This window comes from Rhodococcus sp. SG20037 (assembly GCF_031763325.1).
GTDB lineage: Bacteria > Actinomycetota > Actinomycetes > Mycobacteriales > Mycobacteriaceae > Rhodococcus_F > Rhodococcus_F qingshengii.
Genome location: NZ_CP134497.1, coordinates 6,018,226 through 6,075,896 on the forward strand (window position 1 = coordinate 6,018,226; position 57,671 = coordinate 6,075,896).

General features: G+C 60.8%; 56 protein-coding genes (2 of these 56 only partly in view). 31 read left to right on the forward strand and 25 right to left on the reverse strand.

The window, feature by feature from the left end:
- Together RHP72_RS27815 and fepB are read right to left on the reverse strand one after the other, a co-directional pair.
- Nucleotides 1–1,010, reverse strand: the 5' portion of a protein-coding gene (locus RHP72_RS27815) for an iron chelate uptake ABC transporter family permease subunit (RefSeq protein ID WP_311094091.1). The gene continues 49 nt to the left of window position 1, outside the view; only the first 1,010 of its 1,059 coding nucleotides appear in the window; its start codon is at nucleotides 1,008–1,010; its stop codon lies off the left edge, out of view.
- Entirely contained in the window at nucleotides 1,003–2,016 is a 1,014-nt protein-coding gene (gene fepB, locus RHP72_RS27820) for a Fe2+-enterobactin ABC transporter substrate-binding protein (RefSeq protein WP_007735706.1), read from the reverse strand. Before fepB ends, RHP72_RS27815 begins: the two co-directional genes overlap by 8 nt.
- Before the next feature lie 105 nt (nucleotides 2,017–2,121).
- On the opposite strand from fepB, the gene RHP72_RS27825 reads away from it, so the two are divergent.
- A complete protein-coding gene (locus RHP72_RS27825) occupies nucleotides 2,122–3,738 on the forward strand; it encodes an AraC family transcriptional regulator (RefSeq protein WP_064443545.1) in 1,617 nt (538 codons plus the stop codon).
- On the opposite strand, the gene RHP72_RS27830 is transcribed toward RHP72_RS27825, so the two are convergent.
- Complete coding sequence (locus RHP72_RS27830) at nucleotides 3,726–4,103, reverse strand: glyoxalase/bleomycin resistance/extradiol dioxygenase family protein (protein WP_054826725.1); 378 nt, start codon at nucleotides 4,101–4,103, stop codon at nucleotides 3,726–3,728. The genes RHP72_RS27825 and RHP72_RS27830 overlap by 13 nt on opposite strands.
- A gap of 100 nt (nucleotides 4,104–4,203) precedes the next feature.
- Here RHP72_RS27830 and RHP72_RS27835 point away from each other — a divergent pair, with 100 nt between their 5' ends.
- From RHP72_RS27835 to RHP72_RS27845, 3 genes are all read left to right on the forward strand, one after another.
- Nucleotides 4,204–4,929, forward strand: a complete 726-nt coding sequence (locus tag RHP72_RS27835) for a TetR/AcrR family transcriptional regulator (protein WP_054826724.1) — start codon at nucleotides 4,204–4,206, stop codon at nucleotides 4,927–4,929.
- Nucleotides 4,926–5,363, forward strand: a complete 438-nt coding sequence (locus RHP72_RS27840; RefSeq protein ID WP_165638476.1) for a hypothetical protein — start codon at nucleotides 4,926–4,928, stop codon at nucleotides 5,361–5,363. The genes RHP72_RS27835 and RHP72_RS27840 overlap by 4 nt, the downstream gene beginning before the upstream one ends.
- A gap of 88 nt (nucleotides 5,364–5,451) precedes the next feature.
- Nucleotides 5,452–5,814 (forward strand): hypothetical protein, encoded by a 363-nt coding sequence (locus RHP72_RS27845; RefSeq protein ID WP_225320185.1) that lies wholly within the window; start codon nucleotides 5,452–5,454, stop codon nucleotides 5,812–5,814.
- Nucleotides 5,815–6,021: 207 nt separating this feature from the next.
- Here RHP72_RS27845 and RHP72_RS27850 read toward each other — a convergent pair whose 3' ends face one another.
- Both RHP72_RS27850 and RHP72_RS27855 read right to left on the reverse strand, forming a co-directional pair.
- The gene (locus RHP72_RS27850) at nucleotides 6,022–7,629 is read right to left on the reverse strand and encodes a GTPase (RefSeq protein ID WP_287484905.1); all 1,608 of its coding nucleotides are present in this window, start codon (nucleotides 7,627–7,629) and stop codon (nucleotides 6,022–6,024) included.
- Complete coding sequence (locus RHP72_RS27855; RefSeq protein ID WP_311094092.1) at nucleotides 7,626–11,459, reverse strand: GTPase; 3,834 nt, start codon at nucleotides 11,457–11,459, stop codon at nucleotides 7,626–7,628. Before RHP72_RS27855 ends, RHP72_RS27850 begins: the two co-directional genes overlap by 4 nt.
- Before the next feature lie 547 nt (nucleotides 11,460–12,006).
- Between RHP72_RS27855 and RHP72_RS27860 the strand changes: the two genes are divergently transcribed.
- On the forward strand, nucleotides 12,007–12,858 hold the full coding sequence (locus RHP72_RS27860) for a PHP domain-containing protein (RefSeq protein ID WP_311094093.1): 852 nt from the start codon (nucleotides 12,007–12,009) through the stop codon (nucleotides 12,856–12,858).
- Nucleotides 12,859–13,156: 298 nt separating this feature from the next.
- Here RHP72_RS27860 and RHP72_RS27865 read toward each other — a convergent pair whose 3' ends face one another.
- Nucleotides 13,157–13,684 carry a CinA family protein gene (locus tag RHP72_RS27865; RefSeq protein ID WP_165638477.1) on the reverse strand — a complete coding sequence of 176 codons (528 nt, stop codon included), beginning with the start codon at nucleotides 13,682–13,684 and terminating at the stop codon, nucleotides 13,157–13,159.
- A gap of 77 nt (nucleotides 13,685–13,761) precedes the next feature.
- Nucleotides 13,762–14,910, reverse strand: a complete 1,149-nt coding sequence (locus tag RHP72_RS27870) for a glutamate--cysteine ligase (protein ID WP_311094094.1) — start codon at nucleotides 14,908–14,910, stop codon at nucleotides 13,762–13,764.
- 160 nt (nucleotides 14,911–15,070) lie between these two features.
- On the opposite strand from RHP72_RS27870, the gene RHP72_RS27875 reads away from it, so the two are divergent.
- Entirely contained in the window at nucleotides 15,071–15,376 is a 306-nt protein-coding gene (locus tag RHP72_RS27875; RefSeq protein ID WP_007735689.1) for a hypothetical protein, read from the forward strand.
- A gap of 57 nt (nucleotides 15,377–15,433) precedes the next feature.
- On the opposite strand, the gene RHP72_RS27880 is transcribed toward RHP72_RS27875, so the two are convergent.
- The 3 genes from RHP72_RS27880 to RHP72_RS27890 form a co-directional block, all read right to left on the reverse strand.
- Nucleotides 15,434–15,703: a Rho termination factor N-terminal domain-containing protein gene (locus RHP72_RS27880; protein WP_003943161.1), complete on the reverse strand. Its 270-nt coding sequence runs from the start codon at nucleotides 15,701–15,703 to the stop codon at nucleotides 15,434–15,436.
- An 87-nt stretch (nucleotides 15,704–15,790) separates the two neighbouring features.
- The gene (locus RHP72_RS27885; RefSeq protein WP_311094095.1) at nucleotides 15,791–17,959 is read right to left on the reverse strand and encodes a catalase; all 2,169 of its coding nucleotides are present in this window, start codon (nucleotides 17,957–17,959) and stop codon (nucleotides 15,791–15,793) included.
- A gap of 143 nt (nucleotides 17,960–18,102) precedes the next feature.
- Nucleotides 18,103–18,339, reverse strand: a complete 237-nt coding sequence (locus RHP72_RS27890) for a CsbD family protein (RefSeq protein ID WP_003943084.1) — start codon at nucleotides 18,337–18,339, stop codon at nucleotides 18,103–18,105.
- 180 nt (nucleotides 18,340–18,519) lie between these two features.
- On the opposite strand from RHP72_RS27890, the gene RHP72_RS27895 reads away from it, so the two are divergent.
- From RHP72_RS27895 to RHP72_RS27925, 7 genes are all read left to right on the forward strand, one after another.
- The gene (locus tag RHP72_RS27895) at nucleotides 18,520–19,398 is read left to right on the forward strand and encodes a MurR/RpiR family transcriptional regulator (RefSeq protein WP_054826757.1); all 879 of its coding nucleotides are present in this window, start codon (nucleotides 18,520–18,522) and stop codon (nucleotides 19,396–19,398) included.
- Between the two features lie 163 nt (nucleotides 19,399–19,561).
- A complete protein-coding gene (locus RHP72_RS27900) occupies nucleotides 19,562–20,692 on the forward strand; it encodes an ABC transporter ATP-binding protein (RefSeq protein WP_166502822.1) in 1,131 nt (376 codons plus the stop codon).
- Between the two features lie 82 nt (nucleotides 20,693–20,774).
- On the forward strand, nucleotides 20,775–22,100 hold the full coding sequence (locus tag RHP72_RS27905) for an extracellular solute-binding protein (protein ID WP_311094096.1): 1,326 nt from the start codon (nucleotides 20,775–20,777) through the stop codon (nucleotides 22,098–22,100).
- A gap of 50 nt (nucleotides 22,101–22,150) precedes the next feature.
- Nucleotides 22,151–22,903 carry a tyrosine-protein phosphatase gene (locus RHP72_RS27910; RefSeq protein WP_311094097.1) on the forward strand — a complete coding sequence of 251 codons (753 nt, stop codon included), beginning with the start codon at nucleotides 22,151–22,153 and terminating at the stop codon, nucleotides 22,901–22,903.
- Between the two features lie 24 nt (nucleotides 22,904–22,927).
- The gene (locus RHP72_RS27915) at nucleotides 22,928–23,821 is read left to right on the forward strand and encodes a phosphodiesterase (RefSeq protein WP_311094098.1); all 894 of its coding nucleotides are present in this window, start codon (nucleotides 22,928–22,930) and stop codon (nucleotides 23,819–23,821) included.
- A 9-nt stretch (nucleotides 23,822–23,830) separates the two neighbouring features.
- Nucleotides 23,831–24,781, forward strand: a complete 951-nt coding sequence (locus RHP72_RS27920; RefSeq protein ID WP_054188319.1) for a carbohydrate ABC transporter permease — start codon at nucleotides 23,831–23,833, stop codon at nucleotides 24,779–24,781.
- An 8-nt stretch (nucleotides 24,782–24,789) separates the two neighbouring features.
- On the forward strand, nucleotides 24,790–25,707 hold the full coding sequence (locus RHP72_RS27925; protein ID WP_054188320.1) for a carbohydrate ABC transporter permease: 918 nt from the start codon (nucleotides 24,790–24,792) through the stop codon (nucleotides 25,705–25,707).
- Nucleotides 25,708–25,720: 13 nt separating this feature from the next.
- Here RHP72_RS27925 and RHP72_RS27930 read toward each other — a convergent pair whose 3' ends face one another.
- A complete protein-coding gene (locus tag RHP72_RS27930) occupies nucleotides 25,721–26,185 on the reverse strand; it encodes a hypothetical protein (RefSeq protein WP_225320190.1) in 465 nt (154 codons plus the stop codon).
- A gap of 281 nt (nucleotides 26,186–26,466) precedes the next feature.
- On the opposite strand from RHP72_RS27930, the gene helR reads away from it, so the two are divergent.
- Entirely contained in the window at nucleotides 26,467–28,689 is a 2,223-nt protein-coding gene (gene helR, locus RHP72_RS27935) for an RNA polymerase recycling motor ATPase HelR (RefSeq protein ID WP_311094099.1), read from the forward strand.
- On the opposite strand, the gene RHP72_RS27940 is transcribed toward helR, so the two are convergent.
- Nucleotides 28,651–29,412, reverse strand: coding sequence for an IclR family transcriptional regulator (locus RHP72_RS27940; protein WP_003942865.1), 762 nt, complete (start codon nucleotides 29,410–29,412; stop codon nucleotides 28,651–28,653). The genes helR and RHP72_RS27940 overlap by 39 nt on opposite strands.
- 69 nt (nucleotides 29,413–29,481) lie before the next feature.
- Between RHP72_RS27940 and RHP72_RS27945 the strand changes: the two genes are divergently transcribed.
- The 3 genes from RHP72_RS27945 to dmpG are packed head-to-tail and all read left to right on the forward strand — an operon-like array spanning nucleotide 29,482 to nucleotide 32,275.
- On the forward strand, nucleotides 29,482–30,309 hold the full coding sequence (locus RHP72_RS27945) for a 2-keto-4-pentenoate hydratase (RefSeq protein WP_007735684.1): 828 nt from the start codon (nucleotides 29,482–29,484) through the stop codon (nucleotides 30,307–30,309).
- The gene (locus RHP72_RS27950; RefSeq protein WP_054825055.1) at nucleotides 30,306–31,250 is read left to right on the forward strand and encodes an acetaldehyde dehydrogenase (acetylating); all 945 of its coding nucleotides are present in this window, start codon (nucleotides 30,306–30,308) and stop codon (nucleotides 31,248–31,250) included. The genes RHP72_RS27945 and RHP72_RS27950 overlap by 4 nt, the downstream gene beginning before the upstream one ends.
- Entirely contained in the window at nucleotides 31,247–32,275 is a 1,029-nt protein-coding gene (dmpG, locus tag RHP72_RS27955) for a 4-hydroxy-2-oxovalerate aldolase (RefSeq protein ID WP_020909650.1), read from the forward strand. Before RHP72_RS27950 ends, dmpG begins: the two co-directional genes overlap by 4 nt.
- Before the next feature lie 722 nt (nucleotides 32,276–32,997).
- On the opposite strand, the gene RHP72_RS27960 is transcribed toward dmpG, so the two are convergent.
- Nucleotides 32,998–33,663 carry a TetR/AcrR family transcriptional regulator gene (locus tag RHP72_RS27960; protein ID WP_054782007.1) on the reverse strand — a complete coding sequence of 222 codons (666 nt, stop codon included), beginning with the start codon at nucleotides 33,661–33,663 and terminating at the stop codon, nucleotides 32,998–33,000.
- Nucleotides 33,664–34,603: 940 nt separating this feature from the next.
- On the opposite strand from RHP72_RS27960, the gene RHP72_RS27965 reads away from it, so the two are divergent.
- Nucleotides 34,604–36,172: a M28 family peptidase gene (locus RHP72_RS27965; RefSeq protein WP_064689083.1), complete on the forward strand. Its 1,569-nt coding sequence runs from the start codon at nucleotides 34,604–34,606 to the stop codon at nucleotides 36,170–36,172.
- A 123-nt stretch (nucleotides 36,173–36,295) separates the two neighbouring features.
- On the forward strand, nucleotides 36,296–36,553 hold the full coding sequence (locus tag RHP72_RS27970) for a hypothetical protein (RefSeq protein ID WP_064073389.1): 258 nt from the start codon (nucleotides 36,296–36,298) through the stop codon (nucleotides 36,551–36,553).
- A gap of 182 nt (nucleotides 36,554–36,735) precedes the next feature.
- Here RHP72_RS27970 and RHP72_RS27975 read toward each other — a convergent pair whose 3' ends face one another.
- Together RHP72_RS27975 and RHP72_RS27980 are read right to left on the reverse strand one after the other, a co-directional pair.
- Nucleotides 36,736–37,230 carry a DinB family protein gene (locus RHP72_RS27975; protein ID WP_064689082.1) on the reverse strand — a complete coding sequence of 165 codons (495 nt, stop codon included), beginning with the start codon at nucleotides 37,228–37,230 and terminating at the stop codon, nucleotides 36,736–36,738.
- A 133-nt stretch (nucleotides 37,231–37,363) separates the two neighbouring features.
- On the reverse strand, nucleotides 37,364–37,858 hold the full coding sequence (locus RHP72_RS27980) for a hypothetical protein (protein ID WP_311094100.1): 495 nt from the start codon (nucleotides 37,856–37,858) through the stop codon (nucleotides 37,364–37,366).
- Nucleotides 37,859–37,981: 123 nt separating this feature from the next.
- Here RHP72_RS27980 and RHP72_RS27985 point away from each other — a divergent pair, with 123 nt between their 5' ends.
- Both RHP72_RS27985 and RHP72_RS27990 read left to right on the forward strand, forming a co-directional pair.
- Nucleotides 37,982–38,323: a VOC family protein gene (locus tag RHP72_RS27985; protein WP_198402560.1), complete on the forward strand. Its 342-nt coding sequence runs from the start codon at nucleotides 37,982–37,984 to the stop codon at nucleotides 38,321–38,323.
- Nucleotides 38,324–38,496: 173 nt separating this feature from the next.
- On the forward strand, nucleotides 38,497–38,868 hold the full coding sequence (locus RHP72_RS27990) for an SdpI family protein (RefSeq protein WP_311094101.1): 372 nt from the start codon (nucleotides 38,497–38,499) through the stop codon (nucleotides 38,866–38,868).
- Nucleotides 38,869–38,912: 44 nt separating this feature from the next.
- Here RHP72_RS27990 and RHP72_RS27995 read toward each other — a convergent pair whose 3' ends face one another.
- The 4 genes from RHP72_RS27995 to RHP72_RS28010 form a co-directional block, all read right to left on the reverse strand.
- Complete coding sequence (locus RHP72_RS27995; RefSeq protein WP_209448092.1) at nucleotides 38,913–39,947, reverse strand: HEAT repeat domain-containing protein; 1,035 nt, start codon at nucleotides 39,945–39,947, stop codon at nucleotides 38,913–38,915.
- A gap of 13 nt (nucleotides 39,948–39,960) precedes the next feature.
- Nucleotides 39,961–40,626 (reverse strand): HEAT repeat domain-containing protein, encoded by a 666-nt coding sequence (locus RHP72_RS28000; protein WP_172827070.1) that lies wholly within the window; start codon nucleotides 40,624–40,626, stop codon nucleotides 39,961–39,963.
- 82 nt (nucleotides 40,627–40,708) lie between these two features.
- Nucleotides 40,709–41,179 (reverse strand): DUF2269 family protein, encoded by a 471-nt coding sequence (locus RHP72_RS28005; protein ID WP_003943264.1) that lies wholly within the window; start codon nucleotides 41,177–41,179, stop codon nucleotides 40,709–40,711.
- A gap of 34 nt (nucleotides 41,180–41,213) precedes the next feature.
- Nucleotides 41,214–41,888, reverse strand: coding sequence for a DJ-1/PfpI family protein (locus RHP72_RS28010; RefSeq protein ID WP_058038449.1), 675 nt, complete (start codon nucleotides 41,886–41,888; stop codon nucleotides 41,214–41,216).
- A gap of 205 nt (nucleotides 41,889–42,093) precedes the next feature.
- On the opposite strand from RHP72_RS28010, the gene RHP72_RS28015 reads away from it, so the two are divergent.
- Nucleotides 42,094–43,038 carry a GlxA family transcriptional regulator gene (locus RHP72_RS28015; protein WP_209448093.1) on the forward strand — a complete coding sequence of 315 codons (945 nt, stop codon included), beginning with the start codon at nucleotides 42,094–42,096 and terminating at the stop codon, nucleotides 43,036–43,038.
- 8 nt (nucleotides 43,039–43,046) lie between these two features.
- Here RHP72_RS28015 and RHP72_RS28020 read toward each other — a convergent pair whose 3' ends face one another.
- A complete protein-coding gene (locus RHP72_RS28020) occupies nucleotides 43,047–44,162 on the reverse strand; it encodes an ABC transporter substrate-binding protein (RefSeq protein ID WP_256082923.1) in 1,116 nt (371 codons plus the stop codon).
- Nucleotides 44,163–44,261: 99 nt separating this feature from the next.
- The gene (locus tag RHP72_RS28025) at nucleotides 44,262–44,933 is read right to left on the reverse strand and encodes a DNA alkylation repair protein (RefSeq protein ID WP_030537444.1); all 672 of its coding nucleotides are present in this window, start codon (nucleotides 44,931–44,933) and stop codon (nucleotides 44,262–44,264) included.
- Between the two features lie 146 nt (nucleotides 44,934–45,079).
- Between RHP72_RS28025 and RHP72_RS28030 the strand changes: the two genes are divergently transcribed.
- Nucleotides 45,080–46,426 carry an APC family permease gene (locus RHP72_RS28030; protein ID WP_198035674.1) on the forward strand — a complete coding sequence of 449 codons (1,347 nt, stop codon included), beginning with the start codon at nucleotides 45,080–45,082 and terminating at the stop codon, nucleotides 46,424–46,426.
- 25 nt (nucleotides 46,427–46,451) lie between these two features.
- Nucleotides 46,452–46,820, forward strand: a complete 369-nt coding sequence (locus RHP72_RS28035) for a hypothetical protein (RefSeq protein ID WP_054188379.1) — start codon at nucleotides 46,452–46,454, stop codon at nucleotides 46,818–46,820.
- A gap of 50 nt (nucleotides 46,821–46,870) precedes the next feature.
- On the opposite strand, the gene RHP72_RS28040 is transcribed toward RHP72_RS28035, so the two are convergent.
- Complete coding sequence (locus tag RHP72_RS28040) at nucleotides 46,871–47,575, reverse strand: SDR family oxidoreductase (protein ID WP_311094102.1); 705 nt, start codon at nucleotides 47,573–47,575, stop codon at nucleotides 46,871–46,873.
- 58 nt (nucleotides 47,576–47,633) lie between these two features.
- Entirely contained in the window at nucleotides 47,634–48,404 is a 771-nt protein-coding gene (locus RHP72_RS28045) for a dTDP-4-dehydrorhamnose reductase (protein ID WP_257232913.1), read from the reverse strand.
- A gap of 205 nt (nucleotides 48,405–48,609) precedes the next feature.
- Between RHP72_RS28045 and RHP72_RS28050 the strand changes: the two genes are divergently transcribed.
- From RHP72_RS28050 to RHP72_RS28080, 7 genes are all read left to right on the forward strand, one after another.
- Nucleotides 48,610–49,476, forward strand: a complete 867-nt coding sequence (locus RHP72_RS28050; protein ID WP_311094103.1) for a helix-turn-helix transcriptional regulator — start codon at nucleotides 48,610–48,612, stop codon at nucleotides 49,474–49,476.
- A 225-nt stretch (nucleotides 49,477–49,701) separates the two neighbouring features.
- Complete coding sequence (locus tag RHP72_RS28055) at nucleotides 49,702–50,349, forward strand: TetR/AcrR family transcriptional regulator (RefSeq protein ID WP_209448096.1); 648 nt, start codon at nucleotides 49,702–49,704, stop codon at nucleotides 50,347–50,349.
- Between the two features lie 232 nt (nucleotides 50,350–50,581).
- A complete protein-coding gene (locus RHP72_RS28060) occupies nucleotides 50,582–51,868 on the forward strand; it encodes a lipase family protein (protein WP_209448097.1) in 1,287 nt (428 codons plus the stop codon).
- A gap of 69 nt (nucleotides 51,869–51,937) precedes the next feature.
- Complete coding sequence (locus RHP72_RS28065) at nucleotides 51,938–52,630, forward strand: alpha/beta hydrolase (protein ID WP_209448098.1); 693 nt, start codon at nucleotides 51,938–51,940, stop codon at nucleotides 52,628–52,630.
- 660 nt (nucleotides 52,631–53,290) lie between these two features.
- Complete coding sequence (locus tag RHP72_RS28070; protein ID WP_311094104.1) at nucleotides 53,291–54,241, forward strand: alpha/beta fold hydrolase; 951 nt, start codon at nucleotides 53,291–53,293, stop codon at nucleotides 54,239–54,241.
- 49 nt (nucleotides 54,242–54,290) lie between these two features.
- Nucleotides 54,291–54,686, forward strand: coding sequence for a RidA family protein (locus tag RHP72_RS28075; RefSeq protein ID WP_003943219.1), 396 nt, complete (start codon nucleotides 54,291–54,293; stop codon nucleotides 54,684–54,686).
- Between the two features lie 140 nt (nucleotides 54,687–54,826).
- Nucleotides 54,827–55,534 (forward strand): alpha/beta hydrolase family protein, encoded by a 708-nt coding sequence (locus tag RHP72_RS28080; RefSeq protein WP_311094908.1) that lies wholly within the window; start codon nucleotides 54,827–54,829, stop codon nucleotides 55,532–55,534.
- 34 nt (nucleotides 55,535–55,568) lie between these two features.
- Here the strand turns inward: RHP72_RS28080 and RHP72_RS28085 are convergent, their stop codons facing one another.
- Together RHP72_RS28085 and RHP72_RS28090 are read right to left on the reverse strand one after the other, a co-directional pair.
- A complete protein-coding gene (locus RHP72_RS28085; protein WP_238565268.1) occupies nucleotides 55,569–56,792 on the reverse strand; it encodes a TetR/AcrR family transcriptional regulator in 1,224 nt (407 codons plus the stop codon).
- Between the two features lie 127 nt (nucleotides 56,793–56,919).
- Nucleotides 56,920–57,671, reverse strand: the 3' portion of a protein-coding gene (locus RHP72_RS28090; protein ID WP_372510007.1) for an MFS transporter. The gene runs 619 nt beyond the window's last position; the window shows 752 of its 1,371 coding nt (coding positions 620–1,371); its start codon lies beyond the right edge, outside the window; its stop codon occupies nucleotides 56,920–56,922.

Here is a 57,671-nt window from a genome sequence, read left to right on the forward strand (position 1 = left end):
CCACCGAGCACCGCCACGGCGATCCCCGTCTGCAGATCTCCCGGCGCTGTGGCAACGCGACCGAGAACGTCGGCCAAGAGCAGAAATGCCGGGGCGACAACGAGCACGCACGGCAGAAGAAATCGCAGATCCGGCCCGACGACACCGCGCACGATGTGCGGCGCAGCCAGGCCCACGAATCCGAGCGGTCCAGCCGCCGCAGTGGCGGCCCCTGCCAGCAGGATGACTGCGACAGCGGATCCGACCCGTGCGGGTCCGGTGCTGGCACCGAGCCCTTTGGCGACATCCTCGCCGAGCGCGATTGCGTTGAGTGGACGAATCAGCAACAACGACAACACGATACCGACGATGACGAAGGGCAGAACAGTGACCATCACGTCTCCGCCGCGGCCTTGCAACGAACCCACTGCCCAAAATCGGAACTGATTGAATGCGGCCTCGTTACTGATGAGAACCATGCTGGTGAGAGCCGTGATCGCCGTCGCAACAGCGGCACCGGCAAGCGCCATGCGCGCTGGGGTCGCGGCGCTGCGATGCGCCGACCCCAACATGTACACACCTACCGAGGCAACGGCCGCGCCGGCAAGCGCGAACCACAGATAGCCGCCGACCGAAGTCACCCCCAGATAGGCAATCGCAATCACGACTGCTGCTGATGCTCCGGCGTTCACACCGAGTAGTCCCGGATCGGCCAGAGGGTTGCGGGTGATCGACTGCATCAGCGCGCCGGCCAGTCCGAGCGCGGCCCCGACCACAAGCCCGAGAATTGTTCGAGGCAAACGTGATTCGATCACAATCAGGTGCTCGTTGTTACCGGCGTCGTAGGAAAGAACTGCATCGAGGACAGTGGAGACGGGGATGTTGCGTGAGCCGATGACGAGTCCGCCGACGGATGCCAGCACGATTACAACGATGGAGACGAGGACCAACAACCCCGCACGCGCGGCCGTCCCGGACCGCGGTGGCGCTTCGGTCCGGGACTGCGCAGAAACGCCCACGCGGTCATCCACCGAACGTGGACACCAGCGACTCGACCGTCTGCTTTGCACTGAAGTAATCGAGACGGAAAGCTGCCGTTCCCATCGCGTATACCCGATCACCCTTGACCGCAGGTTGATTCGCAAGGAGCGGGTCGGCCGCGAGTTGCTTCTCCACGTCCTTGGGCCCCATCGAGACGGCAAACAGCGTCTGCGCCCCGTCTAGTGCGGCAGACATGTTTTCGGAGCTGACGATCGCGACGCCGGAGGCACCCCGCTTGTCCGGAGCGACAAACTGCTCAGCGGGCTCGGCATAGGTGAAGCCGAGCGAGGCCAGCAGATTGCCCTGCGGGCTGTCGGCTCGGAACGTCCAGACACCGTCGGCACCCATGTAGACCAGTGCCGTCACCGGCTGCTCGGGAAGTTTGATCTTCGCGGCTTGGGTGGTGACCCAGCTGTCGTATTCGTCGACGGTTTTGGCGGCCTCGCTCTCGAGTCCGGTGACAGTCCCGAGCTGATCAGCGAGCTCCTCCCAGGAGCTGGCGCCGTAGTCGAGAAGAACAGTGGGTGCGATGTCGCTCAGCTGTGAGTAGGCATCGAGTGTCGAGTCGCCGCCGTTAGCGGAGCCGATGATCAGATCGGGCTCGAAGGTCTCGATCGCGTCGAGGTCCAGCTCGAGATTTCGGTAGAGCACCGCGACGCCACGATCAGCCGCCACGCCCGACCACTGGGAGAAAAACCCCTGGTCATCGGTCATTCCCGACGGCGTTGTCGCCGCACTCGCGACCACCGGCGCTCCGATCGCAAGCAGCGTGCCGGTCAACGACGGCGAGGTGGACACGATCCGAGTCGGCTTTGCAGTGATCTCGGTACTGCGGCCGCCGTGATCGACGGTGCGCGGCCAGCCCTCGGTGGCCCCGGAGGTTTCCTGGGTGCCCTCGGTTCCGGTGTCACTACCTGACGAATTCGAGCAGCCGGCAAGAGCGAGGGCGACGACCGCGGCGAGTACTGCCGCCGTCGGGCGTAGAGATCTGCGCATGAGTATGTGGCTTTCTGAAGATACGAGAGTGCGCCGCTGCGAACACAGTCGGCAGAGGTAAAGTTAGCCATACTTAAGTCGCAAGGGTTGTCCAGGAGCGCCAACGTGTTACCACTATCGGGAAGGTCGGACGCAATCGACTTGGGGCCGATCCGCGCCTGCCGCACCGAGCCAAGCATCGGCCGCTCACCGCTGTTGTTCTGGGTTCTCGCAGGTAGTGGACGCGTCAGGACCGGATCGACCGTCTACGAGGTGCCGGCGGGCGAGTTGTTGTGGATCCCGGCGAGCGTGCGATATTCGATGGAGACGGACTCGGATTCCGTCGCGTTTCCCATCCTGCTTCCGCCCTCGAACGGCGTCAGCGCCGGGCCGGCTACCGTGACGCGTCTGCGCGTTCCGCCCGGATGGGAAGACAGACTGATCCACGAGTTCGTTCACAACCTGGGCTATCTGCGCGGCGACGCTGCACACCCGTCGTCCTTGTTCGAAATGATTACCCGGGCCGACGACGGGGCCACCTCGCTGCCGCAATTGCCGCAATCACGGGAAGCGTTCGAGATCGCGCACGCCCTGTTGCGAACACCTGGCACCGACGACACCGAGGCACAATTCGCGAAGCGTGCCGGGATCAGCATTCGAACGCTCCAGCGATACTTCGTGGAAGAAACCGGCCTCACCTTCACGCGCTGGCGGCTTCGAGCTCGGATCGCCGCGTCGTTGGAGTACCTGAAACAGGACCGCGAGATCGGTTGGATTGCAAACGAAGTCGGCTTCGAAACGGGCAGCGGATTCACGCGTGCGTTCCGGTCCCAGATGGGAGAGAGCCCGAGCGACTATCGCCGCCGGGCCCTCTCCGGTCCAACCGATCGCAGCGTGGACACCGACAACGATCAAGCATTGGTCCGCATGCTCGCAGAGACCAGGCAGCCCGGGGAAACAGCGCCGCCGATACCGGCCAATGCGACGTGGCCGCGCGTCAACGGCGCCCACGTCGCCGTGTGGGTCTACCGAGGCCAAGCCCGGGTGGACGTCGCGGACCGCAGCTGGGAACTGCGCACCGGAGAGGCCATGATTCTTCCTGCAGGCGTCCTCAATACCGTCACGGTTCCGACTGGTTCACTGCTTCTGCCGCTCGGCTTCCGTTCCTCGAACGGGTCGACCGTATCTGCCGACGCCCTCGAGACCGTGCAGTTCTCCCCCGCTGACGAGTTGGCATTGCTGCACACTTTCGTCGCCGCCTACACGCCCTTGCGCCCGCGCGGCCACGACAGCGCCATGGCATTCGACATCATCGCCACCGGCCCTCTTGCACAACCGGTTTCGAACACCTCGCCCGCCGATTCGATTGCCACACGACTGGCAGCGACGATCGCCGCCCGGCCGGCCGACCCTCGCACTCTGGACGAGTGGGCGCAAGAGTTCGGTACCGACGCGGCCAGGCTGCGCCGGGAGTTCCGTATCGAAACCGGCACCACGTATCCGCAGTGGCGATCGCTTTCACGGATGACCCAGGCACGCACCCAACTCCAACTCGGGGTTGCACCCGGCACGGTGTCGAGGAACCTGGGTTACGCGCACCTGCCCGCATTCAGCCGAGCGTTTCGCACTGCGCACGGGATCTCACCGCAGCGCTTCCAAGCCCAGTCCGTCGAACGCGCCCTCTGGTTACGTTCTGTGCCGCGCGCCGCGGAGCCGAGCGCTCGGGTTCTTCACACCCACTGAACGAGTTGCCACACGATTCCGTTGGGGTCGACGAACTGGCAGTAACGCTCACCCCACGGTTCCGTCTCCGGCTCGGTGACGACGGAGGCACCTTCAGCAGCGATGCGGGCGAACTCGGCGTCGACATCGTCGACCACGAATGCAATGAGCAAGCCTTGACCGGCCGGACCTGCGACGAAGTCGGGCTTGAACGTCCCGAGCCCGGTGCGCAGGAAGACCACGTTGACCCCGGCATCCGGATGATTCAGGGAAACGAAGCCGTCATCGGCCATGGCCTCGGTGAAACCGAAATGGGTTGTCGCGAAGTCTGCCGATGCGTCGGTGTCGGCGACGTTCAAGGACAGAGCAGTGCTGGTGATTTTCATCGTGGGCCTCCCATGATCGATAAACCTTATGCAGTGCATACAGTATGCACCGTATAAGGTATACCACCGTTGAGGTATTCCCGATTTCTGGAGACGACTGATGGCCCGCGAACTGATCGACCTGCTCTGGCGCGATCACCCCCTCGCACCGAAGGGTGGCACCCGCGGCCCGCGGGCGAAGGTCACCACCTCACAGGCGGTCGGCGTCGCGATCTCCGTCGCGAATACCGACGGCCTCGACGCCGTGACGGTCCGCCGATTGGCCGCCGAACTCGGAATCTCGGGCATGGCGGTGTACACCCACGTCGGATCCCGCGACGATCTGCTGGTGCTCATGGTCGACGCCGTACACGGACACAGCCCACTCCTGCCGTACGGGAACATGACCTGGCGCCAACGTGTGCGTCGGGTCGCCGAGGAAGAACTTGTCCTCTATACGGAGCATTGGTGGCTCCTGGACATCTCCGATCAGCGCTCCGCGTTGGGTCCGGGAACTATCGCGAAGTACGACCACGAACTTCACGCCTTCGACGGCACGGGACTGAGCGACATCGACCGGGACTCCGCCCTGACATTTGTCGCCGACTTCGCCCGATCCTCGGCGCAAGCGCGGCGCCCTGACCCCCGAGCAGCCGACATGGCCGAGGTGTGGTCGTCCTGGAACCAGCGTCTGGCTGCTTATCTCGGCGACGACTTCCCGCTGGCGCAGCGAGTCGGAGGGGCGGCCGGCGAGGCCAAGAACTCCCCGTACAGCCCCGAGGCGGCCTGGGAGTTCGGGCTGGACCGGGTACTGGACGCCCTGGACGGCCTCATTCACATCGAATGACATTCCTGCAATTCGTGGGAGACAATGTGTCCGTGCAGCGTTTCGGTTGGTCTCGACGGTCCGACGGCGACCCTTCGGTGTTCGAACCGCGAGAGCTGTTGCACGCCTACGAGAATCGATCGACCCGAGAGGTACGAGATTCCGGCGAGCTTCTCATCGAGATTCCGCTGAGCGACGCGAGCATCGTCGAGATCACCGTTCTTGATGCCTCTGCGGGCTGGATCGACTCCCGCGTGCGAGGACTCTGCAGTTCACTGGACAAGATCGACCGCCGGGCTCAACGCGTACTTCGAGGGGGATTCAGCATCGGCTGGATCGAACTCGAATCGGAGCGCCACGGCGTCATCGACTACTGGGAAAACGGGGTCAACAACGAATACCCCATCTCCATCGTGTGGAACGGAAACTGCTGGGAAGAAGCGGCAAGCACCTAGCCTCGAAATCAGCGGCATATATCCACGAAGACGGGGTAGACGAGTAGATACCAGCGGCACATCGACTCAACTCCAGGCGTGGTGGACAATGTTTCTCAGCGACCAGTCAATTCGTCACCACACCCGTCGTTTCGGAGCAGCTCTGTCGCCTTCACACAAGTGGCCTCCGCCCACCGAAACACAGCGCATCGCACGCTGGAGTGAGCGGTCGGAGATGCTCGGCGCGCTGTCGGTACTCCTGTTCTGGGCTTTCGGCTTCGGCATCCTGCTGGGCGTCGGCGCGATCACAACAGGAATCTTCGCGCTCCGACGTCACCCGAAGAAGTCTGGCGGGCATCTGCTCTCGAATGCCCGCCAGCTGCCATGGGATGCAATAGTCGGCCTCTTCACCGGATTCATCGGTCTGGCACTGAGCGGCTGGTTCTTCGTGGTGGTCCTACCCAACATGTAGCTCGACCTAGAATCCACCGAAGAGATTGCCGCAACGATGGTCGAACACGTTTCGCGGCAACCATTTTCGCACGTGGTGCGGCAGTCCCTTCTTGGTAGGCCCCGAAAGAGCGTGCCGACGACGATTTCACCGGACAAAAGCAGTGGCCGAGCGTCTACACGCCACGATTGCCGTGCCCACCAGCTGCTCGTCTCGAGGTGGACTCGCCTACAACAAACCCTCGCCCTCGGATATTGCGATCTGCAATTTCGCGATCGAATCATGAAGTCCTTCAGATAGTTCTGCATGCACACCGGCATCGTCGATTTCGTTCCGAACTTCGGAAATAGCTTCACTCCACGAATCGAGCGCGATTGCGCTCACCGCGGCAGTCAACTTACCCCGCTGCTCGTCCCGCGACTTCTGCTCCTGTGAAGCCACTGCCCGATTCATGCGAACTTCGTCAACCCAAGCGGCGATTTGAACAACTATCGGTAACAGGAAGGCGGCAATGTCGGCGCCGTCGCTCAACGACCACGCATTCTGCTCAGAGCATCGACTGGCCGAGCCCCGATTTGCACCTTTTCCGGAAGATGCTCCCTTCGGGCCACGCTCGAAGTCGCGCAATCGCTTGATCAACAACGCTCCGACCATACTGACGTGGGGGGCAAATGCGGTGAGTTGGACCGCAGCAGCGGGTTCATTGCTATCGGCGATCTTCGCCACAAGCCCTTCAAGCTTTCCCCAAGACGGCTGATTTCGCTGGCGCTCCGCCGATTTCCCTACATCCTGACGCAATCGATCCAATTCACGTTGGTGCTTACCGAACCAATCGACAAGAGTGGGCCGCAGGATCGCAACCACTTCCGATTGGTCCAGTACTCCACTTTCTACGACCCTTCGGGTAGCTTCCCCCAACGCACCGCGTAGGTCGTCTCTGGCCGCGGAGTCGACACTTTCGAGTGCGACAAGCGATTGACGACGACGACCTGCTGTGGCGTCGGCCTGAGCAGCAAGCGGGGCACAAGCATCCAGCTGAGTTCTCAACTCAGCGACAATTCTGGCGACTGTTTGGCGCCAGTACCGTCGCTCAGTCGACGCTCTCAGCGCAACAAAGTCAGATGCCGCGACTCTCTTGATCGCCGCGGAGAGGGCATCCATACCGTCCCACTGACGTGAGTCGTCCCAAACCTCGGCATCGACATCCCTCGCCGATCCTGCCATCTGAGCAAAATCTTGGGCGACAACGAAAATGGGGTACTCGGCCGACAACTCCAATGATTCGGATAGTTCCACTGCCTTTCGAGCCGCCAGTTGCCTGTACCCCTCGAGATCATCATCCGGATCGATCCCCGCTTCGTCGAACCTGGAGATGGAGAACCAAAGGCTATCGGACGTCCATCCGCTCCCGACGATCTCACGAAGCACCTGATGTTCACCGGTTGCCAATTGCGTTGTGACGGTGATGATTGCTATATCGGTTAAACCTATTGCCTCGGTTGCACGTTGCGTGTTCATCACGCCCCGAGCATCTTTCGCCCCAATTGCCAGACCCGGCGTGTCCCGCAGAACGACGCCTGTCAGCTCGACACCATTGACGTCGAATGTCTCGTGCCGGGCACTGATCGTCAGCCAATCCGGCACCCTCACTTCACTATCCACCAACAGACGTCGGATAAGCGAGCTCTTGCCAGTGTCGTACGATCCGAAGATCGTAAACACAGGCGCATCGATCGAGTCGAATTGCTGCCATTGTTCGGCATAGTTCTCTGCGAGGGAACCACCGGGCAGGCTGGCCAGCCATTCGTTGACCTTCAGCACATCGATGTCGTTCATTCACCGCTCCGTTCGCATTCGCGCAGATTTTCAACCTGAGACAGTAACCGTTCGACCTTCGAGAGCGTATCCATCAGCGCGCGTTCTTCATCGGCTGCGACTAGTCGCTGACTCTCGAGCAACTTCGCGTATTCGGACAACGAGGCTGCGGAGACACGAAGGACCGGTATCGGCCCGTTCTCATCCATGCCGTTCAGTAATTGATGTACGAGATCCGCTGCGGCCTCCTCGATGACCCCCGCCGCCTCACGCCTTTGCTCCTCACGAGCATTCGTTGAGAGTTCACCCTTGACCATCGCGTGTGCATCGGCAGCCACTCCGGCTGCGGCCAGGATCGGGGCAACCTTTGCGACCCTGCCGGCGGCTTTCACAGCTCCCCAAGGCTTGAACTTCACCCCGATGCCCTTGCCGATGGCGTAGACCGTGTCGCGATTCGCAATCGCTCTCACGAATGCAGAGCCTCCCTTGGCCGCACCCGCAGCTATGTTCCCCGCATCCACACCAATAAATTCTGATTCGGGATCCTCGGCACGGTGCCTCACCGTCGTAAAGGCCAGCGCATCCATTTCACGCCCGATTGTCGACGCGTGTGTACGGAACCAAGTCTCGATTTCTTGATGAGCTTTGATCATGAACTGATCGATATCCGAGTCGAGGTCGCTATTCGCCCACAACCCGTTCAACGCGGCGGGAATGTCCTCGACACCCCCACGATCCTGTCCAACCGCGTAAGCCGTGTACCTATTCGCATAGGGCTCGACGACTCGCTGCGCATCTTGCCGAAGCGACTTCTCCAGTAACTCGGAATCCTGCTGGCAGTTTCGAATTGACTGTTCCAGCGAGGTTCGGGCCGTCTCCTCACCCCGCAACTCCGCAACCTTCTGCTCAATTCGATTGTGCCCCTGCAGCAGCATATTCACTGCTGTATCGAGCTGTGCTCCGCTCACACCGGCACTCCCCGATTTTCTCGAGTACGAGTCGAGCATCCGCACGAGGGGTTCGACACCGTCCCAATCGCGGTGCTGCGCGTAATCTTCACGGCTGACGTCCGTACGTGCGCCGATCTCTCCGAACGGGTCACCGGAGAGAACGTGAACCTGGTTCGCGTTCACCTCGATCCCACATGAACCCAACGCCGCAATGAGTTCCGCCTTCTTGCGATCCTTCAACAGAAGGAAGTCCTCCGGTGCGGCGGTGGGATCGACGCCCAACTCATCAGATCGATTGATCAGGTAGATCGTTCGAGTACCTTTGGCAACAGTCTCGTGTGTCCCTTCGACAATCCCTTGGAGAAGAGTCATGTCGCCGATGAGCAAGTTGACGTGCAAAACGACGAGTACAAGCGCAGCCTCGCCGGCAGATTTCAACGCCAAGGCGTCGTGTTCGCGATTGCCACTCTGAAACCCTGGCGTATCGAGCAACTGGATATGTCCGAGGTCGTAACGCTCAACCGCACTTGTCGCCGCACCACCCCGTACACGGAGGTTCGCAGGAACCTCACCGCTCATCTCCACCAACAAACGTTTGATCAGACTGGACTTCCCCGAACTGTAGTCACCCAGCACGACGATGGCTGGCTTGATTGCTACCTGGCGGTGCGAAGCACCTGGAATCTGCGCATCAAGGACGGTCGCGTCCTCGATCTCTCGGATCAGTTCGGCGACAGACGAATCACCGGGTAGGTCCCATGCTTTCAAAAGTGCCTGCTTCAGGTTCGACAGATCCACGTTGTCCCGTTCTACGAAGACCGGAAGTCGTTCCGTCTCAACCGCATTCTTGTCCAGGGGTCCGGACTCGAACCAATCTTCACCCAACCAGATTTTACGTCCGGATACGGAGCCCCTCGCATCTGCTCCGGAAGCCCCACCCTCGCCCGGCGGCAGCGCCGAATGGTCGGCCAGGACGCGTGCTTGCGCACGTTCCAAAACCGATTTTGCATCTGTCGCCAGCGGAAGCGACTCCGATGCCTGACGGAGGCGAGCTGCCAGATGAGCTGCGTCCTTCCGATCCTTTCGCAACGCAAGTGCTTCGCCCATCAGTTCTGACAGAACGGGCTCTGCCGCTTGCCAAGACAGATCTCGTCCATGCTCGCGCAGTTCCTGCTCGATCCGATCGTAAGTCCGATGAACTGCAGATCTGGATTGCCGCCCGAAATCGAATCTTGCCAGAGCGCCCTGCTTTTCAGTGCTTGCGGCGACCCGTTCGCCGATGTAGCGACCGGCTTGGGATGCGCCACCCAACCCGACTGCAACGGCCGCGCCCGCCCAACCAACAGGATTCCAGACGTTCGCGACGGCTGGAACGAAGATGGCACCCGCCGCACCACCGGCGGCCATCCCGGCGATCTTCATGGACCTGGCCAGGTTCGACTTCATACGACCTGCATGCCCATCCAAGGTCGCCGAATCGGTCGACGATTCGGTGATGTCGGGCGCCTCGTCGACGCTCGCCAGCTTCAGTTCCCTCATCAGGAATGCTGCCTTCGAGTTCCAAACCGTCACAACTGCCGCTTGGATGTCGTTCATCGCGAAAACTGTATTACTGAACAATTCGTCGTCGATTGAGTTGCCACTCTCGAAAACAGTGGCTGCCAGTTCGTCTGATTTCACGATAGAAGCTTCACGAAGTCCCGACAGGTGCGATTTGATCAGGTGGCTCATATGTCGATCGAGCGTGCCTTCGGGAGTTGCTGTGAACGTCTGTCCACGCGTGTCTTCCAAAGCGGACAGGAGATCCAGACCATCATCACGGCCGAGATACTTTGCTCGCTCATCGCCGTCTATATACCCCAAGACGTCCAGGAGTTGGTCGATCTGGCGCTCCGCGGCAGCAACTCTTGGTTCTATGCCCGCAATCGTTCGCTCGAGCCTGTCGGCCGTCAGGTCAAGCACACCACGGCAGCCCTCGCGCAGCGAGGTTTGCCGTAGCTCGGCACCACCCTCGACTATCGACGCAGCGAGTAGTTCTTCCAGCACCCCGAAGTTCGACCAGTGGGTGAGGTATTCCACGCCAAATTGCTCACGATCCGACAGAAAATTCCGTCCCGCGGGGCCTTTGAACGGAGTACTCGCGCGACCGAACAATGCCCGGCGGCTTTGAACTGCAACGATCGGGGCGAATGGAAGATCAATCTTGGCCAACTCTGTTGCGATCGAATCGACATGTTCGCGAACTGCGCGAGACAGCGATTGGCGCGCAGATTGGCTCGCTACCTTGGCGGGGTGTCGCCAGCGGAGGTTGCGAACGTTCAATACCGCCACGGCTGGCTTTCCGTACGCACGCACCCACTGAGAGACTTTCGTGAACTCCGAATCTTGCTGGCTCTGGCTGTCGAAGCACAAGAGAACCACGTCTGCAATCTCGACGGCTCGCCTTGCGGTTTCCTCGAGATCAACCCTCGACTGAGTGCGCCCCCATCCATTTATCCCGGGCGTATCCCATAACCGGCAGCTATTCCATGCGATCTCTGTGACGTCGGTGGTCCAATCGCTTTCACCAGGTGAGACATAGCCACCATCGAGCCCACCGAACGCTGAGAGCAACGTGCTCTTTCCAGCTCCGGTTCTGCCGAAAAATGCAATGTTGAACGTCGATAACATGCGGCGCTGGTCAGCCAAGTGAGTGCGAAGGCTGCGCTCGAACCCGTCTGCGATTTCGGCAAGCTCAGGGCTGAGACCTGCTCCCGATGTGGCCGCGGAATGTGCTCCGGCAGGCAGTGCAAACTGTTTGACCAGAGAGCTGATCAAGGCGTCGAGTTCTTCCAATTCTCGATTGCCACTACCGACGGCTCGTTCCACTGCGTGTTGCAGCGCCACTCCAGCATCGACCATTCCTGACCCTTTCGCAGGCTGTTCTCTCTATCGGAAAGGCATCCGGAACTCCGCATTGCAGTTCGCTTGGATTCGGTTCGAATAGCTGACGCAATGCGGGAACCGAAGTTCTGCACTGACGGACAATCACTATGACTAACCAACCGCCAACAAACGACGCATTCCTAATTCCGACTGCCACCCAAATCTTTCCGTCTCCCGACGTGAGCATCGGTATTTGGATTGCATCTTAGATGACCCCACCGACAGGATTCCGTCCTTCTCGGTTTGCACTCTCTGAAGTTCAAATGCGACGCGCGATCCGCCCCGACGAACCCCAGGTTTTCTACTGCGAAAACTGTCCCCACTGCAACAAACTCGCGAACAACCTCGCGAGTCAACTAGCGAGACATGTCGACGAGCGTGCTGTGTCGACGGCGCACGAAGGTAGCAACAAGCCCTTCTGGGTAGGCATCAACTCCCTGCCCACGTTGCCGCGAGGAGTTCGATTCCTCGGCCAGACCAAAAGGTTTGAACTGATATCTCCCGGTTCTGGTACGAACTGAACATGCAACTACCCGCGGACAGTCATGTTCACAGCGAGTGGTCGTGGGACACCGGCGGACCGCTGTCGCACGCATCCGGACGAATGCAACAGACTTGCGCGCGTGCCGAAGCAATCGGATTGCCGGCGTTGGTGTTCACCGAGCATCTCGACTTCGATGCTCGGTGGCGCACAACCGCCGCAGATCTGATGCCCCATCAACATCACCTGCTGAGCACCGACGGCTATGTCCGCGCACCGATCCTCGACGTCGACGGCTATCTCGACAGCATCGAACGATGCCGACACCGTTTTCCTGAATTGCGGATACTCACCGGCGTCGAGTTCGGACAACCGCACCTGCACGAAGCGCAGGCGTCGCACCTCCTTGATCTCGGTGTCATCGACCGGGTATTGGGTTCCTTGCACACGCTCGAAGTCGGCGACGATCGGAGTGAACCGAACACTCTGTTTCGAACGTGGAGCGCCGACGAAGTCATGTGGGCATACCTCGATGAGATCCCGCGTATGGTGGCTGACTCTCGGACCTTCGAGGTGTTCACCCATATCGACTACGCGGTGCGTGCATGGCCGATCGAAAGTGCCGGACCTTTCGATCCCCGTCGATTCGAAGAGGGATTCCGAAATGCGATGCGCGCCATCGCCGACAGCGACCGGATCCTCGAGATGAACACCCGTCGGCTGTGGCCCTGGATACCCCAATGGTGGAGCGAAGAGGGAGGTAAAGCGGTGACATTCGGCAGCGATGCACATGTGCCCGAAGCTCTGGCAGCCAATTTTCCGGAAGCGACCGCGATGCTCGCACACTACGGATTCCGTCCGGGTCAACGTCCCGAAGAGTATTGGACCCGCTGATCCGCCTGATTCCCAGACCGATATTTCCGTGAACTCGGGTTGTCGGAGACGGATCAACCCGCAATAGTCGATGTATGGATCGGTACAAAATCACGATGCCCGACGGCTCTTCGACCGAGGAACCTTTCAATTCCGACAAGGAAGCAATCACTTGCGCAGTGGATGCGAACCGAGGAGTCAGCAAGAACCTCGTAGTCGAAAAATACACGGCCGACGGTCATCTGGTTCCAACCGCGCAGGCGCCTGCGAAACACACAGGTCGTCAGAAGAAGAACCGTTCGAAGAGTTGAAAACTCGACTAGTTCACAACTCTCGAACTCGGTGTGAGGCGACCGGATGCGTGACGCAGAAGTAGTTGGATCGCGTGCTCGACAGTTGCACCGAGGACAGCTTCGGGGTCGCCCGAGAATACCTGCTTCTCCGTTTCGGCGGTCCCATGGTCGACGACTCCGAACCACACAGTTCCGGGTCGAACGTTCTCCTGGGTATCAGGACCGGCTTCACCGGTGACGGCCAGCGCCAGCGACGCACCCATCAGTGTGGCGGTGCTGTGCGCCATGACCCGGGCTGCCTCTTCGCAGACCACTGGCCCGTCCGGAACATGAAGTACGGAATGTTTCACCTCGCGGGTGTACGCGACGATCCCACCACAAAACCACGATCCGGCGTCCGGCGCCTTTCCCAGATGTGCGGCGATGTTCCCGGCAGTCAACGATTCCGCCGTCGCCACCGACAGACCGTGTTCCTCTACTGCCGCAGCCAATTGCCTGCACATATCGTCGAGATCCTTGTCCGACGGAAGCTCGGGTCGTGGATCGCCCTTCATATGTTCCTCCTCCTGCAGTCCGATCGGTGACTTCGACAAGACATTGAAAGTTCTTGAATGCCCATTCCAACCGTGCCTTACAGTTCACTGCCCCCTTGCGAACTGCACCCTTCGAAAGTGCGTCGAGCGCACTCGTCGATCACATCAGCCACACGTGACCGACGCGCGAGTTGACGGCGCTGCACGATCGCCCCGTTTCCGCTACTGAAGACCTTGTCCAAGGACGCCGTGACCTGCTCGAACTCGCCGAATGCAGTCAACGCAGGTTCGACGTGATCCACCAATTGCCGAACCGCTTGGTGTGCAGTCAGCAAGCGCACGGACTCCACGTCCAACGACCTCCCGTCGAGTCCGTCACGCGCCGCCCGCCAGCAAGCCGCGCGGAGTAGCTCGTGATCGACGGCAGGCGCTGCTTCACCTTTCGTGATCGCGGCGGATGCGGTACCGACGAGTGCCTGCACCAGTGTGGCCAGAGTCATCGTCTCCTCCACGGTGGCGGGCACGTCGCTGATCCGAATCTCCACGGTGGGAAGGTGATCCGACATGCGCACATCCCAATAGACCATGTGTGGATCGAGAATGACCCCTGTCTCCAGCATTGCTGCAACAGCATCTTCGTAGTGCGCCACGGACTCGAAGTAGGGCGGCGGACCCGAACTGGGCCATCGGCCGAACAGAACGTAACGCCAACTCGCATAACCGGTATCGCGACCGGCGCTGATCGGAGAGTTCGCCGTCAGTGCCAACAAGGTCGGTAACCAAGGGCGCAGATGGTTGATGATCTGGACCGATCGTTCTCGATCTTCCACACCGACATGAATGTGGCAACCACACATCACACCTTCGGTGATCGCTCCGAATTGACCGGCCATTCGCTGGTATCGCGACGTTTGAGTGATCTCGTCCACCGGCGGATCGTAGAACGGCGTCCCGACTGCGATGAGTTGACAACCTACACGGGCAGCGGCGTCGGCGGTGACGGCACGCGACTCACAGAGTTGATCACGAAGATCACGAATATGGTTTCCGATCGACGTGGACGTCTCCACCTGACAGCGCGTGAGTTCGAGTTGCAGCGAGATACCGAGTTCCCGCCCGGCGGCAGCAACCTCGGAGTTGCGCAGAGCGGGATGTCCAGTCTGCGGATCGCAGAGCAAGAACTCCTCTTCGACACCGAGAGTCGGTGTACCTACCGAGAATATGTCGGGAGTCGGCTTCGCGTTCATAGGGCTTCCTCGCACCGGTTTTCATCCACATCCGATACTTCGAGCGTACGACCTTCTACCCCTTTCGGCACTACTCCGACCGTTTCATCCAGTCACCGATCGGGTAGCTGCCCTGTGGACCGACGACGAGCGAAGAATCGCAAGTCTTCATGAGCTCAGGATGGAGTGTGCCGTGACAAACGCGAGCGAAAGTTCACCGGTAGATGACGAACACACAAATCGATCGCACGTAGGGGAGGCAATCAGCGACGGTCGCAACTATCCCGGATACCTGCTGATCGGGCTGGGTCTGGCAACACTCGGATTGACCTTGGTGGCAGCAGGTTACGGATTTCGTGGTTGGGCAGTCATTGCCGGCGTCGTGTGTGTGGTGTCCTTCATCGTCGGAACACTGGCCATCTTGATGGAACACCGACGGGTCAAACGACTGGAAGGTCAGGAACTCTTCGATCAAGAAGGGCACTGAACCGACCGCTCGAGTCGTATTCTGCACAAGCAGAATACGACTCGAGCAGAACACAGCTCAGTGAGTGCGGAGTTGCTCGATCAGCTCACCCTTGTTCAGCTTCGAATAGCCGTGCAGATCGAGTTCCTTGGCACGTTTCTTCAGCTCGTCGACTGTCCACTCCTCGTACGGCGAGGATTGTCCGCCGGACTTGGCGACATTCGACCGCCCTCGATTGGCGGCCGCATTGGAGATTCGGGCCGCCTTCTCCTTGGAATCGCCCTTCTCGCGTAGCTCTTCGTAGAGTTCTTGATCCTTGAGTTGAGGTTGTGAGTCCTTGCGAGCCACTGTTTCGTCCCTTCACTCGTCTTCACTCCGACGGTGTGGCCGAACTGGCAATTCGGCCACACCGCAGGTTCGAACGTACGTCGGCACTCAGGATGTAGGCGGCACCTCGAAACGCCCCCACACGCGGTGCGTCTTCAGAAGCTGAGCCAGCGAGGCGAGCGCTCCTTCCGCGTCTGCATCGACGACGACTCCCAATGCAGACTCGTCGATACCGGCCGCAGCCAGCGCACTCATGCTCTCTCCCCAACCACCAATTGCCTTGCTGTGACGATACATTTCGTTTAGCAGAGTCTCCACCCGTGGATCCAACTTGCCCTCGCCGATCCGAGAAACGTCGCCGCTCAGCAGGATTGCATCGAATTCGATCGAACGAGCTGTGAGGTAGGATCGCTGCACCGTCACCGCGTCGTCACCGTCCCCGATGGTTCCGCCGTGCGGGCCGAGGATCAGCGGCACCATGCCGGCGTCGAAGATCTTGTCTCGAACGGCGACAACCGTTTCGAGATCGGAGTTCTCATCGACCAGTAGTGCGATGATCCTTCCGTCTACCGGCCATTCCGCACCAACCTGGGACAGTGCAGGGCTGAGCTCCGGATCACTCAACGGCTCGGTCGGTTCGGGAACCGGAAGGCCAAGCCCCCCTGCGACGATCGACACGAGACCCGCGTCGATATTCGCCAAGATGCCCAGATTCCGGGTCTTGATGTTCTCCTCGTAGCACTTACCCAATTCGAAGGTATACGCCTGCGCGACGTGCTCCTGCTCGACAGGGGAGAGACTGCGATAGAAGAGTCGAGCTTGCGAGAAGTGATCGTCGAACGATGCCGGCGCCTGCCTCACCTTTCGCCCTGAAACTTCTTCGGGCACCTCGATATAGGCCGCGCTCTCCGCCGAGGCCAAGAACGGGCACCCACCGTCCAACGAATTGGGATGGTACGGCGCAACTCCGGTATGTACACCGTCCTGATGAAAGCCGTCGCGAAGCATGTCGTTGACAGGCGCGTGAGGCCGGTTGATCGGGATCTGATCGAAATTGGGGCCACCGAGTCGCGTGATCTGGGTGTCGAGGTACGAGAACAAACGTGCCTGCAGGAGACGATCGTTGGTGATGTCGACACCCGGAACCAAGTGACCCGGATGGAATGCAACCTGCTCGGTCTCGGCGAAGAAGTTCGTCGGATTGGCGTCGAGTGTCATCGTTCCGATGACCTGAACCGGCGCGAGTTCTTCGGGCACGATCTTGGTGGGATCCAATAGATCTATGCCTTCGAACATTTCGTCTTGGGTATCAGGGAACACCTGCACGCCCAGATCCCAGGACGGATATGCGCCCGCCTCGATGGCGTCGGCAAGATCGCGTCGATGGAAATCCGGATCCACACCGCCGGCGATCTGCGCTTCCTCCCACACGAGTGAATGCACTCCGGCGGCCGGCTTCCAGTGGAATTTCACCAGATTCGTCTCGCCGTCGGCATTCACGAGCCTGAACGTGTGAATACCGAAGCCCTCCATCATGCGATAGGAGCGCGGGATGCCGCGATCGGACATGTTCCACAATGTGTGCGCCGTGGCCTCGGTGTGCAGCGACACGAAATCCCAGAATGTGTCGTGCGCGCTCTGCGCCTGCGGGATCTCGCGGTCCGGGTGGGGCTTCGCGGCATGGATGATGTCCGGGAATTTTATGCCGTCCTGGATGAAGAACACCGGGATGTTGTTGCCCACCAGGTCGAAGACACCTTCGTCGGTGTAGAACTTGGTGGCGAAACCGCGTGTGTCGCGTACGGTGTCCGCCGAACCTCGTGAACCCAGCACCGTCGAGAACCGCACGAACACCGGGGTTCGAGCACCGGAAGCGAACACCGATGCTTTACAGATGTTTTCGGCCGCGCCATTCGCCAGGAACGTTCCGTGTGCAGCCGCCCCGCGGGCGTGGACGACGCGCTCCGGAATTCGCTCGTGATCGAAGTGTGTGATCTTCTCACGCAGGTGGTGGTCTTGAAGAAGAGTCGGGCCACGCTCGCCGGCAGTGAGTGAGTGGTCGGTCTCGTAGAGACGTGTACCGGTTGCGGTGGTGAGGTACTCCCCCCGCTGGCCGCGACCATTTCCCTTCACCTTCTCCTCGGCACCCGCGACGGTACGCACCTCCGGCTGCCGCTGGTCATCCTTGGGCGGCAACGGCTGTCGAGGCTTGACCGGCTCTTTCAGGTCCGGCGCTTTCGGGGCCGGTGCACCTGGGACGGACTGAGATGAAGGCATCGAACAGCTCCTCTTGATCGTCATGCTGGGCGCAAGAATCTTGTTACGCCTTATGTAAGTAGAGATTTCAAACTGAACGCGGAGCCACGACTCACCCCCGGCTGGGATCAATCCCAGGCCGAGGGTGACGAGTGCGTCAGGGGCTATTGCTCGGACTTCTGTCGCGCTTCGTCCGCGGCCGCTTCTGCGCGAGCCTTCTCGGCTTCTGCCTCTTTCTTCGCGACTTCTCGCTGGCTTTCGGCCTTGTCCTGCTGGGCGCGGCCCTCTCGGGTCAAACTGTCGTTTCCGGAAACCGCACCCACGGCTTCCTTGGCCTTACCCTTGACGTCCTCTACGACGCCTTTGATTCCCTCGCTGGGACCGCTCTTGTCATCTGGCACGTTGACCCTCCAATACGTTTCGGATTGTTGCTCAGGGATCCCACACAGGTAGGAATCCCCCACAGAAGGCCCTACCCCGTCGAAATTCGCATAAACATCCGTGCACCGACACGCCGCAACGCGTACAAGAAGCGGCCACCGAGGGGAGTGCCGTTCACTCTCGTGTGTTATTCAGTGCTCATGAGCCAGTTACAGACCGATCCCCCCGTGGGCGGAACGCTGTCCACGATTCGCGCGCTTGCGCCCAACCTGGCTCCGAGCGAGCGACGCGTCGCGGACATCTGCATAGCCCGGCCCAAGGAGTTCGCCTGGTGGTCGGCGGCAGATGTGGCCGAGCACGCGTCCACGTCGACAGCAACGGTTATTCGAGCGTGTCAGAATCTCGGATTCAAAGGCTTTCAACATCTGCGGATGCTGCTGCTCAGAGATCTCGGCGCAACGGAATCACGCGTGCAGGATGCATCGCACACCAAGGACAGCATCGGGCTGATGCAAGCGGTATTCGGCGAAGTGGCGGCCGATCTCGGCGGAGCACTCACACCACTGGATCGCGATGCTTTCGACCAGGCCGTCGAAGCCATCGCCGACGCCGACCGCGTACTCGTTGTGGGAAACGGGGTATCCGGGCCGTCGGCATCCGCAGTGGCTGTGCGGTTCATCCTGAACGGACGGACCGCGGAAGCACCCACCGATGCAGTGATGCAGCAGCTGACAGCCCGCCACCTCACCTCTCGAGACGTCTGTCTGGCGATCAGTGACAGTGGACTCAACTCGTTGACCCTCCAACCGGCCCATGCCGCGAAAGAGGCCGGCGCCACCGTCATCGGCGTGACCGGATACGCACGTTCCCCACTGGTGGAACTGGCCGACATGGGCCTGGTTCTCGGTGGCGGAACCGGGCCGTGGGGCGCGCACGGCGCTTCGGCAACCGTCATCCAGCTGACCTTTCTGATCGGCCTCCAGATCGCCGTCAGTGAACGACGCGGCGGGTCGGCGGAAGCTGCCGCCCAGACCCTCGAGCATGTGATCGGAATCCTCAATCACGGTTCCAATAGCTGAAATTCGGAGCCTCCATACGTTCCGGCCCGAATAGTTGCCCTGAGAATTACGGACATTTACGACGGCGTTCGATCACCGTTCACCTTCGACTGGCTAACTTCCGATGTAACGAAAATCCCCAATTTGATGCGATTGGGTAACGTCATTTCATCGGGAGAAGCCAATGGGCAGGATTCGAATAGAGAATCTGAGTCGGAAGTTCGCAGATGTCACCGCAGTCGACAACATCGACATCGATGTTCGTGACGGCGATTTCCTGGTCCTCCTCGGGCCCAGTGGCTGCGGTAAGACGACACTGCTGAGGATGCTCGCCGGCCTGCTGGAACCGACCAGCGGCCGGATATTGCTCGACGACGAAGACATCACCACCGCCCCCGCGCGTCGACGCGACGTCGCCATGGTGTTCCAGAACTATGCGCTCTACCCGCACCTCTCCGTGGCAAAGAACCTCGGATTCCCCTTAAAGGTGAAGAAGATCGACAAAGCCTCCGCAGTAGCGCGTGTCGAGGAGGTAGCACAGCAGCTCGAGATCGCACATCTGCTGGAGCGCAAGCCGAAGGAATTGTCTGGTGGCCAGCGCCAGCGAGTGGCGGTGGGACGCGCGATCGTTCGAAATCCGAAGGCGTTCTTGATGGACGAACCTCTGTCGAATCTCGACGCGAAGCTCAGAACGGCGACCCGTCGTGAGCTCACCGACCTCCACCGACGGTTGGGTGCCACCTTCGTCTACGTCACCCACGACCAGGTCGAGGCAATGACAATGGCGACGCGTATCGCACTGCTCAACCATGGCAGGCTCGAGCAACTCGGCACCCCGGAGGATGTCTACGATCGTCCGGCATCGGTGTTCGTCGCAGGATTTCTGGGCAGTCCAGCCATGAATCTTGTTGATGCGAGAGCATTCTCGACTGACGGACAAGTGAGGATTTCGGCAGAAGGACTCGAAGCCTCACTCTGGTCAGGGGAGACCGATTCGCGCGACGTCGTTCTCGGCATTCGTCCCGAACACCTCACACCGATACATCCAGGCACGGATTCCGGAACCGGTGCGCGTATCACCGTCGACGTCACTTCGGTCGAGAACCTCGGAAGCGAGCAAGTGGCATACTGCCAGGTCGGGTCGACCACGATCTGCGTGCGCGCTCCGCGACCGATCGCACTTCACGAGGGTCAGCCCGCGGTGCTGTCCGCCGAACTGCGCCATCTTCACCTCTTCGACCGATCCAGCGGACGGCGACTCGAATGGCTGGACATACCAGCAACATTGGACCTCGATTCACCTGTTCTCAGCTGAACCTTCCACTCATCCTCGAACACTGCATTTCACCACCAGGAGATTTGTCAGGCGCAAAACACGATGGAAGATCGCCACAGCATTGGCGGCATCCCTCGCCCTTGCCGGATGTGCCACGGGAGGTGCCACCACCGGCGGCTCCGATTCCGCATTACAGGTTCCGGAACTCGACCCGAATCAGCAGGTCGACATCGTCTTCGAATCCTACAACCTTGCCCAGGCAGGTTTGTGGACAGACACCGTCACCGGTCTCATCTCCGACTTCGAGGCCGCCTACCCGAACATTCACGTCAAAGCTCAGCCGCCGCAGAGCGGTGGTGCGGCCGGTTCCGGCACCGCGAGCAGCGTGCAAACACAGATGCTCGCCGGTTCGCCACCCGATGTCGCTCAATTGACCTTCGACACTCTTGATTTCGCCGTCACCGCGCTGAAAGCAAGAAATCTCGACGACCTTGTCGGCAAGGACGCAGTGCAGGCGAACTTCGGCGGCGACCATCCCTTCCACCCCAGAGCTGCAACACTCGGCGACTGGAATGGGGAAACCTACGGCGTTCCGTACGTGTTCTCCACCCCGACATTGTTTTACAACTCCACCGCACTGACCGAGGCCGGGCTCCCGGCCGATACCGATCTCTCCACCTGGAGCAAGGTTGCCACTGCCGCAAAGGCAGTGACCGCCAAGACAGGAAAGCCGTCGCTCGGAGTGAGCTGTTCGGTCAAGGGTGGCAGCTGGTGTATGCAGGCACTCTTCAAATCGGCCGGAGGGGGTGTGTTGTCCGAAGATCGCAAGACCATCGAATTCGGCGAGCCTGCCTCAGTGTCGGCAGTCTCCATGCTTCGTGGACTCTACGAGGACGGAGTCTTGGTGAACGCGGATTCGGCCACACAGTACGAAGGTTTCGCAAAGGGCGACATCGCGATCGATCTCAACACGTCTGCGCTGCAAGGCATGTTTGTCAGTTCTGCGGCCAAGGCGGGTTGGGATCTGCGCGCTACCGCGATGCCTGCCTTCGACGGGCACGCAGCGGTCCCCACCAATTCAGGTTCGGTCCTCTCCGTCTTCTCGCAAGACCCGGCAAAGGCCCGCGCTGCTTGGGAACTGATCAAATTCATGACCAGCGATCACGCGTACACACAGATCTCCACCAAGATCGGATACCTGCCTCTCCGCTCTTCGCTGACACAGGATCCTGCTGCACTCAAGCCATGGGCCGACAGCAATCCGCTACTGGCGCCCAACCTCAAGCAGCTCGACTCGCTTCAGCCGTGGCAGTCGTACCCCGGCAACAGCTACGTCCAGGTCGACGACATTCTCGCGCAAGCCATCGAGGAATCCGTGTTCTACGGCAAGGACCCGAAAGCGACCATGCAAGCCGCGCAGCAACGGGCTCAGGCCTTGATCGGCTGACACGGTCCATTCCAATTCCAGCGAACATCACTTCCGAATCGGGAACAACTATGACTACAGCTCTTCCGGTTCAGCGGGCCAATCGTCGGCTCGACCTGAACGGCACCTACAACTTTCGCGACGTGGGCGGATACGCTACCCGCGACGGCCTCAGCACCAAGTGGAACAAGCTCTTTCGTGCGGACGCTCTTCATCGACTCGATCAAGCTGACCGCGAGATCCTCCGTGCCCGTGGGCTGGCCTTCGTCATCGACCTGCGCGAGCAGGAAGAGTTGGACACAGCACCGAACGCTCTCGGAGGACTTGACCTCCAGCAACTCCACCTGCCCATCTTCGAGAGCGAAATGAACTCTCGAGAAACAAGTTTGGACCTCGCAGCAATCTACGCGAAGGTCATCGATCAATGCGGTGTCCGACTGGTTCGAGCTGTACGCGCAATAGCAGAGTCCGACGACAGCGCAGTACTCGTGCACTGCACGGCAGGCAAAGACCGTACCGGCCTCGTCGTTGCACTCGCTCTGGCAGCGGTCGGCGTTGACTACCGCGACATCGTCGCGGACTATTCGCTCTCGGAGGTCATGTTGGCCGGCGAGTGGGCAACGGCCATGGCCGTCAGGATGCGCGAATACGGCATCGGCGACGGGGAGAACCTCGCCCAGCTCGTCGGGGCAAGCCCGGCTGCGCTCATGCGTGCAAGCCTGCAAACCATCGACGATTCGTACGGAAGTGCGTCCGATTACCTTCTTGCCCACGGAATGAGCTCCGAAGAACTCGACCGCCTACATCTTGCACTGGTCAACTGACACACACTTGAAGGAGAATTTTTCATGTCCCAGTACGGCGAACCCGATCACTACATCTTGCACCTCAGCGATACTCACTTCGTCACCGACGGAGATCTTCTCCACGATTCCGTGGACAGCGATGCCAATCTGGCACGCATCTTCGAGCGACTGGAACGGACTGGCCAGAGTCCTGAGGCTATCGTCTTCACCGGAGATCTGGCCGACATGGGGGAACCCGAGGCATACGTGCGACTGCGCCGGATCGTCGAACCGGCCGCCGAACGGCTAGGCGCAAAGGTGATTTGGGTCATGGGAAATCACGACACACGCCCGGCATTCCGTAGCGGCCTGCTGGATGCCGCTCCGACCCAGGAATCCGTCGACTCGGTGGTCGACGTGAACGGCCTCCGCATCGTCGTGTTGGACAGCACTGTTCCCGGAAGCCATCACGGCCTGATCACCGACGAACAGCTCGCTTGGCTCGAAGAGGTTCTGGCTGTACCCGCACCACACGGAACCCTTCTCGCGCTGCACCATCCGCCAGTCCCGTCGGTTCTGGATGTGCTCACTTTGGTGGAACTGAAGGAGCAGAACAGACTTGCCACGGTACTCGAGGGAACCGATGTTCGCGGTATCCTCGGTGGCCACCTGCACTACTCGACCACCTGTACCTTCGCCGGAATTCCCGTCTCGGTTGCCTCAGCGACCTGCTACACACAGGATCTTCTTGCGAGCAAGGGCAGCATGCGCGGCCGCGACGGTGCGCAGGCATTCAACATGGTCCATGTGTTCCGAGATCGGGTTCTGCACACGGTAGTTCCGGTAGAGGAGTCGGCAACTGTATACGAAATGAGCGCGGAGTATCTTGCGGAGGCGATCTCCAAGCTGGTTCCTGGGAGAAATTCGTCCAGTCCCTCTGCTGCACTGGCGAATTGAGTTTCGAACATGTTTGTCGAAGTTCCAAGCACCGGCGGGTCGGAGTGTGCCGTAGCGGCGCGCCCGGCCCGTTCCGGGTTGGCGCCCCGCGCCTTGGTGCCCTATCTGTACCTGCTGCCGGCTGTGGTGTTGTTGATCGTGTGGATCTACAAGCCACTCGGCGAGACTGTCAATCTGTCCTTCTACAAGTGGAACATGGTTCCTACCACTCCCAAAGTAGCTGTAGGACTAGATAATTACACGCGTGTGCTCTCGTTGCCCGAGTTGCATCAGGCACTACGGAACACCGTGGTCTACACACTCGCCTTCATGCTGTTCTCGCTGTTGCTGCCGATCGTAATCGCGTTGGTGTCCAAGCGGATATCCGGACGATCCAAGACGATCTATCAAGCTCTGATCTTCGTCCCGTTCCTGGTGACACCGATCGCGGGCAGTGCCGTCTGGCGTTGGCTTTTCAATCCCGACGGCGGCGCAATCCCACGGGTGGCCGCAACGTGGGGAATAGAGATGGGCAACATCTTTCGTGATCCGAAATTCGCACTGCTAGGCGTCGTCGTGATCGTCGGATGGCAAATGCTCGGGTTCGGTGTCCTGGTCATCTCGGCTGGGCTTGCCGGCATCAACCCGGACTACGCTTCGGCAGCGTCACTCGACGGCGCATCCGAGGCGACGATCACCCGAAAGATAACGCTGCCACTGCTCTCCCCGACACTGGTCTTCCTCGCCCTCATGACGATTCTGCTGGGTGCGCAGTGGGCGTACCCCGTGATCGACATTCTCACCCAGGGTGGACCGAGCGGTGCGTCCACGAACATCTACTACCTGTTGTACCAGTTCGGTTTCCAGAACTTCGACGCCGGACTGTCAGCAGCCGCAGGCACTCTCTTCTTCATCGGCTTCGGAATCATCGCCGTCATCTTCGTCCGCCTGTCGGACCGACTGAGCTTCTACGACAATTAGGAACTGACATGGCATTTGTTCTGGTCGACGCGCCCAGCCAGACGCATGGTCCCGGTGCAACTCCGGCGGTGGAACACCTCGACAAACGGAGCAAGAACAATGACGGACCGGTCCGGTCCCGCTCTCGAACGCGGCGAGTGCTCGGGCATGTTGTCCTCGTGGCCGTGACCGTGTTCAGCATTTTCCCGATCTACTGGCTGTTCACCACGGCCTTTCGTCGCCCCGACGATTCTCTGTCGGCGAGTCCCCTCCCCTCGCCTTTCAGCCTCGAGAACTTCCGCTACGTGTGGAACACGATCCCGATGGCGTCGATGATGGTGAACACCTTCACCATGGCTTTGGCCATGTCGGTCAGCCAGCTGTTCGTCGCAATCCTTGCCGCGTACGGGTTCGCGCGGTGGAACTTCTTCGGCAAACAAGCGTTGTTTCTGCTCTTCGTCGGGTCGTGGCTGGTTCCGTTTCAGGTCACGATGATCCCCAACTACCTTCTCATTTCTCAGATGGGCTTGCTCAACACCGTCGCAGGCATCGTGATCCCGAACTTGTGCTCGGCTTTCGGAGTTCTGCTGATGCGTCAGCATATGGAGGCATTTCCACGGGAGTTACTGGACGCCAGTCAGATCGACGGACAGAACTCGTGGGCAACGCTGTGGAAGGTTGTGTTGCCCAACATGAAGCCCGCTCTCGCTGCACTCGGCATCATGCTGTTCATCTCGGCCTGGAACGAGTACCTTTGGCCCGCGCTGATCATGCGTCAGTCGAATTCCGTGCTGCAGATCGGTATCCGTAGCTTCCTCGGCGCCGAGGGGAACAACTGGGGTGCGATCATGGCGGCGTCCGGACTCGCGTGTCTGCCGATCTTCCTGATCTATCTCTTCCTTCAGCGCTACGTGCGCGACGCATTTGTTCAGTCCGGCCTCAAGTAGCGATCACCCGTTCTCAAAAACTGTTTACCGGGCACAGGAATTGGCGGGACTCGTTCCAGAAGGGGAAGAGGTCGGTGGTGGTGGCCGTGGGGTGGTCGATCTCGGCGAGAGTGTAGAAATCGAGAATCGTCCGCCCGGCGGTTGCGCTGACCTCGCATGCCTGCAAGCTCAGTTTCGCCTCCGCCACGAAGCCGATACTGCGGGCGAAAGGTCCGAGGGTCCCGGCATTGACAAAACCCTCGAGGTTTTGTCCCCACTGGTTGTAGTCCGACTGCAAAGCAAAGCTGCATGTTTCACCGAACAACTCGGTGCAGGTTGTCGGCTTCCCACCGATCGTGTGAACCGTATCGGCGAGCTCGTGCGAAGTACCTTCGCGCGGTGATCCGGAAAGGAGAAGCAAGACGGCGACGGCCAAGGCAACCACCAGAAGGATGCTCGCGGCCGTTGCCAGTATCGCCTTCACAATCCCTCGATCCACGTAAGTTCATGAGGGGAACCGATTTTGGAACACCGGTCACTGGATTTGTACCCGTGACACTCGGGGTCCAAACATCGACCAGGCTGGGAGCCGTGCATCAGGCTGGGGGGTCGCGAGAGGATCTGTGGGAAAAAGCCGGGGGAGGATCGACACTCCCTTCCACTACCAATGTATATCGCACCGGGGGCCTTGCGGCAAGGCCCGGGTAGTGCCGCAAAATGGCTCTTCCGATCCCGCACGACCCACTACGGGATCGGAACAGCCAGCGGAAGTGAGGGCACGTGCCAACCCAGGGATACGAAGAAGAACTGCGATCCGAGCGGAACTATGTGGAGGGGCTCTACGCTCGCCTCGATGCGGAGCGCGCCCGAGTCAAGGACAGGTACAACACCGCTCTGCGCGGAAACGGCGAAGCACTCATGGAACGCGACGCCGAGGTGCGCGCGCTCGCCAAAGAGGTGAAGAGGCTGGACGTAGCCGACAACGGCCTGTGCTTCGGCCGGTTGGACTCGCTGTCGGGTGAGACTTCGTACATCGGCCGAATCGGCCTTCTCGATGCGGACAACGACTACGAACCGGTGCTGCTCGATTGGCGGGCGCCGGCATCTCGCCCGTTCTACGTTGCCACCGCTGCAAACCCGGAGAACATGCGTCGACGCCGTCAGTTCCACACACGCAGTCGACACGTGGTCGATTTCACCGACGAGGTACTCGGGCGCCCTGACGGCGCAGAACACGACACCCACAGCGATTCCGCCTTGCTCGCTGCGGTTAACGCACCGCGAGGTGAGGGCATGCGCGACATCGTGGCCACGATCCAGGCCGAGCAGGACGACATCGTCCGACTCGAACACCCCGGGGTGCTGGTGATCGAAGGTGGCCCCGGTACCGGGAAAACCGTCGTCGCCTTGCACCGCGTCGCCTACCTGCTCTACACGCAGCGAGGGCGAATGGAACGTCACGGCGTTCTCGTGGTCGGGCCGAACCCGGCGTTCCTGAACCACATCGGCCGCGTGCTGCCCTCGCTGGGCGAGTCCGACGTGGTGTTCATGACCACCGGTGATCTCGTTCCCGGTCTACGCGTCACTGCCGAGGACACTCCGGAGGCCGCTGGGCTCAAAGGCTCGCTGAAGATCCTGGACGTTCTCGGCGCAGCGATTGCCGATCATCAGCGCTTGCCCGAGAACCCGTTGTTGATCGAATTGGCGGACGTCACAGTGCGAATCGACGCCGAAACTGCGGAATGGGCCCGAGAAGAAGCTCGTTCGAGCGGACTCCCCCATAACGACGCTCGGACTGTGTTCACCGAAATCGTCACCTGGGCACTGACCGAGCGGGCGATAGCGCAGATCGGCAAGGGATGGTTGACACGCAGTGACCGTGAAGCCTGGGAACAAGTGCGCGCAGATCTGACCGCAGAGTTGGCGGAGAATGACGCGTTTGCCGCCGCACTCGACGCACTCTGGCCGATCTTGACACCGAAAGAGCTACTGACACAGCTGTTTACTTCGCCGGAACGCCTACGCAAGGCAGGCGCAGACGAGACACTGTTGCGCCGAGAGGGCGATGCCTGGACGGTGTCCGACGTTCCGCTTCTCGACGAATTGGTGGACATGCTCGGCCGGGACAAGCCCGTCGACCAGAGTGCCGAACGTGAACGCCGCGACGAGGCTGCGTATGCAGCGGGCGTGCTGGACATGATGATCAGTCGTGAAGACTTGATGGACGACGAGGATCATCTCCTCGCCCAAGACATGCTGTACGCCGAGGACCTGGCGGATCGTTTCGTCGAACGCGATACCCGGGAGCTCGCCGAACGCGCTGCTGCTGACCGAGACTGGACGTACAGGCATATCGTGGTCGACGAGGCACAAGAGCTGTCCGAGATGGACTGGCGAGTCCTGATGCGCCGTTGCCCGGACCGGTCTTTTACGGTGGTAGGTGATCTCACGCAACGACGTTCACCCGCAGGTGCCCGATCGTGGGCGACGATGATGGAGCCGTACGTTCCCGGCCGCTGGATCTACCGATCCCTGTCGGTGAACTATCGCACCCCCGCCGAGATCATGAGCGTCGCCGCCGCCTTGCTCGCCGAGTTCGCGCCAGACGTCCAGCCACCCGAGTCCGTCCGCGCCTGCGGGATCGCGCCGTGGTCCAGACAAATATCCGCCGACGAACTAGCCTCCGCCATCGACGAATTCAATCAGGACGAGGCCGGACGCGAGGGTACGAGCGTCGTCATCGGACCTGCGAGTGTGCCCGGCGCTGTGCCGGTTTCGGAAACGAAGGGCCTGGAGTTCGATGCCGTGCTCGTCGTGGAACCGGAGCGAATCATCGCCGACGGCCCACGCGGTGCGTCTGAACTCTATGTCGCCCTCACCCGCGCGACCCAACGTCTCGGCGTCCTACACGAGGGGCCATTGCCGCACGCATTGACCGGGCTCGTCCGGGTCGGGACGGCCAGATCACCGCAATCGTTCGCGGCGAGCGATCGTGCTGTGTAGGCCTTCGGCAGCAGCGCGCACGTAGGACACCTGGCTCTCGGGGACGAAGCGACTGGTGGGACCGGTGACACTGATGGCCGCGACGGGTTTGTCATTGGTTCCGAATACCGGCGCCGCAACGCACGCGAGACCCGGCGCTGATTCCTCGCGCTCGAACGCAATACCGGTCTCGACCACTCGGTTCAATTGAGTATTGAGAATGCCGGGCGCAACAATTGTGTGCGGGGTTCGGCGCGTCATCGGTTCCGACAACACTTCGCGGCGAAATTCGTTGTCGGAGAAAGCAAGGAGCGCCTTTCCGATTGCGGTGCAATACAGCGGTATCCGGCCGCCGGTCCGAGACGGGGAGTTGGCTTGTCGATGGCCGCCGATCTTCGCGACGTATACGACGTCGTGGCCGTCACGGACCCCCAGGTGGACTGTCTCGTGGGTCCGCTCGTACAGGTCCTGGAGGAACGGCATCGCCATCTCCAGGAGGCTACGTTCGAGAGAGGCGAGCATGCCGAGTTCGAAGAGGCCGCCGCTGAGCCGGTAGCCACCGTCGATACGGTCGAGTAGCCGGTTCGCGACCAGTTCGTTGGCCAGGCGGTGCACCGTCGCCTTGTGCAGGCCCGTCCGCTGGACCAGGGTGGCCAGAGGCAACACGTGGTCGTCGGCCCGGAAGGCGCGCAGGATCGTCACCGCCTTGCCGAGCACGGTGTCGAGGTTTGCGCTGCCAGTCACCTCCCCAGCGTATCGCTGAGTGAGACAGTTCCCTGGCGCAATCTCGGTGCCGCGGCGAAAGTAGTGGCCATGAGCCAGCCCACGAATACCAGTACAGCTAGCGAGACCGACATCGCAGCTGCTGCGGACCGCCTCGCAGCCGCCATCGCGAGCGGCACTCCCTGCGCGCCCGTGCGCGATCTGATCGGCGCCGACGACCTCGTCGCCGCCTATGCCGTCCAGCGCCGCGTCGACGAAATCCGTCGGCAGGCGGGGGCCGTGGTCGTAGGCCGCAAGATCGGCCTGACCTCGGTGGCAGTCCAGCAGCAGCTCGGTGTCGACCAGCCCGACCTCGGCGTGCTGTACGCCGACATGGAGTTCCCCGCCGGCGGCGCCATCCCCATGAGCCGTTTGATCCAGCCCAAGGTCGAAGCGGAAGTTGCCTTCGTGCTCGGTGCCGACCTCGTGGACGGACCGCTGGACAGTGCGCAGGTGCGCGGTGCGATCGACTACGCAGTCGCCGCGATCGAGATCTGCGACAGCCGCATCGAGTCGTGGGACATCAAGTTCGGTGACACCGTCGCCGACAATGCGTCCTCGGGCGTGTACGTCCTGGGAACCGAACGACGCACCCTCGACGAGGTGGAACCCGCCGGCGTCGTCATGTCGATGTCCGTCGACGGCACCGAGGTGTCCACCGGCGTCGGAACCGCCTGCCTGGGCGATCCGATCGAAGCCGTCGTCTGGCTCGCCCGCACTGCACGTGAGTTGGGGCAGCCGCTGACCGCAGGGCAGGTGATCCTGTCCGGCGCTCTTGGCCCCATGGCACCGGTCACCGCAGGCAACGTAGTCACCGTGACCGTCTCCGGGCTCGGTTCCGTCACCACCAGTTTCTCCAGCGAAGAGGACAACGCATGAGCAAGGTCAAGGTCGCGATCATCGGATCGGGCAACATCGGCACGGATCTGATGATCAAGGTGCTGCGCAACTCCGACCATCTGGAGATGGGCGCGATGGTCGGTATCGACCCCGCGTCCGACGGCCTCGCTCGCGCCGCGCGTCTGAACGTGCCAATCACGGCAGAAGGCGTCGAAGGCCTTGTCGGTCTGCCGAACTTCGACGAGATCGAGATCGTCTTCGACGCCACCTCGGCAAAGGCTCACGTGGCCAACAACGCGCGGCTGGCTCCCCTCGGCAAGCGCATGATCGACCTGACGCCTGCCGCGATCGGACCGTACGTCGTACCGGCTGTCAACGCGGACGAGCACTTGGACGCACCCAACGTCAACATGGTGACGTGTGGCGGCCAGGCCACCATCCCGATGGTTGCCGCTGTTTCTCGGGTCGTCCCGGTGGCGTATGCGGAGATCGTCGCGTCCATCGCCTCCAAGTCGGCCGGTCCCGGAACGCGCGCCAACATCGACGAGTTCACCGAGACCACGTCCGAGGCGATCGTGGCAGTCGGCGGCGCTCGTCGCGGCAAGGCCATCATCATCCTCAACCCCGCTGAGCCGCCGCTCATCATGCGCGACACGGTCTTCTGCCTCGTCGACGCACCGGACCCGGCTGTTCACGACGAGATCCGTCAGTCGATCGAGAAGATGGTCGGCGACGTCTCCGCGTATGTCCCCGGCTACCGGCTCAAGCAGGAAGTCCAGATCACCGAGATCCCGGCCGACCAGCCCGTCGAGACGTTGCTCGTCGACGGCAATCGCCCCACCCACCAGGTGTCGGTGTTCCTCGAGGTCGAGGGCGCGGCACACTACCTGCCTGCGTACGCCGGCAATCTCGACATCATGACGTCCGCCGGAATGCAGATCGCGGAGCGCATCGCCCAGCAGAAGGAAGCAACCAAGTGAGCAACCGCAAGATCTTCGTCCAGGACGTCACCCTTCGTGACGGCATGCACGCTGTCCGCCACCGCATTTCGCCCACCGACGTCAAGCGGATCGTCACAGCTCTCGACGCTGCCGGCGTCGACGCGATCGAAGTAGCACACGGTGACGGCCTCGCCGGCGGCTCGCTCAACTACGGCCCCGGCTCGAACACCGACTGGGAATGGATCGAAGCAGCGGCCGAGGTACTCGAGCACGCTCGTCTCACCACGCTGCTACTTCCGGGTGTCGGCACGATCAGTGAACTCAAGCATGCCTACGACCTCGGTGTGCGCTCGGTTCGCGTTGCCACGCACTGCACCGAGGCCGACGTCTCCGCGCAGCACATCGAAACCGCCCGCGAGATCGGCATGGACGTCTCGGGCTTCCTGATGATGAGCCACATGGCGCCTGCCGAGGAACTGGCCAAGCAGGCCAAGTTGATGGAATCGTATGGCGCGCACTGCGTCTACGTCACCGACTCGGGTGGACGTCTGGTGATGAACGACGTCGCGGATCGTGTTCGTGCATACCGCGACATCCTCGACGAGGGCACCGAAATCGGTATCCACGCCCATGAGAATCTCTCGCTCTCGGTTGCCAATTCCGTTGTCGCAGTGCAGAACGGCGTCACCCGCGTCGATGCTTCGCTTGCCGGTCACGGCGCCGGTGCTGGCAACTGCCCCCTCGAGGCCTTCATCGCCGTCGCCAACATCGAAGAGTGGGAGCACGGCTGCGACCTGTTCGCCCTGCAGGATGCCGCCGACGACATCGTCCGACCGCTGCAGGACCGGCCGGTCCGCGTCGATCGCGAAACCCTCACTCTCGGCTACGCCGGCGTGTACTCGAGCTTCCTGCGCCACGCCGAAGCTGCGTCGGAGCGCTACGGAATCGACGTTCGCACACTGCTGCTCGAAGCTGGACGCCGCCGTCTGGTGGGTGGTCAGGAGGACATGATCGTCGACATCGCGCTCACCCTCGCAGCGCAGGCGACAAAGGAAGCAGTCTGACGCGCTGCCGAGTTCGCTGACACCCGAGTCCCGCTCCCGTCTCCGGACGGGGGCGGGACTTCTCAGTTCCGCTGAGAACATTTCGCCTCGCTGTCATACGCGCGATCAGCCTGAACCCGCCGGCAGAGTACTCGAACAGTTGATCGGGCCCTTCCCACCGCGCCTCCGACTGCCGGAACTGAACCTTTTCCGCTGCAGTCGAATTCAGAGAGACTCGTCATCCGAGTAAGATCCGTCTACCGCGAGGAATTCGGTACGGATTCAGTTTCCGAGCACGGGGAGGTCCGCTCAACGTTCATCGCGCCCCACTGCTCGTTGGGACGCGGACGGTAGGCTTCGTCGGCATTCCGGTCCACATACCCAAGTGCGCGGTGTGTGGTGGACAAGTACTTCCAGGGTTGAGGATGGACGCTACCGGCAAGTGCTCCGCCTTCTGTGAGTTAGTTCAGACAGGGGCGTACCCGGCGATTCGGATGATCGCGTCGACTGTCGCGGTTCTCGTGCCACCGGGCCAGAAGGCTTTGAATTCCTCCGATTTGGTCAACATGCAGCGACGTTGGGTACATGCGGTGAATGCGGCGCGGCTCGCAGTGGGGCGTTATGTCACCAGATACGACGCCCGATTGCGGCACTCGACTTGCAGCTGCCGCAATCTGTCGACCAGACAGAGCTTGCTCAGGCGATCAACCGCCTAATCGATTACTCCGCGCCCAACGCCCAGGTCACGTTCCATCCTGCGCAGAGGAGAGCATTGCAGCGATCCACACGCCGGCCTCCGCTGACAGATCGGTAACCGATCCTTCTTCAGGTTCGTCCAGTGCATCGGACGCGAGCTGTCGGATTGCGTATACCGCGCCCACATATGCACTGAGGGGTGCGCGCGGGTTACCGGGAGAGCGCTCGCGCTCTGACTTCAATGCCTGCGCCATGCCCACCAGCGCCGCTCGGCGTTGTACACGTGCGCGTCGCCCAACAGTGTCCATCTCCACCTGGAATGCCCTCGCCACCACAGGATCTGCATTCAAAGCACTCAAGTAACCGTCGACCACCACTGCGATGGTTCGATGATCCCAGGCGAAGGATGCGGTCGGCAGGACATCACGAATGCGGTTGAGCAATACTTCGATGAACCGACCGTAGGCAGCGAACACGCACGCATCTTTGTCGGGGAAACATTCGTAGAAGGCCGCGGGTGAGACCTTCGCGCGCTTGGCTATCCGACGGACTGCCACGCCCTGATATCCGGACTCCGCCATCAACTCAGTTGTCGCGATCATGAGCCGCTCACGCTGAGCGGAAAGGACCTTGTCCCTACTCAACTCGTGCCTGCCTCGAGGCAGGTCCGCCGGAGCACTGAAGAAGACACCCTCCGTGATTCTCGAAGTCAAGACCACACCTTCCCCTGCCGCAGACACGAACCGATCCAGTGAGAGTAGCCAATGAAGGATGAGGGAAAACGATGAGGGATGACCGGATGCCAGGCACACCGTGCGTACTGACGTGCTCGTTCACGTCAGCGCAACGATTGGTGAAACAGCCAGTTCAGATCTTTGAGGGGAAGGTTCCTAGGTTGACGACATCACCCTGATCGAGTTGATGATGTCAGGCTTAGTGCCGGAATTTTGTCACGCGCATCTGTGAACTCATGCTGAGTGTGGCGATGGAGTCCGGCCACACAGTTACGTCGATCACGCTGGGTTACCTAGCCGCCAGGAGTTCGGAACACATTATGGCGCAACAAATTCAGGATAGAATTGACGCATCCTGAGTGCTGCCTACGTTTGTGTTGCACCGCCACGTGCGTGACGTATGCGCCATTAGCTGGTGGCCTCGGATATTCTCGACGATCCCGAAGGGGGCATTCTGCGTTGGGTCCGATGCAGCACCCTTGATCGAGGTTTACTCCTCGTGAAGTCGAACGAACTTTGATATCGGATTTCCACCTCGCCGCCTGTTCGGCGTCGACTCCACTGCCATCCGATAGTGACACAGGCCACCCCGACACTGTATAAAAGAATCGCACGTAACTTTTATAGCTCGAAAGCCGGAGACCCCATGATCCTTGACCGTGCGATACCGACTCTCGCGACCGCCGCCACACTCGCCGACACGTGCCTCGCCACGTCAGGCGCAGTGCTGTCGTCCAGTTCGTCGGGTTCGTTCGCCCGTGTCGTGGCCTACCCCGAGTCCGCGTCTACGTACAGGACACGGAGTCATCGTGACAGCTCGAGCTCGCAGGACTCCCAGCGCTGGAGATGCAGGGGACCAGCCTTGACCGTCACGCGGACTCAGTAGCGATCGTCAACCCGAGATAGTAAGGACCCCAAGATGAACGACGAAACACATAGCAAAGCACTCAGTCGCCGCCGCATGATGCAGATGGCTGGGGCGGCAGCCGCCGGTATCGGACTGCCATTGGCCACGCATAATTCGGCTGCGGCCGATCTGATTCCCAAAGCATCAACTCCAGGCACCTCGCCCGGCGACGTGTTCTCTGAGAACGCCCTGATGAGTGACGTAGAGACGATGACGTCCTTTGGCTGGCGTCGTCCGGGATCTCCCGCAGTTCGCGACGCGGCGCGATGGGTGCGCGAGTCATTCGAGCAATCCGGGCTCCAGACCCACACCGAGGAATGGGATTTCGATGTGTACTACCCGAGCGTGTGGCACGCGAAGGTAACCAATGCGGCGTCCCCTGCCCCGGCGTTGCCGTGGGAAACGAACTCGTACCCGATCTGGTACACCAGTGCAGGACAGGTCGAGGCCGAGGTTGTCCACGTCGGTGCCGGAACTGCGCGCGACTTCGACCGTGTCGACGTCAGAGGCAAGATCGCAATGGTCGAATCCGTATATCTGATCAATGTGATGAACACCGATGGAATGCTCGATGCATACGAGTCAGCCGTCGCCCACGGCGCCGTCGGCTACATCAGAACTGCCGATGCTCCGAACAATCTGACGCGGCTGACGCACGGAAAAGGTATCGACAAGAACACCTTTCGACAGAGAAAGGAAGCGTCGATCCCAGGGCTTGTCCTGGGATCGGATGACTTCAACGCAATCCGCACCGCTCTCGGTGGCGGACCGGTGACCATGTCGCTCGAGATTCGGACCGAGAATCCCCCCTTCGGTGGAACCCGCTCCGTTACCGGGGGATCGTTGGGCCCTGGAACTCACGAGCTGCGCGCAGTCATGGAAGACGTCGTGGGTGTACTTCCCGGGGTCAGTGACGAAATTGTTCTCATTGGCGCGCATTACGACAGCACCTACGGCGGCGCAATGGATAACGGCACCGGTGTTGCGGGCATGTTGGCGCTGATGCGTCATTACGCAGCGAAAGCCAGGAGCGAGCGTCCGAGAACATTGGTGTTTCTCGCGGCAGGAGGTCACGACTGCGGGGACTTCGACCTCACGCACTTTATGCAAACCCATCTAGAGGACATGCTGCCGCGCGTGATCACGTTCGCATGGCTTGACCACCTCGCCGCCGCGGGCACCATTCGTGTGACCCAGTCCTCGGTCGATATCCCCACGGGGCTGGACGAGATCAGGGGCGTACTCGGCTCTTTCAATCCTGTGTTGCTGAACCTCGTACTTCAGGAGTGCGTTCAGAATGGAGTCGTCCCGCCCATTCCGCTCCCGATCAAGTCATCTCTGGCGCGAGTCCCCGATTTCGTCCCGAGCTTTGACATAACGACAGCGCATTCGCGGTATCACACGATCGAAGACACGATCGACCGGATCCCTCCGGCCTCACTTCGGCAAATGACCCTCGTCCTGAGAGACGTTGTAGACGCGCTGCACACTGTCGATAGTGATCTGATCCGAAACGCTCAACCCGTCGGCGGTGACGGCAACTCGACACCTGTTCGAGGCGCAGTGCGTGGATGTTGCTGAGACGAATCAAGAACCTCGACGGGCTATGACACTGAGCCGACACCGCGCCGTGGATGCAGATCAATCACCCTGTTCGGCAATCTCATCGGCTCAGCTGGACGAAGCCCGTCGCGGCCAGCGCGATTGCGGGCGAGGGTCTCCGGCAATGTCGCGCCCCGTGCCCTGACCGAACTGGAGATCCTCGAAATCATCGGTCGGTTCGTTACCGCGTCGGCGGTGGCCGAAACCGCCGAGTTCGACGGAGTAAAGATCCATGCCGCGCCCGGCTACCTCGTCGTCACCCAGTTCCTGTCGCAGCCGGCCTCGCTGATCGAAGCAACCGTCCCATCTGCCGAGGAATGCCACGTGGTCGTCGTCAAACTCTACCGCTGCGGCGAGTAGTCGGTCGGTGCTTCGTTTCCAGGATTGGCGTCCATAGCCTTGAGTCCCAGCGGCAACGTCGACGCGTGCGACCAGAGAGGCTGGTCACTCTCGATGTGAAACCAATTACCCTCCGCTTCAGACAGATTCAACTTCGGCGAGACCTATCGTCTTCACCGGGAACTCTATTCCTTGTTACAGCGTCACCGGCCGGTCGAACCGTCGATCAGTTCGCGGAGGATGTCAGCGTGGCCGGCATGGCGTCCGGTCTCTTCGATCATGTGCACGAGCGCCCAGCGGACACTGGGAGCGGGTCGTTTCGCCCCCGGTCGCGGGATGGGCGCGGCAAGATCTGTGCATCCGTCGAGAACTGCGTTGGCACGCTCGACCGTCTCGCGATAGCGACTGACGACACCGTCCACGCTGTCTTCCGATGACGGCTGAAACGTCGCTTTCCAATCCGTCACGTTTTCTGCGAGAAACATCGATCCTTCGACAAAGGTCAAGTGAGTGACCAGCCCGAGCAAGGTTGTCCCAGACGGAACAATTGTGGTGCGCACCTGAGGTTCCGGAGCACCCTCGACCTTGGCAGCGATCGAATCACGCAAGTAGTCGAGAAACGCGCGTAGCGTATCGACCTCGCTATTTCCGGACCGGGGCGGTGGGGCATCACGGCGGCGGCGACGCGACGTTGCCATAGTGGTTCTCCTTACTCGGTGAAGAACGACATAGAGGCTTCATTCCTGGGTGGGCAGAACCGATCCTTCCGAATGCACTCCGATCCCGCATCAAATTTTGCCGTTGCGGCAAAGGCAGGCTTCATCGCCGGTATCACCGCGCCGAATGCAGGTCGTGCACAAGTTGGGGCCTCCGCAACTTGCCGACCTCGAAAGGCCACCGCCGCAGCGGGTAGGCGAGACGAGCCACGAAGTAGTTGGCGTACTCGGCGACGCCGAAAGCCCACACCGCCACGACGCCCACGGCCGCGCCGGAGTGATCTGGTAGCCAGATGACAACGCCGAGAAGAGCTATCGCCAACAAGAGAACATCTAGGACCCGAAACACGCGGTAGAGCGCTGCGAGGCGGGCCGGCATCGGTGCCTGCTCGACCCAGCCTCGGGCAAGCAGCCAGTAGACACCTGCTTGCACGAGTATCACAAGCAGTGGGGCCAGCGCCGACCACAACGCAGCGGAGTCTTTCGGACCTTCGAGCCGAGGCATCACGACGCCGACAGCCACAGCGGCAAATACGGCCGCGGCCGCCAGTTCGCCGAGGCCGAGGCTCAGGTACCTGCGTCGCAAACTCTTTCGCCGTTGATCTACCACGCAAGAAACCCTATCCGCCGATCACTCCGCAGCGGGTGCGCAGCAGCTGCAGGGCTTTGCCTAAGATCGATCGAAAGGCAGTCACGTGTAAAGAGGTTGTGGTGTGTGATGGTGCGATTGGCCATGGTTACGTTCGATGCAACGGATGCCCGATCACTTGCCACCTGGTGGTCGGAGCGATTCGGCGAGGCGAGTACCGATGGTGACGAAGATTTCCTGACGGTGACGGCCCCGGATCTCCCACTCACTCTCGGTTTCCAACGGATCGATCAGGCTCGCAGCCAAAGGAATACGGTTCACCTCGACTTCGACCTCGAACCGCAGGATCCTCCGCGGGACGAGGTCGTCGCGACGTTTGTCGCGGCAGGAGCAGCCCACATCGAGCGCCATGAGTCGGGCGGATCAATTTGGGACGTGTTGGCGGATCCGGCGGGAAACCTTTTCTGCGTAGGTGATCCGCATTAGGGTCAGTCCGACAACCAGTCCGAGATCGAGTCCACTGCTCATTCGGCAAAGCTTGAAAGTGCGTCACCCGCACAGCCGTACATGCATTCGTTCGCATACGGTCGGGTGTGTCCCAGCGGCAACCCAGACTGGAATGTCCGCTGTGTCAAATCTGCCGATAGGGGGCTGGACGGGTGGGATCGCCTGATTTGCTGGGTCTGACGGCCTCGCTGTCGTCGTCGACGCTTGTCCTCGCGTTCGTTGCCGGGATTCTTCCGCGAGTCGTCGGTGATGAACCGAATCCCGTTGTCGGCATACGCACGAAGGCGACGATCTCGAGCCCCGAGGCGTGGCAATTGGCCCATCGGATTGCGTGGCCCCTTCTACGCCGGACGGTGTGGACAGCCGTAGTGGGACTGTGCATGCAGGTCATCATCGCTGTCGTGACAGGTTTCGGATCTGTGGTGTCGGCTGTCGCCTCAACAGTCGTGTTTCTAGCGGTGCTCCTTGTCCTGCTCTGTGCAGCGTTGAAGGGCAACGCCGCGGCAAAATCGTTGCGGCGCTGACCACCCGGGCCCGCATTTGTCAGAGGTGCCCTAGTTCTCCGATTTCAGTTCCCGATACGCGGTCGTTCGCGCCGGCGTGGTCCACGGTCCCGCATCTCGAGGATCGCGGCTGCCGTGGACGCGACCGTCTTGTCGTTGTCGCGTGTCAGCCGGGCGAGCGCTTCCCGGGCCGCCGCGCCGGGAATCTCAGCGAGTGCCTGCGTGATTCGCAACCTCGTCGGGGCGTCGTCAGTGCCGTCGAGTCTTGCCTGCACGGCATCGACGACCTCACCGCTTGTCGGTGAGTGCTCCGCGAGAAGACCGAGCACCTCTCCGGCCTCGACGTCGCGTCGCCCGTCGGCGACCATCTCGAGGAGAGCGGGCATCGAGACGGCCTCTCCGCGAGATCCGAGGGTGAGAGCGGCATCAGCGCGGACTATCGCGTCCGAATCATCGAGAGCTCGCTTCAGCGCCCGAGTTGCTTCCTCGGTGTGGATCCCGGAGATGGCCGACGTCGCGCGGCGTCGAACCTCGACGTCCTCCGATTCGAGCCCCTTCGTGAGACCTGCAAGGCCCGCACCTTCGGTCCTCGCCAACGCCCACTGCAACGCTCCGGCCACGTTGGCATCCTTCTCCGACAGGATGGCCTCGACGAGTGCGTCGACGGGCAACGCCGCATTCAGCTCCTGCGACAGGATCGCTTGCTGACGATGAGCAGCGAACTCGGATTCGAGTGCACGCAACAGCGAGACCATGCGCAGGACGTCGTCCCACTCCGAAGGGGCGCTGGCATCGACCCTTTCGAGTTTGGTCAGCAATTCCTCCTCCGCCGCGATCCGTTGCCGAGTGTGTTGCATGAGTTCACCCACCAAATCGGCCGGCGCGAAGTCGGGTTCGTCCAGTGCACGCTTGGCCTCGTTCAACGAGAGCCCCAACGTCCTCAAGCTCTCGACGTGGAAGAGTCGACGGATGTCGTCGGCGGAGTACTCCCGGTAACCGCTGGACGTGCGGCCCGTCGGCTTCACCAGTCCCAAGGTGTCGTAGTGACGCAGCATCCGTGTGCTGACACCACAACGCCGCGAGACCTCGCCGATCAACATCCGTCTCCCCTTCCTACGCGTCCGGGCCGATTGCCGCGACGCGCTTCGCCAACTCGTGAGAGAGTGCGAACCCACCGTCGGGGTCGTGCCAGAGTTGCTTTGTAGCATCAGCATGCGCCCGGACACGCGGATTCGGGCTCATACCGGCCGCGTCGAGCACCGGTAGTACAGCCTCGCCGAGTCCTGTCAGAGCTCGACTGAGACTGAGCTGCATCTGCAGTTCACCCCGCCCGAGTTCGGTCGCCAGATCCGCTGCGAGTGCACCCTCGACTCCTGCCGGCACGAGTGCCACTGCGGCGCGCCACGCACTGCGCGCGACCTCGTCGTCCTGGTCGTGCACCAGCGCAGAGACCTCGGGCCACGCGATCGGATCGCCGATCTTGGACAAGGTGTGGAGCGCCTGACTGCGGGCTTGCGAACCATCGGACCCGAGCTCACGGATCAGCCTCGGCACCGTAATTTCGGCCGGCAAGCGGCACAATGCCCAGGTCAGCATGTCGCGGACGAAGAAGTCCGGCTCGACGGCGCACCGATCGATCAGGGCATCCGTCAGCTCAGGGTCCGGGCGCGTGCCGACAGCGAGCGCGGCGCGCAGCCGAACCGAGGGATCAGCCGCGGCCAATGCGTCGACGAGGTGAGCATTCTGTCCACCATGGTTGGTTGTGTTCACGACAACCACCTCCTTCGTCGACCATTGGAGTCCTTGTCACTGTGTCAAGGTCAAGCGTCGCTGTCTCCGACACGGGAAATATCGCCTCGGATCACACGCCGGTTGTCGATCCTGGCCGAAAGATCATCAACACGACGACAACGACCCAGAGCAGATTGAAGATCCCCGTCGCTGTGCCCAGTCGACGGGTGAGCCGCGTTGCGACATCCACAACGGACCCGGTTCCTTCGATCGCCGCCATTGTCAGCCGTTGGGCGGGAAGCACGACCGCGGTGAGTATCACGGCGGCAACGACGGTGAGTGCGATCGAGGTGAGGATCCACAGGTCACCGAGCACTCCGAGATTGACGGCGGTGGCGACACCGAGCATCGGAACGACAACGCCGATCGTGGCATACACCCGAACGATGCGATGCAGCATGCCCGTCGTCGCAACACTGGCGCTGTCCGGATCGGCGAGCGCGGCGCGACTCGCCACCGGGAACATACTCGCCGCCACAGCGACGGGGCCGATGGCAAGAATGGCCGCAATCACGTGGAGGGACAGCAGGATTCCGGTCATGGGATTTCTCGCGTTTCGGTACGCACAAGCGTATTCACGCAGCGTCCGGGGCGAAGGTGATTACAGGCTCGGCGCCATTGGCCGACCACACCGTTCCACGACGCTCGTAGTCGAAGAGCGCTTCGACCTCGAGACTTATCCGGGGCCCGAGGCATCGTTCCAACAGGTACAGGCCAAGGTCGAGACCGGATGTCACACCGCCGGCGGTGATCAGGTCACCGTCGTCGACGATTCGCGCCTGGATCGGAATAACGCCGCCGGCCGCCAGTGCGTCCACGGCAAGATGGTGTGTCACGGCGCGGCGCCCTTCGAGAAGCCCCGCCATCGCCAGCGCCAAAGATCCTCCACAGACGGTCGCAACAAGAACACCAGGATCGTCGAGTGCACGCCGCATCATGACAGGCAGTTCGGTTTCCGTTGTGGCCGCGAGTCTTTCCGGCAAACTGGTGCCCGGCTGGTCCGCATCGGGTTCGAAGAGACCCGATGCTCCGGGAACGATAATCAGATCCGCGTGTTCGACATCGAGGGTTGCAGTGGCGGTCATAGCGAGTTCACCACTTCCGCTCAGGACGGTCCCAGGCCCCTCCGCACTGACGAGTTCGACACTCAACGCCCCACCGCTGGCGAGACCCCCGGCGTAGAGCACCTCGTACGGACCCACGACATCCATGGGATCGAATCCGTCGAACAACACGATCTGCGCGTGCACTGCAACCTCCGATTTTGTGCGACGCGCTCCTGTGCACGTCGCTGTTCCCACGACAGTAGGAGGAAGTTGACCTCTATGGCGACGGCTGAAAGCCAACCTTCGACGGATTTCAGCCAACCTCACATATTCTGCGAAATACCAGTTGAGAGGATATTTCAAGACACGAGATCACCGAATCTCGCGCGACATACGCTACGTTTCAGACATGCATGACGTTGCAGTTCTCGCGTTGCCCGGGGTGGTGCCGATGGACCTGGCGGCACCCCTCGAAGTCTTCGGACGATGCAGGCTCCCCTCGGGTGCACCGGCGTACCGGACCTCCGTGTGCGCGCTCACCGAGGAGGTGGAGACCGGAACGTTCACGATGCGAGTACCGCACGGACTCTCACGCCTCGCCCAGGCAAGCACGATCATCATCCCGGGCACCGCCGATCTCGACGTGCCGATCGACCCCGAGATCATCGAAGCCCTCAGAACTGCCGCGGATCGCGGCACGCGCATCGCCTCACTGTGCGTCGGCGCATTCACCCTCGCCGACACAGGCCTGCTCGACGGACTTCGCGCGACGACGCACTGGGCGGCTGCGTCGGAGTTGGCCCGCCGGCACCCGGCTATCGACGTCGACGCTGCCGTTCTCTACGTAGACAACGGGCACGTCCTGACTTCCGCCGGCGCCGCGGCCGCACTCGACCTGTGTCTGTACATGGTTCGTCAGGACTACGGGTCCGCGGTCGCCGCCGACACGGCGCGGCTGAGTGTGATGCCGCTCGAACGTGCCGGAGGGCAAGCACAATTCATCGTTCACGAGCCTCCCGTACCCAGCGGAACAACCCTCAGGCCGCTACTGAACTGGATGGAAGAGAATCTCGGGGAGCAGCTCGACATCACGACAATCGCGGCCAGGGCAACGATGAGCACCCGCACGCTCAACCGCCGCTTCCAGGAACAAATCGGTACGACGCCGTTGCAGTGGCTCCATCACGCGCGGCTCCGCCAAGCGCAATTTCTCCTCGAGACTACCGACCACTCGATCGAACGTGTTGCGGGACAAGTCGGATTTAATGCCGTCACCACGTTCCGCGAACGTTTCCGAGACTTGGTCGGCACCAGCCCACAGCGGTACCGGACACAGTTTCGAACTTCCCGCTAGCGGGCCGGTCAGCCCTTGACGTTGCCGGCAGCGGTGTTCAGAACTGTGGCGACGTCGTCGAGGATGTACGGGATGGTCAGGACCGTCAGTCCGCCGAACGCGAAGTTCTTGTCGACGCTGAAGTCCTTGGTGGATGCCGTACGCCCATCGACGATCACCGGCTGAGCTGCCACCAGTGGCTCGGCAAGGAACGCGCTCAGAGAGTCCTTGTCGTAGGCCACCACGAACAGCACGTCAGACGCAATCAGAGGCGCCTGCTCGGTGCTCAGCTCGAAGTACACGGCCTCCGGATCCTTGGCGGGATCGGCCTGCTGGATCGTCGGCTCGTTCTTCAGACCCAGCTGCTCGAGGAACTCGACACGCACGTCGGCGTTCTTACTCACCGCGAACGTGCTCGGGCTGTTCGGGAGTGCGATGGTGACGGTCTTACCTTGCAACGCAGGGTTCTTCGCAGCGGTCGCGCTGATCGCGGCGTTGGTCTTGTCGATGAGTGCGCCGGCCTCGGCCTGCTTACCCAGCACCTGACCGGCGATGGTCACCTGGTCTTGCCACGACGCGGTCCACGGCTCGTCCGGGAAGGAAACCACCGGCGCGATCTTCGACAATGCGTCGAATTCCTGCTGAGTGAGCCCGGAGTACGGGGCGAAGATGAGATCTGGTTCAGCCTTGGCGAACTGCTCGACAGGTGCTTCGCCCGTTCCGTCACCCGACAACAAGATCGGCTGCTCGCCACCGAGCTTGTCGAGTGCCTCGGCGTCCCACTTCAGAATGCCCTGCGCGTCGGCCCCGTACTGAGGTCCGGAGAAAGTGGGCATCGCGACCGGGACGACACCGAGCGCCAGGAGGGCGTCCTGATTGGACCATCCCCAGGTTGCGACCCGCCTGGGCTCCTCCTTGATCTCGGCCGTGCCGAGGGCCGACGTGATCGTCACCGGGAACGCGGCGTCGAATGCGGATGAAGTCCGGGTGCTGTCTTTGTCGTCGGTGCTGTCTTTGTCGCTGTTGCTGCTGCAGGCCGCCATTCCGGCCGCCAGCCCGCACGCCGCCACGACGGCTACCATCCGGCGGACACGGCTGCCACCACTTCGTCGCTCTGACAGCCCTCGTCCCAAAATTCTCGCCACGCCAGGACCTCCCGGTCGATCGACCTGCTCAGACACCCCGAGCGGGTGACGGCGCCTAACGTAGCACGAAGGTAACCCTATCCTCAGTTGTCGTGCGCTCTACTTTGCCCTCTGTCGTCGCACCATCTCCGCGATCCAGATGGGCGCAAACGGCGAGGTGCAGTTCGGTGGAGTCGGGTAATCCTCGAGCACCCGCAGTCGCTCACCGATCTCGATTGCCCGGGCGCGGTACTCGGCATGTTCGATCCCGATCTGAGCCAGGCAGTGATTCATCGCCCATTGCAGGCGGTCAGGAGCATCCTTCATCTCCGCCTCGATGACGTCGAGTAGCCCTGAAAGGTCAAGTCCCTCGGGCTTCTTCGCGACACGTTCGGTGGTCAGAGCCCACCCGGCGCTAGCAACCACAGGATCAGGGTCAGCGGTCCAGGCCACCCGCAACTCCTCGGCATGCGGGTTCTTCTTCACCACGTAATTGACGAGCCAGTCCTGCACCTTCGGAGTGCGGGCCTCTCGCAACATGACATCCAACTCGTCACGCTCGAACGCCTTCGGGCGGCAGATCAAAAGGGCCAACAATCGCGCCGCGGTATCGCCCGTCGCCCAAAGCTGTTGTGCGAGTTCCTGCTGAGTCTTCAATCGCTTCGCAACAGCGCGCAGTTTTGTGAGGTTCACACCGTGATCGTCACCGTGTTTCTCGTTCACCGCGCGCGCCTTCGGATCCTCGAGCGCAGCCAGCTCGTCCATCACCGCGGCAACCGTCGTTTCAGCCACGTCGTCCTCCAGTCACTACTTCTGCGATTCACCTACAAGCAAAGCACGAGAAGGCGAGCGACCCACGTTTGAAACTTCGACCACTGGGTACATGTCTGCTCCTGAGGTGGCGGCACGTCACCATGAAGACAGGACGAACCTTGCATATGCGACGCGCCGCGGGTGCTGAGAACGTGGACGAAACCGCACGCGGAGATGAAGACGGCGGTAAGAGCGTTCTCACTCGGGCCATAACCGGCCCACTCCTTTTCGTGTTCATCCTCGGAGACGTTCTGGGTGCCGGCATCTACGCATTGGTGGGCGTCATCGCCGGTGAAGTTGGTGGAGCCGTCTGGGTACCACTGCTCGTAGCGCTCGTCATGGCATTGCTGACAGCAACGTCGTATGCCGAACTGGTCACCAAATATCCGCGAGCGGGCGGCGCAGCCGTCTTCGCCCAACGGGCGTATCGGAAACCACTGATCTCGTTCCTTGTCGGCTTCTCGATGCTGGCGGCCGGCGTAACCAGTGCGGCGGGACTCGCCCTCGCCTTCTCGGGCGACTATCTCAAAGCCTTCATCGACGTCCCAACCGTTCCAGCGGCGCTCGTCTTCCTGCTCCTGGTGGGACTTCTCAATGCCAGAGGCATCAAGGAGTCGATGCGCGCCAACGTCGTCATGACAGTCGTGGAGGTCACCGGACTCGTCCTCGTTGTCGTCCTCGCTTGCATAGTTCTCGGGCGCGGCGACGGAACCCTGAGCCGCGTCGTGGAGTTCGACGACAGCCGATCGCCTGCACTCGCGGTGCTGGCTGCGGCACTCCTCGCGTACTACTCTTTTGTCGGCTTCGAAACGTCCGCGAACGTCGCCGAAGAAGTGAAGAACGTGAGCAAGGTCTACCCACGCGCACTGTTCGGAGCATTACTGACAGCCGGCGCCGCCTATGTCCTTGTCGGCCTGGCTGTCTCGGTGGTCCTGCCCGCCGACGAACTTGCCGCATCCTCCGGGCCACTGCTGGAAGTTGTGTCAGCTGCCGACGTCGGCGTTCCGCCTCGCCTGTTCAGCCTGATCGCGTTGGTCGCCGTCGCCAACGGCGCACTGCTGACAATGATCATGGCGAGCAGGCTGACATACGGGATGGCATCGGAAGGCTTGCTCCCGAGCGTCTTCGCTCGGGTACTGCCGCAGCGACGGACCCCCTGGGTGGCGATTATCGCGACCACAGCAGTTGCCATGGCTCTCTGCGTCACCGGATCACTGTCAGCCCTGGCGGAGACGGTGGTACTCCTGCTGCTTTTCGTATTCATCAGCACCAACATCGCCGTCCTGGTTCTGCGCCGTGACGCAGTGCAACACAAACACTTCCGAACGCCGATCATCTTCCCGATCCTCGCTCTCGGTACGTGCGTTGCGTTGCTCACCCAGCAGAGCGCTGCGACGTGGTTACGCGCATCATTACTCTTGGCCGTCGGAGTAGTGCTGTACGCCCTCTCCCACCGCCGATCCACGAAGTGAGGTGCGATGTACAGGAGCCGGTGTGATGACCGACAGTTCTGACGCGTCAGATGTAATTCAGCGTCGAGAGCGAAAGATCAACAGGCGAACCCTGACGTACGGCTTGTCAGTCGTTCTGGCTACCGCGGTTTTGGTTATCGCGATCGTGTGGTTGGGCTCCCGGCGGGGCGAATGCTTCGGTACCGACACCTTGCTGTGCTCACAGAAGGATCGCCGACTGGCGGTCTTCGTCCCGAGCCTGATGTTGCTGCTCGGGACCGTGGGTGCGTTCTTGCGAGCCTCCCTGCGATTGCACCGCCTGCGGCGCCTCTACATCCGGCCGTACATGGCGTGGGGCTTGGCGGGCCTCACCCTGACGTATCTGACCGGAGCTTACTTCTTGATCGGGGTCTAGATTCTCTGAATACGTCTGTTCAGCAACCAGATTGAGTCGACAGCCGCAAATCAGAATCGCGGATCGTCGATCGCAGTGAGGACTACTTCCCGCACTGACGTCGAAGACGACAAACTCGAGATCGAGCGCACCGTATCCACAACGTCATGTACCGGGACCAGAGATCCCTCTCCCCTGGCGGCAGCGACGTCTCGGGGCACGTCGAGTCCGTCTTCTGTATTGAGATATCCGAGATGAAGGACAGTCACAGCGAGTCTGTCCTTCCGGTAGCCCTCTCTCAACGCGTCGGCAATGCCGTTGATCGCGAACTTCGATGCACCGAACGCAATCTCCGGCCTACCGCTTCGCGGGAGTCCCGAGGTGGACCCGGTCAAGATGATCCGAGGTCGAGGACGGCCGATCATTCTCGGGATCAGGCGCTTGAGCAGGAGAATTGTGGCCGTGATGTTGGCGTTGATCATTTCGAGCATTTCCATGTCCGATTGTTCTGCGAATGCATAGTCAGTTGTGAAGGCGTCCCCTTCCCAAATCCCGACGTTGCAAATCAGGGTGTCTACACCTCCGACAAGCTCCTGATCGATCGAGTTCGCCGCCGTAACAGGGTCGGTCAGGTCGGCTTCGATCCACTCGGAGACGTCGAACCCGTCAGGGCGCCGCCGAGAGATGCCGAGAACTTCGTCGCCATCGCTTCTCAGACCCTCGATCAAAGCACGACCAAGACCTCGGCTCGCACCGACAACAACCGCCCTCGCCACAATTACACCCTTCGTCGCTTGCTCATTCCCATCCTATCGATCCGGTGGTCGCCGATAATCAGCTCGTCAGGTTCGAGTGATCACGAAAAGTGTCGGAAAGTGAACGAGGCTCCCTCCCGAGCACCTCGTGCACACCGTTGGAAATGTAATCGTCACGACCTTTGGATATCGCAACGAACAGGTTTGTCAGCGACTGCACGAAAGATTCAGGAATTCCCATACGGGTTGCGTCGGATTTCCATTCGAGGACGGAGATCGATTCGAATCTCCCTGCATCCGTGCCAGTTACATCAGCGAGGACCCGGAGGGCTTCCTCGAACGAGTAGGACTTCGGACCCGTCAGCGGCAAAGGACCGCTCGGCGAAGGGTCGTCCATCGAAAGGATGGAGGAGGCCACTTCTGCGATGTCTCGGTAATCGATGAACGGCTCCGAACCGGTTCCCGCCGGGAGCCTCAATGTGCCGGTGGCCTGAAGTTGTCCCGCGAACATACCCGTCGTGAAATTCTGCGCGAACCAACTCGGTTGAAGGAAAGTGCTCTTCACCGCCGACTGGGCAAACGCGAATTCGGCCCCGACAGCTATGCCGTCACCACTGACGGATGGGTTTCGAGCGGTCAGAACAACTGCGTGCTCCACGCCGCAATTCTCCAAAAGGTCCACGAAGGCACCAAAATCCACCACTCTTTCGGGCAGCACCACGTACGCGCGCGAGACGCCTTCGACTGCTTGCCGCCACGTGTCCTGCGTGAACCAGTCGAAGGGCGTAGACCGAGACGAACGGGAGGCTCGCCGTACCGCGTGTCCTTCGCTCTCCAGTGAATCCGCCACTATCCGACCAGTTTGGCCAGTACTTCCGAGTACCAAAATCTCTCTACTTTTTGCCATGGTTGAACGCTAGTTTCGTCGTCGGTCAGCGCACCATGCTCGAGGGTTCAGGATCCATGTGATTGCGTTTCGCCCCTCCAACTCTCCATTTGCCTAGTATCAGGAGATGCTCAGTCCCGTAGACAGCGCACTCTCGGCATTTCGTATCGTGAGCTTCGATATCGCGAACACCGGCATCGCCAACACCGGCATCGAGGACTTCGATGCGTCTGCAGAGTCGTCGACATTCGAGGTGGGATTCTCCCGAAAGTTCCTTATTTTCAGCAATACTGAACTATCACTCGAGATAACATCTACCACTTCACGCGGAGAAGTTACAGCGCTCCACGCTGGTGAGGTCGGCATCCTGTGCCTGCCCGCTGACCGTGACTTTCGCCTGTCCGAACCACATCGCGATTCGGATCGAACGGAAAGGTCCAGCCGCCTACCCGTCCTCGTATTCTCCTTCGAGTCGGCAGGAAATCTGTATTCGATTCTGGAGCATCATCTTCCGAATCTTTTGACGTCGAGAACCTCAGAGGTGAGCTCGGTATCCCATGTCCTGCAGTCGCTTGCCCGGGAACACGACAACTGGGCCGATGGGAAAGGATTCCCATCCACGGCGGTCAGACTCCTCGAATCGATTGTCTGCCTGATGCTCGCGGAGTGGTCTGCCGGTTGGAATGTGGGGAACCTGTCGCACGATCCCCGTCAATCGATCAGTGCCGTATTGCGCGAGGTCTACTCAAATCCCGGGAAGAAATGGACCCTGCCGGCGATGAGCGCCATTGCCGGCATGTCGCGATCCATGTTCGTCTCTGAATTCAAAAGTTCCGTCGGTGAACCCCCGATGCAACATCTGCGCCGGTGGAGGCTGGCCTTGGTCGCGGATTTGCTGATCGTCGATCCATCGCTCACATTGGATCGTTTGGCAAAGAAGACCGGGTATTCGGATGCGTTCAATCTCAGTACCGCGTTCAAGACGCATTACGGGGTGTCACCTTCTCAGTACCCCTCTCGAGCTCGAACCGAATAATCCCTACCTGCACATCACCCGTTTCGAGTGAGTCGCGATGCGCCGGGAGCAGCCAGGCTGTGGGGAGCGTCAACGCGCCCGAATGGTCTCACGATGCCGCCGAACTGACGCCGAAGTTATTCGCTCGAGAGCGACGCCGTCCTCGCGAATTGCGCTTCCGACTTGAAGGCCATCTACGCCTGAGGCTCAGCGTAGCCCGCCGAGTCGGGCGACTATCATGGACGCGTGCAGGAGGTGAGCGACGAGACTCGAAACTACGGCGGTCGACCGGTATCGGCTCGGCGTGCCGAAAGGCGGCTGCAGTTCATTTGGGCTGCGCTGGAAGTCTTCTCGGACAAGGGCTACGCCTCGAGTTCGGTCGCGGACATCTGTACCACTGCGAGCCTTGCACGACGACAGTTCTACGACGAGTTCGACAGCCGCGAAGATCTGTTGATCGCACTGTACGACCAGATCCAAAGCGATGCGCGGGACGCGATGCTGACTGCGATCACTGACGAAAAGCCCGACACACTAGCCGATCTCGCAGAGACGGCGATGACAGCGTTCGTCGAGTCGATCGGCAGCGATCCTCGGCGAGCTCAGATCTCGTACGTAGACATCGTCGGGGTCAGCCTGCGAGTGGAAGCACATCGAGTAGAGCGGCGCACAGAATGGGCCGTGTTCTTCAAAACGACAGTTCAAAATGCCGTGGGTGAGGATTTCGTTCCCCCCGGAGGATACGAAATGGCGTCGACAGCATTCATCGGCGCACTCATAGCTCTCGTGCATCAGTGGAGCACTACGCCCACCCGCACGCCCGTCGACGGTCTTGTCAAAGTCATGTCCACGATTCTGAGCGCTCTGATCGGCACCGACACCTCGTCCAGCTGATTCGACCGCGGCGCGCCACACGCTGCAGCGTCTTCCTCGGAACCCTTCTGCCTTCCGGCCCTTCTCCCGCAGGCCGGAATCTTCCTCAGCGGCGGCGCGCGGTGCAGGGCCCCATACAGACTCCAACTGTGGCGAACACCGATGCGAGACGACCATTGCGAGTCCCGTCACATGTGCGCTACCTTGAGGGAAAGTTAGACAACAATGTCTTACACGGAAGATCTGAGAAGAAATGCACAAAGCTGCGCTGCTCCGTCTCACGACAGTGGGCTTCCTCGCTGTCGGAGCATTTTCCATGAATCTCGCTCTTGCACAAGCGGAATCGCAAGATTTCTATCAACCACCCACGACATTGCCGGCAGGGGAGGGCACGATGATCAAGTCCGAGCCTACCCCTCTGCTCGGTCAGATACCCGGCATCCCTGGCACTTGGCCGGGCAATGGCGAGAAGATCATGTACACCTCCACTCTCGTGGACGGAACTCCCGTGGCCACCACGGGCGCAGCCATCACGCCGGCGTTTCCCTGGCGCGGGCCCGGTGAACGACCTACCGTGGTCGTCGCTCCGGGTACGTTCGGCCAGGGCGATCAATGCGCCGGTTCGAAGAACCTTGCGTGGGCCTTCAATATTCAGATCAGCCCTCAGTTGAGCTTGCCCGTCAACTACAACGTCGCCGACGCCGGCTTGCTGCTCACCGCAGGGTTTCGAGTAGTCATGCCCGACTACATCGGACTTGGCACTCCCGGGATTCACACCTACGTCAACAGGGTCGAGCAGGGCAACGCCGTCGTCGATGCCGCGCGCGCCTCGAATCAACTGTGGAATCTGCCTGACTCCACGCCGATCGCGTTCTGGGGCTACTCCCAGGGCGGCGGGGCGAGCGCATCCGCTGCAGAAATCGTCGGCGAGCGGGCACCAGAGCTGCACATGCTCGGTACCTACGCGGGGGCAGCCGATCCCGATCTGCGCGAAGTTCTCCGCAAGGCAGACGGGTCACTACTCACCGGAGCGATCGGGTACACCCTCAACAGCCTGATGGCGAGATACCCCGAGCTAGGTCCGATCTTCGACAAGCGGCTCAACGAGGAGGGAAAACAATGGCTTACGACCAGTGCGACGCAATGCGTGCCGGATACCGGGCTGACATCGTTGGGTACTCGTAGTACCGATTACACCGTCGACGGAAAATCCTTCTCTCAGATCCTCTCCGAAGAGCCGGAACTCGCGGCAGTAGTCGACGATCAACAGATCGGACGCACGACCCCCTCTGCCCCGGTATACCTGCACACGTCCACCAACGACGACATCGTTCCCGCTGATTCCGTTGCAGCACTGAGAGACAGATGGTGCGCATTGGGAGCGGAAGTCGAATACACACAAGACGACATCACGCCGCCATTACTACCGGGGTCAACTCTCAGCCATGATTTCGGAACGGCGACCGGAATGCCGCTAGCGGCAAAGTTCCTGTGGGACCGAATCAACAAGGCACCGGTCAACTCAGCGTGCAGTGCCTGACGGGCTGACCGAGAACGCCGATGGCCTGGCCACTGCCGAAAACAAGGAACACCAACCGAAGGGAACGGCATGGCTGACGTAACTGTTGTTTTGGTACACGGTTTTTGGGGCGGCGCGGCCCACTGGGGCAAAGTCATCGTCGATTTGCACGCCAGGGGATATTCGAATCTCCGCGCCGTCGAACTGCCTCTGACATCACTCGCTGACGATGCCGAACGCACGCGCAAGATGGTCGAGCAGATTCAAGGCCCTGTTCTGCTGGTCGGTCACTCCTATGGCGGTGCAGTCATCACCGAAATGGGGGACCTCCCCAACGTCGTCGGGCTGGTGTACATCGCAGCGTTTGCACCCGATGCCGGCGAAAGCCCGGGCGGTATCACCCAACAGAACCCACCCGCCGCTGCCGCAAATCTGACACCGGACTCCGACGGATACCTGTGGATCATTCAGGAAAAGTATCGCGAAAGCTTCTGTCAGGATCTCGACGTCAATGACTCACTGATCATGGCAGTTACCCAAAAAGCACCATTGGCAAGTACTTTCGGTGACGCGGTTACTGCACCGGCGTGGAAGGTCAAGCCGAGCTGGTACCAGGTCTCCAGTGAAGATCGAATGATCCATCCCGACAACGAGCGCATGATGGCTGGGCGAATGAACCCCCGCAAACTCGTCGAGCTGCCGGCTGGGCACGCATCCTTGGCGTCGCAGCCGTCAGCGGTAACCGACTTGATCGTCGACGCGCTCAGCGACATTCAAGTCTGACAACCCGATCACTCATCCCCCGAGCGGCAGGTCCCGGCCCGCTCGGGGGGTATCGGACCGAACCGGTACGCCACACGGAGAGCAGAGAATTGCTGAGCGAGCATGGATACAGCGTTTTCTGCATCAGATTGAACGCTCTTTTCGCAACCCGCCAACCTGGATTGACCAATGCACGAGTCTGCGACGCACTTCGCCAGCAGGGGTATCGCATATCGACGCCCTACCTTTCTCAACTTCGCACCGGGGTTCGCCGCGCCCCGTCAGCGACTGTGATGCATGGCCTCGCACAGTTCTTCGGTGTCACAACCAGCCACTTCTTCGACAGCCGAGGCGATTCAGGAACTGAAGACTCGCGACACTCGGATGCCTTGCTCATTGCCCAGTTGTCGGATGAACCGGTGAAGCATCTTCTCGGACTGACAAACGCTTTGTCGTTTGATTCCCAGGAGATGCTGATTTCGTTAGTTGATCGGTTACGGGGATCCGACAGACTGGCGAGCCGCAAGTCAAGATCGCAGTGAATGTCGACTCTGCAGCGTCCAAGCCCACGCATCGATAGGCCCCCGCCCAGGCAGGCAAGGCAAGGCAAGCGAACGCAAGGACATGTTTCGTGGTCTGACCAACATGTTCAGCAGGTGTGTAGATCGGCAGGCTAGGTGGATGACCTCTCCCATGCCCTTCGGGGCCCTGACGGCCCCGAACAGCGCAACTCGAACGCACAGCAGAATGTCGCATGCTTCCGAGCGAGGTGTAGCCGGCGAGCCGTCGAGGATTCACTCGCGAGTGAATCGGCGCACGCTGTTCGCAGGGGCGGCGGCACTCGCAGCCGCAGTCACACCCGCTGCCCCTGCAACTGCTACCGCAGTCACCGGCGTCTCTTCAGCTTCCCCCGCGCGACCGGACTACCTTCTCGTTCACGGTGGCAGCCATGGAGGTTGGTGTTGGCGCAAACTCGCGCCGATGTTGCAACGCGGCGAAAACCGAGTGATCACTCCGACGATCACCGGCGTAGGTGACCGATCCCATCTCCTCCATGCAGAGTTGAGCTACGACGACGCTGTCAACGACATCATTCGGACGATTGAAGCAGAGGAGCTCACAGACTTCGTACTGGTCGGCCACAGCATCGGTGGTGCTTACATAACCTCGGTGACTGACCGGATGCCTGAGAAGATCCGTCGATTGGTCTACCTCGACGCTGTCGTCATCGAAAACGGTGAGACAGTGCTGTCCACAATGCCACTCGGCAGTCAGGAGGTACTCCGAACGCTTGTCGCTGCCACCGGCGGGCACGCTGTACCCGCCCCGACAGATCCCACGATGTTCGGTCTCACCGATCGAAATGACATCGATTGGGCGAAAAGGCAACTCACTGCGCACCCATGGTCGACCTGGAGTGACACAGTCACTCTCACCGGTCCGGCTGGAGCTGGACTTCCACGGCACTACATCGACTTCACCGAGCCCGCCTTCCCCGACATCCAAGCGTCGAAGCAGCGGGTGCTGAACAACTCGCGCGAGTGGCAACTCGATCGGATCAACACCGGGCACGACGGGATGATCTCCGCTCCCCGAGCAGTCGCCAAGCAGATATTGTCCTACGACCGCTGACTCGATCAGCGGCGAAACTATCGACGATTCAGATTGGACGCCACTCGAAATGCAGCGCGAAAACATTGCTCCACAACTCATTACGGGTAGGTTCGGATACAACGCCGCGGTCAGAATCAGCGCACCTTCGGAGTTTCTCTTCGTATCGGGGCATGAGGGACGAGGCAGCGTGGACACACGCGGAGGCGTCGGCGACTTCAGAGCCCAAGTTGCAACGACTTTTGTCAACATCGACCGCACCCTCGAAGTTGCGGGCTTCAGTTTCAGAGACGTAGTACAGATCCGCATCTTTGTCAGAGACATAGCTGCTGCAACCTCGAACTACGATGTTGTTCTCGATGCCCTCGAAACCTACCAATGCTCACCAGCCAGCTTGATGGCTGAGACTACCGGGCTGTCCGACCCGGCAATGCTGGTCGAGATCGAAGCTGTGGCAGTCCGCTAGGGCACCTCGAACGAAATTGACGGATATCTCCAATTCCGCAGAGCGGTACTCATATTCGATCTCACGGATGAATTTCTTTTCGGCAAGCGAACTTACGTAATGGAGGAATAGTCGTGGCGCAGCAATACACTTTCGTTCTCGTGCATGGAGCTTGGCATACCGGGGAGCACTGGGCACCAGTGGCGAAACACCTGCTTGCAGTCGGCCATCGCGTGTACACGCCCACGGTCTCGGGGTTCGGGGTATCACAGATGAGTGTCCGACACGCGGACGGTGTCGAGTCGATCGTTCGGTACATCACCGAGCGAGACATCACGGATTTCATTCTGGTGGGACACAGCTTCGGCGGCACGGTCATTTCCAAGGTCGCAGAGGTATTTCCTGACCGCATTCGACGACTTGTGTATTGGAACGCCTTTGTTCCAGCGAATGGCAACAGCATCAACGACGAGTCCCCTGCTCACTATCGAGAGATGGTGCGCGAAGGAGCGGTGGATGGAATGTTCTCCTTGCCTTGGAACGTGTGGCGAGAAGCGTTCTTGAACGACGCCGATCACGAGACAGCCATGAGCGCCTACGAGTCTCTATGTCCGACACCGGTCACTATGTTGGAAGACAAACTTGATCTCACGAAGTTCTACGAACTCGTCAACTCCGGGACGATGAGGACTTCCTACCTGAACTGCACGGAAGACACCGCAATGCCCCACGGCGAGTTCGCTTGGCATCCACGATTTTCGAGCAGACTCGGCCTGTGCAGGATCGTTCAGATGGCAGGAAGCCACGAAGCGATTTTCACTACACCAGCGACCCTCGCCGAGAAGCTGGTCGAAGCCGGGCGCGACTGACTCGTTCTGTGGGTGCCGATGTGCCGCTCCGAGACTACGGAGTGGCACCAACGCCGGCGTCCACCAATGACGCAGCGGGATCCGAAGTCTCCGTCATCAAAGCGATGCATATTTCTGTCAGTCGGTCTGCGAGGTCCGCACGGCGCCGAACGCTTCCGATACGGATAGCGTTGCCGATCAACGTCATTGCTGCACTCACGGTGAACTTCGCCTCGGTGGCATCCAAGCCGGGGCGAACTTCACTGAGCGCTCTAACCCACAGCTCCAGGTAGTCCCGCTGAGCTTGGACACATGCCTTTCGGGTGTTGTCGGGAAGCTCGGCGAGTTCCGTCGCCATCAAACCGATGAGGTGTCCGTCTTCCAGGGCAAACGCGATATGAACACCCAAGAGAATGTCGAGCGTCTGGCTCGAATCGCCTACTTGCGACAGGGCCTGCCTCACGGCAAGGTCACGTCGGTCGAAACCACGGGTGATTGCCGTGGACAGAATGTCGAGCTTTGTATCGAAATGGTTGTACACGTTCTGGCCTGTCGTCCCGCAGGCCGCGCCGATGTCCTCGTTGCTCACCGTTCGATACCCGCGTTCGTCGAACAGTTGAATCGCCGCAGTCAGTAGTTGTTCGCGTCGCGAAACGGGTATGGAGATGACCTCTGTGCGCGCAGCGGGAACGTCGGGGTCCGCAGACCCGATGGGGGACAGGGAAACACGCGCCGAAAGGTCGAACAGCAGTGCCTCCATCTGGCGGGGAGGCATCGAGATTCGGTGACTTGACGAACTGCTGAACACTGCAAGGATCGAGTACGCCAGCAGCCGACTGTCGGAGTCGGAAAGGTCAGACCTGTGCGCTTGCACCAGCTCCGAGATGCGAGAGGTACTGAACCGCAACTTCTTACGCAGCATCTCTCGTTGGTCGTCGTCCAGATACCTGGCTTCACGCTGCCACAACAGCGGCAGCCCGCGGCGCTCGACCGACGTTGCCGACAGCGTTGTCAGCAACGTGTACAGATCCGTTGCACCGCCGACAGATTCATTGAGAGACTCGATCCCGGCCAGAACCGCGTGATAGAGCAGGCTGTTCTTGTTTCGATAATGGCGATAGAGCGCGGACGTCGTGATGTCCACACGAGCGGTGACATCCGAAACAGAAATGTTGTGATACCCGTGCTCCCGGAACAGCTCGCTTGCTGCTGTCAATATCTGTTGCTTACGGTCGCGGGGTCGACGGACGGCAGTCATCGGTTCCCTTTCACGTGGCACGCCGCCATCCTATCGTCGATTCGGTCATTGCGTCAGATTCACAAAGCGAGTGTACTCGCATGAAGACGACTCATAACCAGAAAAGTCCAGTTACCTACTATTCTGCACACTCGGGAACCTCAGGTAGCTACTTTCGACTCGTAGCTTTCCAGACGATCTCCTTGTCACGCTCGGGGTTGGCGAAAATCAAGGTTCCGAACGCAAACAGGACCGCAACCAATCCGAAGGCCTGGAACGCAGTGGCATAGCCCGCAGCCGGAGTATCGGCAGCGTCGACGATCCGCCCGGTCACGTAAGGGCCGATCAAACCCCCGATTCCCATCATTGCCATGAAAACTCCGAGCGTTCCGGCTGTCTGCCGGGGCGGACATATTTCGGAGATCGTGGCGATGATCAGCGGATAGCCGGACGCGAGGAACCCGTATCCGACCGAGACGATCGCGACCGCCAGCGCGGGGGCCGACACGTAGGGCAGGAACACCATGATCATTCCGCTGACGAGCACACCCACCGAGGGAACGATTATTCGAATCAGGCGGGACGTGGCGCCGCGAGAAGTCAGACGATCTCCGGAAGAGGAGAGGATCAACATCAAGATCAGGCCCGCAATGCTGGGGAATGCGAACATCGAACCAGCCTGCAGTCGGCTGTATCCCAGGCCCACTTCGAAGTACGACGGAAGCCAGGTCAGCACAACCGCGACGATGGCGTATATCGCCATCACCAGCATTGTGCAGCTGATGAACGTCCGCGTTCGGAAGATGCGTATCCACGGCACCGCCGGCTCGTCGGTCTCGGCTGCACCGGCTCCCGCCTCTTCTCGTCGCTTTCCACTACGGATATAGGGACCCTGCGACCACAGGGGCAGCCAGAGCACGC

Coding starts and splice junctions, on each gene's coding strand:
- RHP72_RS27855 (WP_311094092.1), bottom strand. CDS start 11,459: ATGGTCGATGCTGGAGTGGCGCTGCAACACGCAGTGGAACGAGCCGTC.
- RHP72_RS27885 (WP_311094095.1), bottom strand. CDS start 17,959: ATGCCTTCATCTCAGTCCGTCCCAGGTGCACCGGCCCCGAAAGCGCCG.
- RHP72_RS27840 (WP_165638476.1), top strand. CDS start 4,926: ATGACATTCCTGCAATTCGTGGGAGACAATGTGTCCGTGCAGCGTTTC.
- RHP72_RS27975 (WP_064689082.1), bottom strand. CDS start 37,230: ATGGCAACGTCGCGTCGCCGCCGCCGTGATGCCCCACCGCCCCGGTCC.
- RHP72_RS28005 (WP_003943264.1), bottom strand. CDS start 41,179: ATGACCGGAATCCTGCTGTCCCTCCACGTGATTGCGGCCATTCTTGCC.
- RHP72_RS27830 (WP_054826725.1), bottom strand. CDS start 4,103: ATGAAAATCACCAGCACTGCTCTGTCCTTGAACGTCGCCGACACCGAC.
- RHP72_RS27925 (WP_054188320.1), top strand. CDS start 24,790: ATGGCATTTGTTCTGGTCGACGCGCCCAGCCAGACGCATGGTCCCGGT.
- RHP72_RS27860 (WP_311094093.1), top strand. CDS start 12,007: ATGCAACTACCCGCGGACAGTCATGTTCACAGCGAGTGGTCGTGGGAC.
- RHP72_RS28035 (WP_054188379.1), top strand. CDS start 46,452: ATGACCGACAGTTCTGACGCGTCAGATGTAATTCAGCGTCGAGAGCGA.
- RHP72_RS27910 (WP_311094097.1), top strand. CDS start 22,151: ATGACTACAGCTCTTCCGGTTCAGCGGGCCAATCGTCGGCTCGACCTG.
- fepB (WP_007735706.1), bottom strand. CDS start 2,016: ATGCGCAGATCTCTACGCCCGACGGCGGCAGTACTCGCCGCGGTCGTC.
- RHP72_RS27895 (WP_054826757.1), top strand. CDS start 18,520: ATGAGCCAGTTACAGACCGATCCCCCCGTGGGCGGAACGCTGTCCACG.
- RHP72_RS27915 (WP_311094098.1), top strand. CDS start 22,928: ATGTCCCAGTACGGCGAACCCGATCACTACATCTTGCACCTCAGCGAT.
- RHP72_RS27985 (WP_198402560.1), top strand. CDS start 37,982: ATGGTTACGTTCGATGCAACGGATGCCCGATCACTTGCCACCTGGTGG.
- RHP72_RS27920 (WP_054188319.1), top strand. CDS start 23,831: ATGTTTGTCGAAGTTCCAAGCACCGGCGGGTCGGAGTGTGCCGTAGCG.
- RHP72_RS27835 (WP_054826724.1), top strand. CDS start 4,204: ATGGCCCGCGAACTGATCGACCTGCTCTGGCGCGATCACCCCCTCGCA.
- RHP72_RS28070 (WP_311094104.1), top strand. CDS start 53,291: ATGACCTCTCCCATGCCCTTCGGGGCCCTGACGGCCCCGAACAGCGCA.
- RHP72_RS27995 (WP_209448092.1), bottom strand. CDS start 39,947: ATGTTGATCGGCGAGGTCTCGCGGCGTTGTGGTGTCAGCACACGGATG.
- RHP72_RS27900 (WP_166502822.1), top strand. CDS start 19,562: ATGGGCAGGATTCGAATAGAGAATCTGAGTCGGAAGTTCGCAGATGTC.
- RHP72_RS28060 (WP_209448097.1), top strand. CDS start 50,582: ATGCACAAAGCTGCGCTGCTCCGTCTCACGACAGTGGGCTTCCTCGCT.
- RHP72_RS27875 (WP_007735689.1), top strand. CDS start 15,071: ATGGAGTGTGCCGTGACAAACGCGAGCGAAAGTTCACCGGTAGATGAC.
- RHP72_RS28065 (WP_209448098.1), top strand. CDS start 51,938: ATGGCTGACGTAACTGTTGTTTTGGTACACGGTTTTTGGGGCGGCGCG.
- RHP72_RS27865 (WP_165638477.1), bottom strand. CDS start 13,684: ATGAAGGGCGATCCACGACCCGAGCTTCCGTCGGACAAGGATCTCGAC.
- RHP72_RS27950 (WP_054825055.1), top strand. CDS start 30,306: ATGAGCAAGGTCAAGGTCGCGATCATCGGATCGGGCAACATCGGCACG.
- RHP72_RS28075 (WP_003943219.1), top strand. CDS start 54,291: ATGCAGCGCGAAAACATTGCTCCACAACTCATTACGGGTAGGTTCGGA.
- RHP72_RS27870 (WP_311094094.1), bottom strand. CDS start 14,910: ATGAACGCGAAGCCGACTCCCGACATATTCTCGGTAGGTACACCGACT.
- RHP72_RS27845 (WP_225320185.1), top strand. CDS start 5,452: ATGTTTCTCAGCGACCAGTCAATTCGTCACCACACCCGTCGTTTCGGA.
- RHP72_RS28030 (WP_198035674.1), top strand. CDS start 45,080: ATGCGACGCGCCGCGGGTGCTGAGAACGTGGACGAAACCGCACGCGGA.
- RHP72_RS27965 (WP_064689083.1), top strand. CDS start 34,604: ATGAACGACGAAACACATAGCAAAGCACTCAGTCGCCGCCGCATGATG.
- RHP72_RS27850 (WP_287484905.1), bottom strand. CDS start 7,629: ATGAACGACATCGATGTGCTGAAGGTCAACGAATGGCTGGCCAGCCTG.
- RHP72_RS28015 (WP_209448093.1), top strand. CDS start 42,094: ATGCATGACGTTGCAGTTCTCGCGTTGCCCGGGGTGGTGCCGATGGAC.
- RHP72_RS27945 (WP_007735684.1), top strand. CDS start 29,482: ATGAGCCAGCCCACGAATACCAGTACAGCTAGCGAGACCGACATCGCA.